This is a genomic window from Actinomadura sp. CNU-125 (genome assembly GCF_001942465.1).
In the GTDB taxonomy this organism is placed as follows: domain Bacteria; phylum Actinomycetota; class Actinomycetes; order Streptosporangiales; family Streptosporangiaceae; genus Spirillospora.
The window spans coordinates 49,576-95,313 of the sequence record NZ_MKJY01000570.1 but is presented as its reverse complement, the minus strand read 5'-3'; the positions used below and the strand labels follow the sequence as shown (position 1 = coordinate 95,313).

At 69.1% G+C, this 45,738-nt stretch carries 76 protein-coding genes (1 of these 76 only partly in view); 73 read left to right on the top strand and 3 right to left on the bottom strand.

All coding sequences use genetic code 11. The annotated features are described in order from the left end of the window. From BJF79_RS64410 to BJF79_RS56670, 10 genes are all read left to right on the top strand, one after another. Positions 1-216 (top strand): hypothetical protein (locus BJF79_RS64410; RefSeq protein WP_262403460.1); only part of this gene is annotated, 216 nt, incomplete at its 5' end. A gap of 32 nt (positions 217-248) precedes the next feature. Further along, positions 249-551 (top strand): hypothetical protein, encoded by a 303-nt coding sequence (locus tag BJF79_RS43775; RefSeq protein WP_075906401.1) that lies wholly within the window; start codon positions 249-251, stop codon positions 549-551. Further along, positions 551-1,132: a hypothetical protein gene (locus tag BJF79_RS43770; RefSeq protein ID WP_075906399.1), complete on the top strand. Its 582-nt coding sequence runs from the start codon at positions 551-553 to the stop codon at positions 1,130-1,132. The genes BJF79_RS43775 and BJF79_RS43770 overlap by 1 nt, the downstream gene beginning before the upstream one ends. After that, the gene (locus BJF79_RS43765; RefSeq protein ID WP_075906397.1) at positions 1,125-1,313 is read left to right on the top strand and encodes a hypothetical protein; all 189 of its coding nucleotides are present in this window, start codon (positions 1,125-1,127) and stop codon (positions 1,311-1,313) included. Before BJF79_RS43770 ends, BJF79_RS43765 begins: the two co-directional genes overlap by 8 nt. Continuing rightward, positions 1,310-1,591: a hypothetical protein gene (locus tag BJF79_RS43760; RefSeq protein WP_143220905.1), complete on the top strand. Its 282-nt coding sequence runs from the start codon at positions 1,310-1,312 to the stop codon at positions 1,589-1,591. The genes BJF79_RS43765 and BJF79_RS43760 overlap by 4 nt, the downstream gene beginning before the upstream one ends. Then, positions 1,588-2,001, top strand: a complete 414-nt coding sequence (locus BJF79_RS43755; RefSeq protein ID WP_262403459.1) for a hypothetical protein — start codon at positions 1,588-1,590, stop codon at positions 1,999-2,001. Before BJF79_RS43760 ends, BJF79_RS43755 begins: the two co-directional genes overlap by 4 nt. Further along, positions 1,998-2,516, top strand: coding sequence for a hypothetical protein (locus BJF79_RS43750; protein ID WP_075906393.1), 519 nt, complete (start codon positions 1,998-2,000; stop codon positions 2,514-2,516). The genes BJF79_RS43755 and BJF79_RS43750 overlap by 4 nt, the downstream gene beginning before the upstream one ends. Then, the gene (locus BJF79_RS43745; RefSeq protein ID WP_075906391.1) at positions 2,513-2,740 is read left to right on the top strand and encodes a hypothetical protein; all 228 of its coding nucleotides are present in this window, start codon (positions 2,513-2,515) and stop codon (positions 2,738-2,740) included. The genes BJF79_RS43750 and BJF79_RS43745 overlap by 4 nt, the downstream gene beginning before the upstream one ends. A gap of 25 nt (positions 2,741-2,765) precedes the next feature. Further along, positions 2,766-3,398 (top strand): WhiB family transcriptional regulator, encoded by a 633-nt coding sequence (locus BJF79_RS52305; protein WP_262403458.1) that lies wholly within the window; start codon positions 2,766-2,768, stop codon positions 3,396-3,398. Positions 3,399-3,663: 265 nt separating this feature from the next. Next, on the top strand, positions 3,664-3,828 hold the full coding sequence (locus tag BJF79_RS56670; RefSeq protein ID WP_158079475.1) for a hypothetical protein: 165 nt from the start codon (positions 3,664-3,666) through the stop codon (positions 3,826-3,828). 2 nt (positions 3,829-3,830) lie between these two features. Here BJF79_RS56670 and BJF79_RS43735 read toward each other — a convergent pair whose 3' ends face one another. Then, positions 3,831-4,049 (bottom strand): hypothetical protein, encoded by a 219-nt coding sequence (locus BJF79_RS43735; RefSeq protein WP_075906389.1) that lies wholly within the window; start codon positions 4,047-4,049, stop codon positions 3,831-3,833. Positions 4,050-4,201: 152 nt separating this feature from the next. Between BJF79_RS43735 and BJF79_RS43730 the strand changes: the two genes are divergently transcribed. The 11 genes from BJF79_RS43730 (at position 4,202) to BJF79_RS43680 (ending at position 10,663) form a co-directional block, all read left to right on the top strand. Continuing rightward, complete coding sequence (locus BJF79_RS43730) at positions 4,202-4,792, top strand: hypothetical protein (protein WP_075906387.1); 591 nt, start codon at positions 4,202-4,204, stop codon at positions 4,790-4,792. 121 nt (positions 4,793-4,913) lie between these two features. Further along, positions 4,914-5,273 (top strand): hypothetical protein, encoded by a 360-nt coding sequence (locus BJF79_RS43725; protein ID WP_143220904.1) that lies wholly within the window; start codon positions 4,914-4,916, stop codon positions 5,271-5,273. Beyond that, the gene (locus BJF79_RS43720; protein ID WP_075906383.1) at positions 5,270-5,824 is read left to right on the top strand and encodes an ATP-binding protein; all 555 of its coding nucleotides are present in this window, start codon (positions 5,270-5,272) and stop codon (positions 5,822-5,824) included. The genes BJF79_RS43725 and BJF79_RS43720 overlap by 4 nt, the downstream gene beginning before the upstream one ends. Continuing rightward, a complete protein-coding gene (locus BJF79_RS43715) occupies positions 5,821-6,201 on the top strand; it encodes a DnaB-like helicase N-terminal domain-containing protein (RefSeq protein ID WP_075906381.1) in 381 nt (126 codons plus the stop codon). Before BJF79_RS43720 ends, BJF79_RS43715 begins: the two co-directional genes overlap by 4 nt. Further along, positions 6,167-6,727 (top strand): DnaB-like helicase C-terminal domain-containing protein, encoded by a 561-nt coding sequence (locus BJF79_RS43710; RefSeq protein WP_075906379.1) that lies wholly within the window; start codon positions 6,167-6,169, stop codon positions 6,725-6,727. Before BJF79_RS43715 ends, BJF79_RS43710 begins: the two co-directional genes overlap by 35 nt. After that, on the top strand, positions 6,628-7,182 hold the full coding sequence (locus BJF79_RS43705) for a replicative DNA helicase (protein WP_075906377.1): 555 nt from the start codon (positions 6,628-6,630) through the stop codon (positions 7,180-7,182). The genes BJF79_RS43710 and BJF79_RS43705 overlap by 100 nt, the downstream gene beginning before the upstream one ends. Before the next feature lie 26 nt (positions 7,183-7,208). Continuing rightward, on the top strand, positions 7,209-7,406 hold the full coding sequence (locus BJF79_RS54740; RefSeq protein WP_143220903.1) for a hypothetical protein: 198 nt from the start codon (positions 7,209-7,211) through the stop codon (positions 7,404-7,406). Then, the gene (locus BJF79_RS43700) at positions 7,403-8,506 is read left to right on the top strand and encodes a hypothetical protein (protein WP_075906375.1); all 1,104 of its coding nucleotides are present in this window, start codon (positions 7,403-7,405) and stop codon (positions 8,504-8,506) included. Before BJF79_RS54740 ends, BJF79_RS43700 begins: the two co-directional genes overlap by 4 nt. After that, positions 8,503-9,762 carry a hypothetical protein gene (locus tag BJF79_RS64405; RefSeq protein WP_262403457.1) on the top strand — a complete coding sequence of 420 codons (1,260 nt, stop codon included), beginning with the start codon at positions 8,503-8,505 and terminating at the stop codon, positions 9,760-9,762. The genes BJF79_RS43700 and BJF79_RS64405 overlap by 4 nt, the downstream gene beginning before the upstream one ends. Continuing rightward, the gene (locus BJF79_RS43685; RefSeq protein WP_075906371.1) at positions 9,759-9,998 is read left to right on the top strand and encodes a hypothetical protein; all 240 of its coding nucleotides are present in this window, start codon (positions 9,759-9,761) and stop codon (positions 9,996-9,998) included. The genes BJF79_RS64405 and BJF79_RS43685 overlap by 4 nt, the downstream gene beginning before the upstream one ends. Beyond that, entirely contained in the window at positions 9,998-10,663 is a 666-nt protein-coding gene (locus BJF79_RS43680; RefSeq protein WP_075906369.1) for a hypothetical protein, read from the top strand. The genes BJF79_RS43685 and BJF79_RS43680 overlap by 1 nt, the downstream gene beginning before the upstream one ends. A 1-nt stretch (position 10,664) precedes the next feature. Here BJF79_RS43680 and BJF79_RS43675 read toward each other — a convergent pair whose 3' ends face one another. Continuing rightward, a complete protein-coding gene (locus BJF79_RS43675; RefSeq protein WP_143220902.1) occupies positions 10,665-10,928 on the bottom strand; it encodes a hypothetical protein in 264 nt (87 codons plus the stop codon). A gap of 207 nt (positions 10,929-11,135) precedes the next feature. Between BJF79_RS43675 and BJF79_RS43670 the strand changes: the two genes are divergently transcribed. From BJF79_RS43670 to BJF79_RS43570, 23 genes are all read left to right on the top strand, one after another. Then, positions 11,136-12,500, top strand: coding sequence for a DNA cytosine methyltransferase (locus BJF79_RS43670; RefSeq protein ID WP_262403456.1), 1,365 nt, complete (start codon positions 11,136-11,138; stop codon positions 12,498-12,500). After that, complete coding sequence (locus BJF79_RS64400) at positions 12,497-12,817, top strand: hypothetical protein (RefSeq protein ID WP_262403455.1); 321 nt, start codon at positions 12,497-12,499, stop codon at positions 12,815-12,817. The genes BJF79_RS43670 and BJF79_RS64400 overlap by 4 nt, the downstream gene beginning before the upstream one ends. Before the next feature lie 315 nt (positions 12,818-13,132). Next, a complete protein-coding gene (locus tag BJF79_RS43665; RefSeq protein ID WP_075906365.1) occupies positions 13,133-13,450 on the top strand; it encodes a hypothetical protein in 318 nt (105 codons plus the stop codon). A 245-nt stretch (positions 13,451-13,695) separates the two neighbouring features. Further along, complete coding sequence (locus BJF79_RS43660) at positions 13,696-14,013, top strand: hypothetical protein (RefSeq protein WP_075906363.1); 318 nt, start codon at positions 13,696-13,698, stop codon at positions 14,011-14,013. After that, positions 14,010-14,432 carry a DUF4326 domain-containing protein gene (locus BJF79_RS43655; RefSeq protein WP_075906361.1) on the top strand — a complete coding sequence of 141 codons (423 nt, stop codon included), beginning with the start codon at positions 14,010-14,012 and terminating at the stop codon, positions 14,430-14,432. Before BJF79_RS43660 ends, BJF79_RS43655 begins: the two co-directional genes overlap by 4 nt. Then, positions 14,429-14,824, top strand: coding sequence for a hypothetical protein (locus BJF79_RS43650; RefSeq protein WP_075906359.1), 396 nt, complete (start codon positions 14,429-14,431; stop codon positions 14,822-14,824). Before BJF79_RS43655 ends, BJF79_RS43650 begins: the two co-directional genes overlap by 4 nt. Beyond that, positions 14,821-15,429: an N-6 DNA methylase gene (locus tag BJF79_RS43645; RefSeq protein WP_075906357.1), complete on the top strand. Its 609-nt coding sequence runs from the start codon at positions 14,821-14,823 to the stop codon at positions 15,427-15,429. Before BJF79_RS43650 ends, BJF79_RS43645 begins: the two co-directional genes overlap by 4 nt. Continuing rightward, positions 15,430-16,647, top strand: a complete 1,218-nt coding sequence (locus tag BJF79_RS43640; RefSeq protein ID WP_075906355.1) for an RNA polymerase sigma factor — start codon at positions 15,430-15,432, stop codon at positions 16,645-16,647. A gap of 167 nt (positions 16,648-16,814) precedes the next feature. Next, positions 16,815-17,288, top strand: a complete 474-nt coding sequence (locus BJF79_RS43635; RefSeq protein WP_075906353.1) for a helix-turn-helix domain-containing protein — start codon at positions 16,815-16,817, stop codon at positions 17,286-17,288. A gap of 125 nt (positions 17,289-17,413) precedes the next feature. Beyond that, complete coding sequence (locus BJF79_RS43630; protein ID WP_075906351.1) at positions 17,414-17,824, top strand: hypothetical protein; 411 nt, start codon at positions 17,414-17,416, stop codon at positions 17,822-17,824. Continuing rightward, positions 17,821-18,192, top strand: coding sequence for a hypothetical protein (locus BJF79_RS43625; RefSeq protein WP_075906349.1), 372 nt, complete (start codon positions 17,821-17,823; stop codon positions 18,190-18,192). The genes BJF79_RS43630 and BJF79_RS43625 overlap by 4 nt, the downstream gene beginning before the upstream one ends. Then, entirely contained in the window at positions 18,189-18,488 is a 300-nt protein-coding gene (locus BJF79_RS43620) for a hypothetical protein (protein ID WP_075906347.1), read from the top strand. Before BJF79_RS43625 ends, BJF79_RS43620 begins: the two co-directional genes overlap by 4 nt. After that, a complete protein-coding gene (locus tag BJF79_RS43615; RefSeq protein WP_075906345.1) occupies positions 18,485-18,790 on the top strand; it encodes a hypothetical protein in 306 nt (101 codons plus the stop codon). Before BJF79_RS43620 ends, BJF79_RS43615 begins: the two co-directional genes overlap by 4 nt. Then, on the top strand, positions 18,787-19,611 hold the full coding sequence (locus tag BJF79_RS43610) for a hypothetical protein (protein WP_075906343.1): 825 nt from the start codon (positions 18,787-18,789) through the stop codon (positions 19,609-19,611). The genes BJF79_RS43615 and BJF79_RS43610 overlap by 4 nt, the downstream gene beginning before the upstream one ends. Further along, a complete protein-coding gene (locus tag BJF79_RS56665; RefSeq protein ID WP_158079471.1) occupies positions 19,608-19,784 on the top strand; it encodes a hypothetical protein in 177 nt (58 codons plus the stop codon). Before BJF79_RS43610 ends, BJF79_RS56665 begins: the two co-directional genes overlap by 4 nt. A 39-nt stretch (positions 19,785-19,823) precedes the next feature. Beyond that, complete coding sequence (locus BJF79_RS43605) at positions 19,824-20,684, top strand: hypothetical protein (RefSeq protein WP_075906341.1); 861 nt, start codon at positions 19,824-19,826, stop codon at positions 20,682-20,684. Next, positions 20,681-21,370 carry a hypothetical protein gene (locus BJF79_RS54735; protein ID WP_075906339.1) on the top strand — a complete coding sequence of 230 codons (690 nt, stop codon included), beginning with the start codon at positions 20,681-20,683 and terminating at the stop codon, positions 21,368-21,370. Before BJF79_RS43605 ends, BJF79_RS54735 begins: the two co-directional genes overlap by 4 nt. A gap of 76 nt (positions 21,371-21,446) precedes the next feature. Beyond that, positions 21,447-21,824, top strand: coding sequence for a helix-turn-helix domain-containing protein (locus BJF79_RS54730; protein ID WP_075906337.1), 378 nt, complete (start codon positions 21,447-21,449; stop codon positions 21,822-21,824). Positions 21,825-22,329: 505 nt separating this feature from the next. Then, positions 22,330-22,614 (top strand): helix-turn-helix domain-containing protein, encoded by a 285-nt coding sequence (locus BJF79_RS43590; RefSeq protein ID WP_075906335.1) that lies wholly within the window; start codon positions 22,330-22,332, stop codon positions 22,612-22,614. 205 nt (positions 22,615-22,819) lie between these two features. Continuing rightward, positions 22,820-23,044, top strand: a complete 225-nt coding sequence (locus BJF79_RS43585) for a hypothetical protein (protein WP_075906333.1) — start codon at positions 22,820-22,822, stop codon at positions 23,042-23,044. Further along, complete coding sequence (locus BJF79_RS43580; protein WP_075906331.1) at positions 23,041-23,301, top strand: hypothetical protein; 261 nt, start codon at positions 23,041-23,043, stop codon at positions 23,299-23,301. The genes BJF79_RS43585 and BJF79_RS43580 overlap by 4 nt, the downstream gene beginning before the upstream one ends. A gap of 1 nt (position 23,302) precedes the next feature. Next, positions 23,303-23,752 carry a hypothetical protein gene (locus BJF79_RS43575; protein WP_083734677.1) on the top strand — a complete coding sequence of 150 codons (450 nt, stop codon included), beginning with the start codon at positions 23,303-23,305 and terminating at the stop codon, positions 23,750-23,752. 13 nt (positions 23,753-23,765) lie between these two features. Continuing rightward, complete coding sequence (locus BJF79_RS43570) at positions 23,766-24,152, top strand: hypothetical protein (RefSeq protein ID WP_075906329.1); 387 nt, start codon at positions 23,766-23,768, stop codon at positions 24,150-24,152. Positions 24,153-24,364: 212 nt separating this feature from the next. Here the strand turns inward: BJF79_RS43570 and BJF79_RS43565 are convergent, their stop codons facing one another. Further along, complete coding sequence (locus BJF79_RS43565) at positions 24,365-25,414, bottom strand: hypothetical protein (RefSeq protein WP_143220900.1); 1,050 nt, start codon at positions 25,412-25,414, stop codon at positions 24,365-24,367. 338 nt (positions 25,415-25,752) lie between these two features. Here BJF79_RS43565 and BJF79_RS43560 point away from each other — a divergent pair, with 338 nt between their 5' ends. The 29 genes from BJF79_RS43560 to BJF79_RS43415 all read left to right on the top strand — a co-directional run. Beyond that, positions 25,753-26,034 (top strand): hypothetical protein, encoded by a 282-nt coding sequence (locus BJF79_RS43560; protein ID WP_262403454.1) that lies wholly within the window; start codon positions 25,753-25,755, stop codon positions 26,032-26,034. After that, positions 26,034-26,726 carry a hypothetical protein gene (locus tag BJF79_RS43555; RefSeq protein ID WP_075906323.1) on the top strand — a complete coding sequence of 231 codons (693 nt, stop codon included), beginning with the start codon at positions 26,034-26,036 and terminating at the stop codon, positions 26,724-26,726. The genes BJF79_RS43560 and BJF79_RS43555 overlap by 1 nt, the downstream gene beginning before the upstream one ends. Further along, entirely contained in the window at positions 26,723-27,289 is a 567-nt protein-coding gene (locus tag BJF79_RS43550; RefSeq protein WP_075906321.1) for a hypothetical protein, read from the top strand. Before BJF79_RS43555 ends, BJF79_RS43550 begins: the two co-directional genes overlap by 4 nt. Next, positions 27,286-28,176, top strand: a complete 891-nt coding sequence (locus tag BJF79_RS43545; RefSeq protein ID WP_075906319.1) for an NAD-dependent epimerase/dehydratase family protein — start codon at positions 27,286-27,288, stop codon at positions 28,174-28,176. The genes BJF79_RS43550 and BJF79_RS43545 overlap by 4 nt, the downstream gene beginning before the upstream one ends. After that, positions 28,173-28,871, top strand: a complete 699-nt coding sequence (locus tag BJF79_RS43540) for a glycosyltransferase (RefSeq protein ID WP_143220899.1) — start codon at positions 28,173-28,175, stop codon at positions 28,869-28,871. Before BJF79_RS43545 ends, BJF79_RS43540 begins: the two co-directional genes overlap by 4 nt. A gap of 767 nt (positions 28,872-29,638) precedes the next feature. Continuing rightward, entirely contained in the window at positions 29,639-29,953 is a 315-nt protein-coding gene (locus tag BJF79_RS43530) for a hypothetical protein (RefSeq protein WP_075906315.1), read from the top strand. Continuing rightward, the gene (locus tag BJF79_RS43525) at positions 29,950-30,216 is read left to right on the top strand and encodes a hypothetical protein (RefSeq protein WP_075906313.1); all 267 of its coding nucleotides are present in this window, start codon (positions 29,950-29,952) and stop codon (positions 30,214-30,216) included. The genes BJF79_RS43530 and BJF79_RS43525 overlap by 4 nt, the downstream gene beginning before the upstream one ends. After that, complete coding sequence (locus tag BJF79_RS43520) at positions 30,213-31,274, top strand: hypothetical protein (protein ID WP_075906311.1); 1,062 nt, start codon at positions 30,213-30,215, stop codon at positions 31,272-31,274. The genes BJF79_RS43525 and BJF79_RS43520 overlap by 4 nt, the downstream gene beginning before the upstream one ends. After that, entirely contained in the window at positions 31,274-31,435 is a 162-nt protein-coding gene (locus BJF79_RS56660; RefSeq protein ID WP_158079470.1) for a hypothetical protein, read from the top strand. Before BJF79_RS43520 ends, BJF79_RS56660 begins: the two co-directional genes overlap by 1 nt. Then, positions 31,432-32,121: a hypothetical protein gene (locus BJF79_RS43515; protein ID WP_075906309.1), complete on the top strand. Its 690-nt coding sequence runs from the start codon at positions 31,432-31,434 to the stop codon at positions 32,119-32,121. The genes BJF79_RS56660 and BJF79_RS43515 overlap by 4 nt, the downstream gene beginning before the upstream one ends. 54 nt (positions 32,122-32,175) lie before the next feature. Beyond that, positions 32,176-32,487 (top strand): hypothetical protein, encoded by a 312-nt coding sequence (locus tag BJF79_RS43510; RefSeq protein WP_075906307.1) that lies wholly within the window; start codon positions 32,176-32,178, stop codon positions 32,485-32,487. Positions 32,488-32,807: 320 nt separating this feature from the next. Continuing rightward, the gene (locus tag BJF79_RS43500) at positions 32,808-33,059 is read left to right on the top strand and encodes a hypothetical protein (protein WP_075906303.1); all 252 of its coding nucleotides are present in this window, start codon (positions 32,808-32,810) and stop codon (positions 33,057-33,059) included. A gap of 397 nt (positions 33,060-33,456) precedes the next feature. Then, positions 33,457-33,909 carry a hypothetical protein gene (locus BJF79_RS43495; RefSeq protein WP_262403453.1) on the top strand — a complete coding sequence of 151 codons (453 nt, stop codon included), beginning with the start codon at positions 33,457-33,459 and terminating at the stop codon, positions 33,907-33,909. After that, positions 33,881-35,542, top strand: a complete 1,662-nt coding sequence (locus tag BJF79_RS43490) for a terminase (RefSeq protein WP_075906301.1) — start codon at positions 33,881-33,883, stop codon at positions 35,540-35,542. Before BJF79_RS43495 ends, BJF79_RS43490 begins: the two co-directional genes overlap by 29 nt. Then, on the top strand, positions 35,539-36,960 hold the full coding sequence (locus tag BJF79_RS43485) for a phage portal protein (protein ID WP_075906299.1): 1,422 nt from the start codon (positions 35,539-35,541) through the stop codon (positions 36,958-36,960). The genes BJF79_RS43490 and BJF79_RS43485 overlap by 4 nt, the downstream gene beginning before the upstream one ends. Continuing rightward, positions 36,935-37,840: a hypothetical protein gene (locus BJF79_RS56655; protein WP_075906297.1), complete on the top strand. Its 906-nt coding sequence runs from the start codon at positions 36,935-36,937 to the stop codon at positions 37,838-37,840. The genes BJF79_RS43485 and BJF79_RS56655 overlap by 26 nt, the downstream gene beginning before the upstream one ends. Beyond that, positions 37,732-38,295: an AAA family ATPase gene (locus BJF79_RS67945; RefSeq protein ID WP_410050219.1), complete on the top strand. Its 564-nt coding sequence runs from the start codon at positions 37,732-37,734 to the stop codon at positions 38,293-38,295. The genes BJF79_RS56655 and BJF79_RS67945 overlap by 109 nt, the downstream gene beginning before the upstream one ends. Positions 38,296-38,300: 5 nt before the next feature. Further along, complete coding sequence (locus tag BJF79_RS43470) at positions 38,301-38,960, top strand: hypothetical protein (RefSeq protein WP_143220898.1); 660 nt, start codon at positions 38,301-38,303, stop codon at positions 38,958-38,960. 14 nt (positions 38,961-38,974) lie between these two features. Beyond that, the gene (locus tag BJF79_RS43465; protein WP_075906293.1) at positions 38,975-39,931 is read left to right on the top strand and encodes a phage major capsid protein; all 957 of its coding nucleotides are present in this window, start codon (positions 38,975-38,977) and stop codon (positions 39,929-39,931) included. Between the two features lie 152 nt (positions 39,932-40,083). Then, on the top strand, positions 40,084-41,082 hold the full coding sequence (locus tag BJF79_RS43460) for a glycosyltransferase family 4 protein (RefSeq protein ID WP_075906407.1): 999 nt from the start codon (positions 40,084-40,086) through the stop codon (positions 41,080-41,082). Positions 41,083-41,086: 4 nt separating this feature from the next. Next, positions 41,087-41,503 (top strand): hypothetical protein, encoded by a 417-nt coding sequence (locus BJF79_RS43455; protein ID WP_262403452.1) that lies wholly within the window; start codon positions 41,087-41,089, stop codon positions 41,501-41,503. Between the two features lie 3 nt (positions 41,504-41,506). Beyond that, positions 41,507-41,848 (top strand): head-tail adaptor protein, encoded by a 342-nt coding sequence (locus tag BJF79_RS43450; protein WP_075906289.1) that lies wholly within the window; start codon positions 41,507-41,509, stop codon positions 41,846-41,848. A gap of 19 nt (positions 41,849-41,867) precedes the next feature. Beyond that, positions 41,868-42,080 (top strand): hypothetical protein, encoded by a 213-nt coding sequence (locus tag BJF79_RS43445; protein WP_075906287.1) that lies wholly within the window; start codon positions 41,868-41,870, stop codon positions 42,078-42,080. Continuing rightward, complete coding sequence (locus tag BJF79_RS43440) at positions 42,073-42,393, top strand: HK97 gp10 family phage protein (protein ID WP_075906285.1); 321 nt, start codon at positions 42,073-42,075, stop codon at positions 42,391-42,393. The genes BJF79_RS43445 and BJF79_RS43440 overlap by 8 nt, the downstream gene beginning before the upstream one ends. A 2-nt stretch (positions 42,394-42,395) precedes the next feature. Continuing rightward, positions 42,396-42,674 carry a hypothetical protein gene (locus tag BJF79_RS43435; protein WP_075906283.1) on the top strand — a complete coding sequence of 93 codons (279 nt, stop codon included), beginning with the start codon at positions 42,396-42,398 and terminating at the stop codon, positions 42,672-42,674. Positions 42,675-42,864: 190 nt separating this feature from the next. Then, positions 42,865-43,479, top strand: coding sequence for a hypothetical protein (locus BJF79_RS43430; RefSeq protein ID WP_262403451.1), 615 nt, complete (start codon positions 42,865-42,867; stop codon positions 43,477-43,479). Between the two features lie 143 nt (positions 43,480-43,622). Next, on the top strand, positions 43,623-43,868 hold the full coding sequence (locus BJF79_RS43425) for a hypothetical protein (protein WP_075906279.1): 246 nt from the start codon (positions 43,623-43,625) through the stop codon (positions 43,866-43,868). A gap of 224 nt (positions 43,869-44,092) precedes the next feature. After that, positions 44,093-44,302: a hypothetical protein gene (locus BJF79_RS43420; protein ID WP_143220897.1), complete on the top strand. Its 210-nt coding sequence runs from the start codon at positions 44,093-44,095 to the stop codon at positions 44,300-44,302. A 91-nt stretch (positions 44,303-44,393) separates the two neighbouring features. Further along, positions 44,394-45,738, top strand: the 5' end (the start) of a protein-coding gene (locus BJF79_RS43415) for a hypothetical protein (RefSeq protein WP_075906275.1). The gene runs 3,020 nt beyond the window's last position; the window shows 1,345 of its 4,365 coding nt (coding positions 1-1,345); it begins with the start codon at positions 44,394-44,396; the stop codon falls past the right edge of the window.

The following is a 45,738-nucleotide window of genomic DNA, read 5'->3' as shown; positions in this document are numbered from 1 at the left end:
GGAGACGCCCCGACGTGCGCGGTCCCTGATTGCGGTCGTCCTGCGGACGACGTCCACGAGCCCCTCACGCGCGCCCGTGGCGGCTCCATCATTGACCCGGCGAACATGGCGCCGCTGTGCCGCCCGCACCACACGGAGATCACCGACGAGCAGCCGGCGTGGGCGTACGACCTTGGGCTGCTGGTCCACTCGTGGGACGGCGGTGACGCGGCATGAACATCCGTATCCCACGCCCGGTGAACAGGTCCTTGGACGCTGCGGCACGGCACCCGCAGGCGACCCTCGGAGTCACCGGCGCCGCGTTCTTCGCCATCACCGCCACCACGGTCCTCACGTCCCCGCTCGCCGCCTGGATCACCGGCGCCGCATTCGTCGTGTACATGGCCGCGGTAGGGCACATCCTCCGCGTCGCCCAGCTGCGGTCCCGACTCCGCCAGACCGAGTACGACCTGGCCGCCGAACGCGCCGAGGTTGCCCGTCTCCGCACCGGTGACGCGTCCGCGCCCACGGTGCAGCTCCGCTCTATCGGAGAGGCAGGCGAGTCACTGTGATGTACGACGACTTCCTCGACGGAGCAGCGGAGACCACCGACGTTTTCCCCGCGGTCCGGGCGGAGATCAGCGACACCGCCGTCGACGGGCATCCGCCGATCCCCGTCACGCTCGCACGCCGGCCCGCGCACCGCCGCGAGAGCCCGCACCGCCGTTCGTGGGCGGGCCCCACCGCGGGAATGACCGCGGTCCTCTGCGCCGCGCTCGTCGCGTTCGCCGTGGCGTACGAGCTCGCGAGGCCGCCGCACACCCCGCTCGCGTCCGTACCCACCCCCACCGAGTCGAGCGAACCCGCCGAGCCCGCCCCGACGGTCACCCGGCCGCGGTCGTCGGCACCGGCCGCCCGACCGGTCGACACGGACCCGTCCCCGGAGCCCACGCCGCGGCGTACGCCTTCGCCCTCGCCGACGCCCACCCCGTCGCCGTCGAAGACGGCCCCGGCCCCGTCTCCGACGCCCAGCACCTCGACGCCGGTGGCGCCGTCCCCGACGCCCGCGAGCACCACTTCGACGGCCCCGTCGGAGACGCCGTCGACCACGGAACCCGAGCCCGAACCGGAGCCGGAGCCGACGAATGAGTGACACCGAGCAGCTCGAGCGCGAGGTCCGCCGCCTCCAAGCCATCATCGTCACCTGCTACGGCGTGATGCACACGGCCGCGGTGATGCTCGAGGAGGGCCACTCCCGCGGCGATGTCGCCGAACACCTCGAGCGGGGCGCGAACGGTGCCGCCGCCACGCAGCCGGCGGGTGACCGCCGATGACCCGCCACCGTAAGCAGCCTCGCCTCCCGGGTGTCATGCCCCCGGCGGGCGAGGCCACCAACGCCGGGCAGGAGGGGGCACGGGCCCCCGAGCGTGTCCCGCCTGCCCGGCCCGGCCCCGGCGTGGTGTGCACCTGCGAGCACCTCGACGTGCTCCACAACCTCACCGCCACGGGGCGCCGCACCGCCTGCTCCGTCTCGACCGGCCCGAACGCCACCAGATGCGGATGCCGCGAGTTCACGTCCGCCGTACTCCAGACCGAGGAGAACCCCTCATGAGCTACCCCCACTTCACCACCGACTGCAGCGAGCACCACGACCTCGTCCGGGACTTCCCGGGGCGCCGCCCCACCATCACGGTCCTGTGCGGATCCACCCGCTTCTACGACGAGTTCCAGAAGGCCAACTACGACCTGACCATGCAAGGCCAGATCGTCCTGTCGGTCGGCTTCTACCCGCACGCGAAGGCGGAGCACGGCCACGGCGAGGGCGTCGCCCACGACTCGACCGAGAAGGTCGCGCTCGACGAACTCCACAAGCGGAAGATTGACCTCGCCGATGAGGTCCTGGTGGTCTCGGACGCCTCCGGCTACTACGGCGAGTCGACCCGCAGCGAGATCGCATACGCGCGGGCGCACGGCAAGCCGGTGCGGTTCCTCATCGAGACGATCGAGGAGCGCGCCTCGTGAAGATCGTCTACCGAAGCACGCATCCGGACGTCCTCGAACACTGGCGAAACACCGGCGCGGCCGAAGCACAGGTCGCCTGGCGCGACCGCGTCGACGCCACCCTCACCGACCTCGGCTTCCCCGACAGCAACCCCGTCGTACAGGGCGAAACCCGGGTCATCGGTGTCACCCACAACGGGGAACCCCCGGCAGGCTGGCGCCGCAACCGCGACCTCAAGGGCACCATCACCCCGGCCCGCCGCACCACCACGGGCAAGGAGATCGGCAAGCGTCTGGACGCCCTCCGCCGTCCGGACCCCCGCAAGAACATGCCCGGCGGCATGCCCGAGGTCGCGTTCACCGGCCACACGTTCATGCAGTGCGGCATCGCCCCCCACGGTGACGCCATCTACGTGACTTGGGGCGCTGAACTCGACTCCGGCGACGCCACGCACATCGCCCCCGAGGTGTGGGAGCGGATCAAGACGTCGGAGTTCTACGCCGTCCTCGAGGCCGAGGAGGCGAAGGCGTCATGACGTACCTGTACACCGACATGGCCGGCGACACCCTCGAGGTCGTCCCCGCCCGGGGCGGTCTCCGTCTCGTCGCGGCCGACGAGGCGGACGGACACCGCACCTGCATCGAGATCGACGACACCTGCCTCGACGAACTGGTGGCCGCAATGTACAAGGCTCTGCGGGCCGCCCCGCGCCGCTCACGCTCGAGCAGACCGGCACCGATGACTGGGCACGCGTCGTGAGCCGGACCAGGAAGGTCGGTGCTTGATGGCGCTCTCACACCAGGTTGAGCAGGCCGCCCGCGTCCAGGCGAAGCCGATCGGCGGGCAGATCATCGACGACGCCTACCTCTCAATGCCCGCGATGGACCCCGAGGTCGAGGCCGCCATCAACCGCGAAGCAGCCATCGGCGTCGCCGACGTGGCCGTAGCGCAGCACCCCTGCGAACTCGACCGGGACGCGGGCATCACGACGTGCACCCATCCCGACCACGCACGGGACGCCGCGTGGACCCAAGCCGCCCTCGACGTCCTCGGTCTCCACTCCGACGACCTACCCGAGGAGGAGACCGGGCCGGAAAAACGCGGCCCGCGCCGCGCCGGGTTCATCCGGCCGGACTTCACCTGGCAGGAAAAGGGCGCCTGCCAGGGCGACGACCTAATCCTGTGGTTCGGGCCGCCCGGCGAACGACGGGTCGACATGCTCCGCCGCGAGAGCGTCGCGAAGGAAATCTGCAGCTGGTGCCCCGTCCGCGAAGCATGCCTCGAATGGGCCTTCACCCAGAACGAACGCCACGGCGTGTGGGGCGCGCTCGGCGAAGAGGAACGCGCCGACGCGCGCCGCCGTTGGCTACGCCGCCGCGCATCCAACCGAGTCGACCAGACGGCGGACGCGGCATGAGCGACCCCGCCTCGGACCTGGTCGAGGAGATGCTCCCCACCGCCCTCGAGATGGTGGTGAACGTCCACGACCGCGACGTCCCCGGCACCCACGCCGCCCTCGCGCCCGTCCTGTTCAGCGGCGACACCGACCAGATCGCCAGCCTGGTGATCGCTCTGGCCGCGCTCGTCCCCGATGACGTCCCGGTCGCGGAGCTCGTGTCGTGGACGCACGGGCAGGACCAACTGCCGTTCGGGCAACTTATCCTCGCCGCGGGGGAGAAGTGGTGCGGGACCTGCCAGCAGGTCCGGGCCGCCGTGACTTCCACAAGGACCGGTCACGTCGGGACGGGCTGTACGCGCGCTGCAAGGTGTGCGTGTCGGAGGAGTACCAGCAGCGCAAGGACCGCGAGCAGCGGGCGGGCGCCTCCCAGGCGGAGGCGGCGGCATGAGGTCAAGCCTTGCCGTGGATCATGCGCGACACATGCGAGTCGGTGTAGCGCCGGTCGATCGCTTCCACGATTTTTGTGGGCTTCATCCCCTGCTCGGAGGCTTCGAGGATGAGCCGGCGGAGCTCCAGACGGGTCCGCTCGGCGGTGGCCTCGGCGCGCTTGTTCGAGCGTGCGGCCTTCCTCAGGTCGGCCTGCATCGTTGCCTCTTCCTCGGGGGTCACGCCCCCATCGTCGCACAGGTACTTAGTCGGGTCACCTCATGGGCCTGCATCAAGACCCGTGGACATGATCCTAAAACATGATGTTAGATCATGAGGTGACATCATGAGGTGCAGCAAGTAGTCTCTAGTCGCATCCGAGAACGAACAGGGGAGTGCATCACCTGATGGCTGGCCGTAAAGAGGCACGGATCTTCGCCTCGATCTGGAGGGACAAGACGTTCCTCGAGAGGTCCGCACGTGAGCAGCGCATGTACTTGTTCCTGCTCAGTCAGCCGGACCTCAGCTTCTGCGGTGTGATCTCGCTGCGGATGCGCCGCTGGGCCCGCTCAGCCGTCGACCTCACGGCCGCCCAGGTTCAGGAAGACCTGGAAGGGCTCGCGAAGACCGGCCCCACGGGAGAGGCCGAAGAGGAGGGCAAGCGCCCGCTGATCGTGGTCGACGAGGACACCGAAGAGGTACTCCTCCGCTCCTTCATCCGCCGCGACCGCGTCTGGAAGAGCCCCAACCTGCTGAAGTCCGCTCGGGAAGCCGCAACTCTGGTCGAGTCGCCGAAGATCCTCGCGGAGCTCCTCGCCGAACTCCACCGGCTTCCCGTCGCGGAGAGCAACTCCTCTGAGGCCAGGCAGGTCCTGCGCGCTTTCATCACGGACATCGAGGCTCGGCTCGGCGTGGAGCGGGGAACCCCACCGAAGGGTTCCTCGGCCCCCAAGCCGAACCCTTCCGAGGCGGAATGCCTTGGGTAAGGGTTCCGCGAAGGGTTCCCGAATCCCTTCCAACAACGGTTCAGCACCCCAAGAGCAGCCAGCGAAGGGCGACGAAGACCCCGCAGCGGGACCTGCCGACACGACCGGCCTGCTCCCCGGCATGCCGGACCCAGCACCCCCCAAAGCGCCGGACCCCGGCAGCGACGACGACCCCGACTGGGTGAAGTTCTGGTCCGGGTGGCCGAAGAAGACCGGGAAGGCCGCCGCGCGTAAGGCGTGGGCGAAGGCCGTGAAGAAGGCCGCCCCGTTCGTGATCATCGCGGGCTCCGAGCGTTACCGCGAGGTCGTGAAGTCCGAGGGCCGCGAGCAGCGGTTCATCAAGGACCCGGCCACCTGGCTGAACGGCGAGCACTGGACAGACGAACTCGAACTCAGCCGGAGACAGCAGACCGGCACTGACGGCCCCTTCGGGTTCGGGCCCCTCGACAACGTCAACGACCTCTGGAAGGACCGCCGATGACCGGCGACGAATACGAAGAGTTCCTCCGAGAGGACCAGCAGGCCCGCCTCGCCCGGTTCTACGACCGGCGCCCGGCCGCGTTCGCCAAACGCGGATGGCTCGACAACCGCGTCCACGCATGGCTCGAAGGCATGGTCCGCGGCGAGAACCGCGCCCTCGCTCTGGAGGGCCCCACCGGGACGGGCAAGTCCTGGAGCCTGTGGAAGTGCGTCGAAACGCTCCTGCACAACGGGTGGCGCGGCCGGTGGGAGATCGTCACCGCCACCGGCTTCGCGGAGGTGATCCGCCCGCCCGTCGACGATGAGCGCCTCCGCAGGATGCGGGAGTGCGAGTTCCTCGCCCTCGACGACCTCGGGGCATGGCGCCTCAAGGAATGGGGAGCCGAACACCTGTACTCGGTCGTCGACCACCGGTGGGCGAACGAACTCCCGGTCGTGGTCACGTCGAACTACCCGGACCTGGTGAAGATCCTGGGCGACCGGATCGGATCCCGCCTCGGCGACGGGTACACGCGCGTCGAGTTCGGCGGCCCGGACCGGAGGGCGTCATGACCACCAGCGACGCGAAGTACGCGTCCGAGCGGGCCCTGATCGGCGCCGCGATGTCCACGACCGACCTCGCCGTCACGGTCGTGGAACAGATCCACGCCACGGACCTGCGCGACCCGAACCACCAGACGATCTACGGCACCGTCCTGGACCTGGTCGGCAAGGGCAGCCAGGTGTCCCCGCCGATCGTCCTGTCCGAACTCCAGAAAGGCGGCCACCTGGTCGGCCGCCTCGACGGCCCGCTCCTGTACGCCCTCGTCGAGGAAGCCGCCCTCCCCTCACAGGTCGGCTACTACATCGCGGACGTGAAAGCGCGAGCGTGGAAGGCGCGGCTGTGGCAGTTCGGTGTCCGCGTCCAGCAGGCCGGCAGAACGGGGTGAACGCCCGCCGGAGGACGACGCGGAACTCCTGCAGTCGTGGCTGGACGAACTGTCCGACACCGACTCCGGCTCGGGCACTGTCCAAGCTTCGGAGCTGGTGCATTCGGTCATCGACGAGATCGAGCAGGGCACCGACGCTGACCGTGTCCCCACCGGGTTCATCGACCTCGACTCCCTCATGTCGATCCGCCCCGGGCACCTCATCGTGGTCGGTGCCCGCCCCGGCATCGGCAAGTCCACGTTCGGGATGGACGTCGCCCGGCACGTCGGCATCAAACGGCAAGAGCCCGTCTACTACGCGACGCTGGAGATGTCCGGCAGCGAACTCATGAAGCGGATGATCTCCGCCGAGGGCCGCGTCCCACTCCACGCGATCCTGCACCACACCAGAACCGGGCACTCCTCAAAGAGGACGACTGGGCACGCATGGCCACCGCCATGGAGAAGATCCAGCAGTCCGCCATCACGATCGACGACACACCCGGCGCCGGGCTCGCACGCATCCGCGCGCGGCTCCGCCACATGAAACGCACCACCGGCGTCCGCATCGCGATCGTCGACTACCTCGGCATCCTCACCACATCGGGCCGCACGGAGAACCGGCAGCAGGCCGTCGCCGAACTGACCCGCGGCCTGAAGCAGATCGCCCGCGAGGTCGGCGTCCCCATCATCGTGCTGGCCCAACTCAACCGCGAGGTCATGGGCCGCCAGGACCGCCGGCCGATGTCGAGCGACTTGAAGGACTCCGGCGCGATCGAAGCCGACGCGGACGCAGTGATCCTTCTGCACCGCGACGACGCCTACGAGAAGGAGTCGCCGCGCTCGGGCGAGGCCGACTTCATCGTCGACAAGCACCGTCACGGCCCCACGGCGACCGTGACGGTCGCGTTCCAGGGCCACTACTCGCGCTTTGTCGACATGGCCGTGGAGCCGACTCCGTCGAGCCCCGCAGCCAAGGGCCACCTGCGGCCTGTGTCCTAACGGGCTTCCCCCCCCGGAGACCAGCAATGAGCTACTGCGAACCCGTCTACACGGATAACTGCCCCGCGTGCCTGGAAGGCCCCCACGCCCCGACCGGCACCCGCATCGAAGGCGCGGACCTCGTCGGCGACTACGCGTGCACCGAGTGCGGCCACATGTGGCGCTGCTGGTGGAACATCTCCACTCTCCCGTCGGATGGCGCGTCGGCAGGTGACGCCGCATGAACGGCGAACTCGTCTACCGCAAGGACGGCGAAGAGACCAAGTTCAGCCTCTTTGAGCCCGACAAGCGCGGCCAGGAAATCATCGCCGAACTCCACGGCAGTGGGATGAGCGCAACCGACCCCGTGCTGTTCTGTGAGGCGACCGGCCGACCTCAGGCGGTCTACCTCCGTGAGGTCCGCGGCGCAATGTTCGCCAGCCACTTCGACGGGACCGCCTGCTCCAACCACAGCCCCTCGTTGATGAGTGATGAGCACAAGCGGCAGGTCGAGTACGTCGTCCGCGCCGGCGAGGCTGCTGGGTTTTCCGTCGAGACCGAAGTCTCGCTGGGAACTGGTGTCCGCCCCGACATCGTGTTGCGCGGCACGCACGGCGTGGCGGTCGAGGTCCAGCGGTCGGCGCTCAGCAAGTACCACGCCATCACCCGGACAGCCAAGGCTGTTGAGGCGGGGCTGCTCACCTCCACATGGATCAGCGACCGCGACTACCCGGAGGACAAGCCCAACTGGTTCTGGCGAGTGCCGTCCGTCGGCATGAACAAGCAACTGTGGGAGGCCCTGCCGCCCGCACGCGGTGTCACGGCGCTTGGACTTCGAGAGATCCGCATGGCCCGCTGCGCCTTGCCCGACTTCCCGACCTGCCCGATCACCAAGGGCCGTCCGTGTGGTCGCTCGCACGTCAAGCACGAGCCTTGGGGTGGCATGACGCTGGACGACGTCGCTGAGATGGCGCCCGAGCGCGGCATCGTGCCGGTCAACTGGTTCGACCAGTACACGCTGCTCGTCTCACCCAAGTCGCGTGCATTGTTCGAGGGAGCCACCGGCCGCTCGTCGGATTGGCAGCCGGAGGTGCGTCCGACTACCCACCGCAAGAGCCACCTCATCGAATGCGCCGAGCCCGAGGAGGCGACTGCCCCTGAATCTCCGCACTCGGCGGCCGTAGCCCGCCCAGCGCCCATTTTGGACTGGAGCGACCGCTCCCACTGGAACGGTGGCCGTCGGCTGCCATGCCGACACTGCGGCGGACTCGCGTCCCTGCTTGACGACACGGGCAGACCCTCGCACAAGGCGTGCGCCGAGGCCGCGATTGCGGGGTCGTCATGACCGCCACTCCACCGCGGACGCTGATCTGCGACGACCAGGCCATGAACTTCTACCTCGGCACGCACCGACCGCGATGGCTGGTCGACGCGCCGCACGAGGTGTCGCTGTTCATCTCCCACCGTGTCCTGGCCCCGATGAAGAAGCTGCCCCGCCCGGAGTGGCGGCACTACGCCGTCGACTCGGGCGGCTTCACCGAACTGTCGATGAACGGCCGGTGGGTCACCACCCCCGGCGAATACGTGGAAGCGCTGCTCCGCTACGACGACGAGATCGGCGACATCGCGTGGGCTGCACCGCAGGACTGGATGGTCGAGCCCGTCATGCTCGACCGGACGGGCCTGACGGTCCGGGAACACCAGGAACGCACCGTCTCCAACTTCCTTGAGCTGGAAGCCCTCTGGCCGGAGCGCGGCGCGGGCGACTGCCCGATCATGCCCGTGATCCAGGGCTGGACCCTCGACGACTACCTGCGGTGCGTCGACCTGTACGAGTCCGCCGGCGTCCGCCTCGCGGAGAACTACCCGGTCGTCGGTGTCGGCTCCGTCTGCCGCCGCCAGAACACGAGCGAGATCGCGCTCATCTTCCGCGAGCTCGCCCAGCTCGACCTCCCGCTGCACGGCTTCGGTGTGAAGACCGGCGGCCTCGCCCGGTACGGGCGGTGGCTCACCACCGCAGACTCCATGGCCTGGTCGTACCAGGCCGCCGCAACCCGCCCCTGCCCGGCTGTGTGGGCCACAAGAACTGCGCGAACTGCATGCGGTACGCCCTCGCCTGGCGCACCCGCGTCCTCTCAACCCTCGACGCGCCCGTACAGCTCGACCTCACCCTCGACGACTTGGAGACAGCAGCATGACCGCCCCGAACCCGAAGAACGGCACCTGCGGCAGGTGCAAGCAGCCCCGCCCCGTGTTCCCCGCGAAGAAGGAGTGGGGGCGAGTCCCCGCGGAGATGTGCTTGCGCTGCTGGCAACTGTTCGCAGAAGCCCGCGCGAACAGCACCTTCGTGGATTGGGGCGACGCCTTCGACAACGCCACCGACGAGCAACTCGACGAGCACATCTACGAGGCGGGGACGTCGTGACTCGCACGAAGAACCGCATGTGCGTCGGGAAGGTCCGCCACGCCGACAAGAAGTCGGCAGAGGCCGCGCTGCGAAGGATGGTGCAGGAAGGTGCCCGCCGCTCCCGCCTGAACGTGTATCGCTGCAGCCACTGCGATGGCGGCTACCACGTCGGCCACGTGGGGAGGCGCCGGTGACCTTCGCCGAGGAATCCCTCCCGAACCTGCTGCGCGCGACCGCGACGCTCATTCGGATCACGCACGGCCCCGGCTGCCCCGATCTCGCGACGCACCGTCGTGCGGCGGAACTGCTCGAGCGGGCCGCGGACGCCGAAGAGACCAGCACCGAACTGCGGGCGGGGGAGCGGAGGGCCGCGATCCAGACAGCCCACACCTACCTGGCCACGAACGAACCGGTGAAGGCAGGCACCTGATGACCGCCCATGGAACGAACGCCCGCTACAACGACGGCTGCCGCTGCACGCCCTGCACAACGGCGCACCGAGACGAGCAGCGCCACCGCAACCGCATGATCGCCTACGGTCGCTGGGACCCCTGGATTCCTGCCGACACGGTGCGCGCCCACGTCCGCGTGCTGATGGCGCAGGGCGTCCCATTTCGCCGCGCGGCCAAAGAAGCCGACGTTTCCTACTACACGATGGAACGGCTGTTGTACGGCGACTCGGGAGGGCCCCCGCCGAAGAAGATCCGCAAGGACACCGCCCTGCGGATCCTCGCCGTTCATGCGTCTCCCGAGCTCGTCAGCGACGTTGCCAGCATCGACTCGGCAGGCACCGTCCGCCGTCTCCAAGCCCTCGGATGCCTCGGCCACCCGCAAGCCGACCTCGCGGCGCGGCTCGGTGTACGCCCGGACCACCTCGGCCGGATCCGTCGCACTGGCCGGGTCTCGGCTGGCGTCGCCCGTAAAGTGCGCGCTCTCTACGACGAACTCTGGAAGGTGCGGCCCGAGGGGAAAGCCGCAGACCGCGCCCGGCTCGCCGCACGCCGGTTCGGGTGGGCACCGCCGATGGCGTGGGACGACGACCGCATCGACGACCCCAAGGCGAAGCCCGCTGGCGTCCGCACGGAGGCGGCGTGAACTACTTCCGCTCTTCCTGCTCCCTGGCAGCCACGCGTTCTTCGATGGACTCGCGAGCAGGGCGTTCGGGCAGCTTCGCGCCCGGCCGCCGCAGGTACCAGCGGATGAACTGCCGGACCAGACCGTGCGCGTTCCGGCCGGCGACCGCACGGAGGTCGTCCCAGTCGTCCTGCGGGATGCGGATGTACTGCACGGGCGTCTGGCCGGTGCGTGGGCGCCCCACGTTGTCTCCTCTGCCTGCAGGTTTCTGTACGGACAGGATCATAGGGCCCTCCTTCGCCACGACCTCGTTTCTGTCCTCACAAAAATACCTTGGTTCTGCTGGCTCGATGTCGTACCCGACGGGTATTCTTGTACTAACAAAAATGCTCGTGACCGGGAGGGCCTTCGTGGACGCCTGGACCATCCGCTTCACCGAGACTGACCGCAGGCCCACCCAGCTCGACCCGATGCCCGAGGAAGAGAACGCCTGATGGCCACCACGCGCCAGAAGAAGAACCGCACCGCCACGCACCGGCCGGCCATCAGGCGCCGCCGCTTCCGCCACGACGACCTCATCGCCGTGGACCTCTTCAGTGGGTTCGGTGGCTTGACTCGCGGTATCGAGATCGCCGGGTTCACCACGATCATGGCCGCGAACCACAACACCTACAAGGTGGAAGTCCACGAGGCGAACCACCCCAACGCCGAACACTGGATCGCCGACCTGGTCGACCCGGAGGCGGCGGACTATCACTCCGCCCGAGATCTCCCCGCGGCCGACCTCCTCGTCGCCGGAATCTCATGCGTCAATCACTCGCAGGCCAACACGATCAAGGCATACGAGCAGGGCCTGACGCTGTTCGAACTCGATGACCCCGACTTCGAGGAGCGAGTGACCCGGTCCGAGCGGGATCGGGCGACCGCATCCTGTGTCCTGCACTACGCCGCTCAGCACCACCCCCGCCTGATCCTGATCGAGTGCACGACCGAACTCACCTCGTGGGGGCCGTCGATCCCCGGCCGCCCCAAGGTCGGTGACGGTTCCACCTACCGGTGGTGGCTCAAACAGTTCGATCTGCTCAACTACCAGCACCAGGTCCTGTACCTCAACTCGATGTTCTTCGGCGTCCCCCAGTCGAGAGACCGGCTGTACATCGCGTTCTGGGACAAGTCCCTCCCCACCCCCGACCTTGACCACAGGCCGACGTCGCGGTGCACCCGCTGCGACAAGGAGGTCGAGGCGGTGTGGACCTGGCGCACCGGGATCCCGCCGACCGGATCGGTGCGGTACGGCAAGCAGTACGAATACCGATGCCCGTCCTGCCGTCGCCCCGTCGTTCCGCCGATGACGCCGTCGCTGGCCGCGCTCGACCTCACCGACCTCGGGACGCGCATCGGCGACCGGGAGAAGCCGCTCAAGCCAGGGACGATGGCGCGGGCGGAGCGGTGCCGTCGGCGGTTCGCCGAGTTCCCCGCAGTGCTGATGCCGGCGAAGGCCGTGCACGGATCGGAACGGCACCTGTGGCAGCCGCTCGCGACACAGACCAGCCAGCAGGAAACCACGCTCCTGTCGACAGCGCGGTGTTCGCTGCGCACCGCCACAACGGGGACGGGAAGAACATCGCCCTGCCGATGGACACGGCGACGAGCACCCACGAGAAGGCGCTCTTGCTGGCGGTGGACAACTATCAGGGAGGCCCGCGCGGTGTCGGGACTCCGCTGCCCACTCAGGTGGGGTCGGAGACGCTCGCCGTGGTGTCCGCCGGGGTCATCCCGTATCGCAAACACACCCTCCCTGCGGTGCACAACGAAGCGATGCCGACGTTCACCTCGGATCAGGTCCCGGGGCTCTTGACCGCAGCCGGGACGGTCGACCACAGCACCTATGAAGCGCAGCTCATGGCCCAGTGGAGTGCCCGACTCGAGGACCTTCCGCTGGAGGACTGCTACTTCCGCATGATGGCCAAGCACGAGATCGGCCGCGGTTGCGGCTTCGACGTCGACTTCCCCGGCTACAGCGGCACGTTCGTCGTTTGGGGCTCTGCCCGCAACCAGGTCGACGGTTTCGGCAACGCCGTGTCCCCGCAGGTCGGCGCGTGGATCGGGGCCCGACTGCGAGCCGTCATCCACACCCGCCAGGACCGCGGCCCCGACTACGCCACCGCCGCCTGAGGCATCGAAGGAGACAACGCATGCCCTCCGAGAACCTGCCCGACGAACTGCTGCTTGCAGCGCTGTCTGCATCGACCGGGAAGACGCTCAAGGACCTGTACGACCTGATCGAGGTCGACGGTGGCGACCACGCCGCGATGGAGCGGGCGCTGCGTGCGGTGCTGCCGCTCCACGAGCGGATGGTGCGCGAGCAGGTCGCGCCGAGTTGGAGGCGGACGCTGACGCGGTCGAGGAGAACAGCGCCCCTCACCCCGCCACCGCTGCGCACGTGTCCACGCTCCGCGCCGCCGCCCGCGTCGCCCGAGGAGAGACCCGATGACCGAGCCGACCACGCCCAACAGCCCGCACATCATCCGCGTCGGGCAGGTCTACGAGCCGTGCCAGCCGACGTTCGTCGTGGACGGCATGGAGACCTACACCTGGATCCGCGTCCTCAGCAAGCCGATCGGCACTCCGGGCCTGTACGGCTTCGGCAAGGTCCAGGTGGCCACGATCACGCCCGAGGGACGCGAGGTCCGCCCGCGTCGTCTCGCGGTCAGCGAACTGCACGCGTCCGGGACCACGAAGCACGGCGAGCGGCGTCGGACCGGCTACCGGCTCATCTCCGATCCCCTTGAGGGAGAGGGCCGGTGAGCGCACCTCACGTCCGTTCGTGGTTCCCGCCGACATGGTCCGGTTGGCACTTCCCCGACGAACACCATCCCTCGACGAGGGCCTTTCAGTGGTGGGCTGACATGCGTAGATCGCCGTGCGAACTCTGCGGGGCACCTGCTGGTGCCATGTGCGTGACACGGCGAGGTCACACGACTTCTAACCACAGAGCACGCGCGACGGGCGCACCAGCCGCCCATAAGCTCCGACGCCCTCAAGGAGACACATTGAGCGAGCCGACCGTCCGCGTCACCCGCTACGAGGTTTCATGCCTCCCGCCTGACAACATCAACGCCCCGCACTTCACCATCACGGTGGAGTGGCGCGGCGGCGGCCTGTGGGCCGTCTGCAGGTTCCAGCAGTGCCTCAGCCGGAGCGGCCAGTGGAGCTACGAGCCGTCGCCGTCGAACCGCTCCGACGAGTGGAAGGCGATGCACCGCTTCGACCTTGAAACGGCCCTGCGGTTCGCCAAGGTGCACGCGCCGCGCATGCGGGTGAACGGCTACACCGTTGCTGACGTCCTCGAAAAGGATGTCGAGCAGTGAGCCCCCGCCGACTCCAGAGGAAGCGCACCAAGGGTTGGCGTAAGCCGCCCGGTGCGGTGATCGTGACGCGCCCGTCCCGCTGGGGCAACCCGTGGCGGATCGGTGAAGGCCCCGACGCCCTCAGCCGCGAGGAAGTCGTCCGCCGGTTCGCGCAGTACCTCCGGGACCGTCAAGGCCCCCGCGCGTCCTGGTACCTCATCGACTACCCGTCCGACGCCGAGATCCGCGCGAACCTCGCCGGCCGGGACCTCCTGTGCTGGTGCCCGCTCCCGGCCGAGGGGGAGCCGGACGTGTGCCACGGCGCGGTCCTCCTCGCGCACGCGAACGGGCTGCCGGGCCGTGTCGGCTACGCCCCCGCGGACAACCCGCAGCCGTGGCGTAAGTCCGTCACCGTCCCCACCGTCGGAGAACTCCTGTGACCGCCGGACTCATGACAGTCCTCGGTGACCGGCAAGCGTGGCAGGACCTGTACTCGTCGGAAGACGCCCCGAGCCGCGCCCGCGTTGAGCAACTCGCCGAACGACTCCAGAACGAGGTCGACGGTGAGGTCGAGCAGATGCTGCACCTCCCGTTCCCCGAACGCAAAACCCTCCTCGACGAAGCCGTGTGGGAGCTCGCGCAAGGCGCCGACGTCCTCCTCTACGCCGGTGAAGAGAACGGGAAACAGGCGTTCGCGGCGCTCCTCCGGATCGTCGCGATCCTGGCGCTGCAGCCCGGCGGGATCACATTCCTCGGGCACCACTGGTGCGTCCTGCACCGCCTGTGCCGGTCCGCGATCCAGATCACCGTGACCAGCGGGAGGCAGGTGTGAGCGGCAAGGAGCAGCGGAAAACGTCCGGGTCGTACTACACGCCCCTGTCGCTCGTCGACTGCCTCCTCGACAGCACCCTCGACCCGCTCATCGACACAGCGGAGCAGGCCCCCGACCCGGAGGAGGCGCTCCGGGAACTGACGATCTGCGACCCTTCGTGCGGCGCCGGAGTGTTCCTGATCCGCGCCGCCCGCCGCGTCGCCGACCACCTCGCCGCCAACCGTGCCGACGGGGGAGACCCGGCCCGGTCCGTGGTGGAGCAGGCCCGCCGCGACGTCGCCGCCGACCAGATGTACGGCGTGGACTTGAACCCGGCCGCCGTCGACATCACCCGCCTCGCCCTGGCAGCCGAGGCCGCGATGGACGGGAAGCCGAACCCGTTCCTCGGCCACCGCATCAAGCACGGCAACGCCCTCATCGGCGCCACACCCGCGCTCATGGCGGCAGGGATTCCCGACGGGGCGTTCCAGCCGATCGAGGGCGACGACGCCAAGTACACCGCAGAACTTCGGAAACGAAACCGGGTCGAACGCGAAGCCCTCCAGCACCACCCCGACGACGCGCGGGACGACGGGCAGCTCGACCTGTTCGGGGAGGTGGTCTGAATGGCGCCGCCCACCGGCGAGGTAAGGCACGGCTACACGCTGACCGACCTGGAGAAAATGACCCGCGCCGCGGTGGTCGCCGACCGTCTCCTCGTCGGCGACATCGAATACCGGCACGGCATCGCCTATTCCGCCATCGTCGAATGCCTTTACGCCAGCGAGGAACCACCCGACCGCGGCCACCTGATCCGCGTCGGCTGGCAGGCGATCGCCCTCGACGTCCGCTGGAGTCTCCGGCACGCCGGCTACCCCGATGACGGACTCCCGGGCGACGACACGCTACGACCGCGATTTCTGCAGTTCTGGGAAGACCACAAGATCGTCCCTTCGCCCGAGGCGAAGGTCGTGGAGACCCTGGCCGCACGCCAAGTCGTCGACACGCTCTCACCCATCTACCGTGACGCGCTCGTGGCGCTGGCCGTCCACGACACCTACCAGGCTGCGGCCGAAGCACTTGGAATTTCCTACGTCGCGTTCAAGGCACGCATCACCGTCGCCCGGAAACAGGTCTTGGCGAACTGGTTCCAAGGGGAGACCCCCCGACGCACCAATCGGGCCGACCGTCGTGTCGCGCGTACGGGCGCGACCGCGCTACGCACTGCTCGAGCGGACACGAGTGGACCCCGGAAAACACCCGCACGCAGCAGCGCATCGTGCGCGGCAAGCTCGCCAGAAGCCGAGTCTGCCGCGCCTGCGAACGAGACCGGTACTCCAGACGGCGGAACGAGCCCAAGCCTGCAAAGGAGGCAGCCTGACATGTCGATCTACGCAACATGGCTGGCCATCGACGACGACGGCCACAGTGAACGCTGCGCCGTCTATGAGGAGATGCCGCCCGGCCAAGGCTGGGCAGAGGGCGCCGCCATGGCCGTCGGTTTCGGCGAGCCCGTCTACTTCCGGCGCACGGACGAGCCCTGCGACTGCGGGAACCAGCCGCCGCTGATTTACCAGGGCTCCCACGTCAACCCTTCCGAGAAGGACCGCCGCGGCGGGTCTCTCGGCATCGCGGCGATCCCGAACCACTGTCACCCCTCGGTCCGCGGCACCCCCACCCTCGACGGCCCGCCCGTGGAGTACCTCCGCCTCACCGCCGAAGAGGACCCCGCCACCTACGGGGACACCACCCCGGGCCTCGCCCAACTCGTCCTCGACCGCGCCCAGGTCGAGCGGCTCCGCGACACCCTCACCACCTGGCTGACAACGAAGGAGCGCTGGTGATCTGCCCGAAGTGCCGTGAGAGGGACCACCTCGCCTGCACCACCCCCGACTGCACCTGCGGCCACGCCGATAGCCCCGTGCGTCCCCTGACGGACCTCGAGCGGCAGGCGTCCGCGCCGGCCGCCTCGACGCGCACGTGATGCCCCGCGAGGCCGAGGAGGAGCCCCGTGCCTGAGCCCACGCCCGGCAGTCGGTCCGAGGACCTGCTACGTAGTGCGCTGCGCGCCGCGATCCCCGCCGCAGGGCGACACCAGGTCACCATCGCCGACGACCTCGGGATCACCACCAAGCACCTGTGCGCCATGCTCACTGGCCGGGCCCGCCTCACCCTCGATTGGGCTGAGCGGATCGCGGAGGCATGCGGGCATGAAGTGGTGGTCGCCGTCGAGCGGCGCAGCGAACCCGACGGCATCACCGTCTACCCCGCCAGCGAACCCCTGTACGGCCGCTGCGATACCTGCGGTGAGATCCGCTGGCAGACGGAGTACCACCGGGCCGGACAGCGACCGGAGCGCTCGGACCACTGCGCATGCTGCACCCACCCGCATGACCTTGGGCGCGGCCACCATGAGAACTGGCAGCCCGGCGTGGCGCACACCTGCGTCCTCTGTGCCGACACCTCGCGCGGGGAGGCTCAGTGACCGCGCCCGCGCCCGCGCCGGCCCGCGCAACGCCGCGCCTGGCCGACGGCACCGAATGCTCGTCGTGGGTCTGGCACGCCTGCGCGTGCCCACGACAGTGCGATCCCGACCCAACGGAGGCACCCATGCCCGAGCCGCCCGCGCCCCGGCCGCAGGACGTGCCGGACGAACTGCTCGACGTGGCGTGGCGTGCCGAACTCGCCCGGTGGTCACCCGGAGCCAGCGCCGAGCAGATCGAGGAGTACTGCGACTTCGCGGCGCACCCGTCGATGGCATCCCACCGCGAGGAGCTGCGGCCCGTCGTTGTCGCCGTGCTGGCCGCCCACGAGCGCATGGTGCGTGAGCAGGCCGCCCGCGAGATCCACGACCGTGCCGCCGCCTACGCCGACGTCCCGACCGGGCCGCGTGCGTCGTTCCGGCGCGGGATGGAAGCCGCCGCCCGGCACATCGCCCCCACCCCCACACCTGGCGAGATCGCGGACGCCATCCGCCGTGGCGACGCGATGTTCTGCAGCCCACCAGAGGAGAGCGAATGACCGAGCCCACGCCCCATCCGGCCTCGGCCGATGTGCCCGCACGGCATGACCGGCTCGCCGCCGCGATGCTCACCCCGCTGATCGACCACGGTCTCCGGGAGGCAGTGAAGTGGGTCATGGAACCCGAGATTCTCGCGATCGAGGCCGTGGTCGAGAAGCGGGTCCGCGCTCGCCTCGCCACCGAGTTCCGGGACGCGGCGCAGGCCATCACCGACAGCGGCGGTGAGAACGACGACCCGCTCGCCGCTGCCATCTGGGACACCTGCCACCAGGCGAGCAGCGCCCCCGCCGTCATCGACGACCCCCGCACCATCGCGATTGCCGCGTACCGGCACCTCGCCGACCGCCTCGAAGGAGACACCCCGTGACCGAGCGCATCTACCGGTACGTCGTCCCGGTCGACGACGCGCCCCATACCATCCACCTCACCCTCGCCCACGCCGGGTACGGGCCGCTGCACGTCGCCGCCACGAACGACGAGGTGGAGTTCTGGGCCGTGCACTCCGACGAGTACCCCGACCAGCCGTACACGTTCCAGGTGGTCGGCACCGGCCACCCGTTGCCGCCCGGCGCGCAGTGGAGAGGCACCGCGCCCCGCACTCCGGACGGCTTGGTGTGGCACCTGGTCGAATTGCCCGTGCTCGGCAACGAGGAGACCCCGTGACCGAGCCCCGCCACATCACCGTGAGCCTCACGGTCCGCACCACCGACCTGACCCCGGATGAGGTCCGCCTCCGGATCCTCGCCGCCGTCGGCGACCAGTTCGAGATCAACCACGCCTCCGCCTACGACCTCAACAGCATCCCCGACGAACCCGAAATCCAACTCGTCGTCTGCCCGGTCCGGGGCTTGCTCGGCGCGTACGTGGGCGACGAGGGCCGCGCCGACGAGCACGCCAAGCGCGAGGGCGCGGCGTGGGCCGGGTTCACGGTCGGCGGCGACTACCGGGGCGAGGTGACGGCGTGACCGACGAACGCGACGCCATGCGGGAGGCATTGCAAACCGGCAGGCCCGTTCGTGAGGCACTCATCGAATACCACGCACAGCCCGAGCCCGAGGCAGCTGAGCCCGGCACCTGGTGCGGTGCTTCCAAGCGCGTGTGGCCCGGCCAACCCTTGCCGTGCATCGGGCCGTGCGTCCTGCGCGCTGGTCATGACGGGCCCGTCCATCAGGACGCGAACGGCGGGCAGTGGACCGACCCGCGCCCGGCCACGGCCGAGGACGCGGAGGCGCTGTGCCAGCCACCCCGCCGGAGCCTGCTGCGGGACCTGACCCGCGAGGCGGTCGACGCCGGGACCTACGGCGAGCCTGCACCTGAGATGGCGCCCACGCTCCGCGAGCAGGTTGCTGACCTCATTCGGCGGTGGCACGCCGACCGGGCGACCGTGTGCGACGACACCTGCACCTGCGGCCTCCAGGGCAACGTCCGCGACCAGCTCGCCGACGCCATGCGCGACATGATGATCCAGACCTCGACCGGCGCGGCCGCAGCAGGGGCGGTTGCCCACATCTCGTGGTCGCAGCTTGCCGACGCGGCGCTGCCCGTCGTCGAGGCCGCGCTCGCCCGTGCCCGCGCGTCGTGCTGTGAGGACGGGGAGCGGACGTACGGCGAGATGGAGCGGCACCTTACTGAGCGCGCCGAGAAGGCCGAGGCCACCGTGCAGCGGTCTCGTGAAGCGCTCGCCGCGTTCGACGGGCGCGGCGTCAACAACTTCGATATCCCAACGCCTGCCGAGGTCCTCGACGCGTGGCGCGCATCCCTCGACCAGCCGGAGGCGACGCCGTGACCACCGAGAAAACCGTGAAGGCCGAAGCCGCCGACACCAAGCACGGCATGACCCTCGACGAGCTCGCCGCGCTCGTCCAGGAAGCGATGCGTGCCGAGATTCCCGGCCACACGGTCGTGAAGGTCGTGGCGACGTGGCGCTCGAGCATCAAGCGCGCCGAGGTGAAGGGCTGAAACCTGGGCCCCGAGCCCAGCAATCAAGGGGGGAACCATATGTCCGACGAGATGCACGACTGCGCCCGCGGCATCCACTGCGCCGCCCGCACCACCACCATCGAGGACGGCGAACGCATCACCATCCCCGCCCAGACGTACCGCACGTTCTGCGACGTCGACCGGGACCGCATCGCTGACGTCCTCACCGACCTCCCGGCCCGCTACGCCGAACTCGCGGCCCGGATCGGTGAGCGCCGCCGCAGCGACGGACCCCGCGTGTCCGGCGGAGGACGCACCGCCCCCATCCCCATCAACACCGCCGTCGACGCGCTGCTTCGCACCGTCGAGGAGATCGTCCTGTCCTGGGACGAACGTGTCCGCGACGTCGCTCGCCTCACCGACCTGACCGCTGCCAACCGGGCCGCCGCTATCCCCGTCGCCTGCGGCATGCTCGCGGCGCACGTCGACGTCCTCCTCACCCTCGACCCGGAGACCATGGCCCGCACCATGGACCTCGCCCACATTGAGCACCTCCCGGAAGACGTGAGCGGCTGGGTCCGGTCCGGGGGATGGGTCTTGTACAACGTGGACCTTGGCGCAGAGCACGCCGGCGTCGAACTCCTCAACCTCCACCACCGCACCCTGAAGATGCTCGGCTACACGCCCCAGCATCACCCCCTCATCACCCCCTGCTGGGAATGCGGCGAACGCGGCCTCCGCCGCCACGACGGCACCGCGGGCCTCGCCGACCACGTTGAGTGCCTCAACTGCCGGGAGCAGTACCTCGGAGGCCGCTTGAACCGCCTCATGGTCGAAGAGGACGAGGCGCAGCAGCGCAAAGCCGACCGGGAACGCCGCCACGACCCCAAACGCCACAGCCTCGCTGGCGCGCGAGAAGGAACCGGAGGCCGACGGTGAACCCCGACGACACCCTCAACGCCATCGACGCAGCCCTCGAAGGGTGGAGCGACTACGACGACGTCGTATCCCCCGACGCGATGCGGTGGGCACCCGAGAACCCCGAACCGGCTGGCAGAGTCCAGATCGCGCCGGTCGGTACACCACCGGGTGCGCAGCACGCCTGGACCGACATCGGATGGACTGACACCGACCAGCGGCTGGTCGGCATCTCTCCAGGCATGGCCATCATCGGCGACAACGCGTTCCGGGCGTTCCGTGAGGCCATCCACTCGATAGCGCCGATGACGCAGGTGCTTGTGGTGCCCCTTGAAGGCGCGGCCCGCAGTATCCATGCCAGCACCGCACCGCTGGTCTACGGTGGCGACTACCGGCATCACCGCCGCGGCTGCCCCTTCTGCAACCCGGCAGGCAACCCCAAGCCCCTCAAAGCGAACGCGTCGACTACACCCGACGCCGCAAGAACAGGAGACGCCGTGGCTGAAGAACGAACCGAGACGGAGAACCTCGTTCGAGCGTCCCTGGAACTCCACCGCCGCGCCATGGTCGCACGCGAGGCCGCGCTCGCTTCCGGACTGCAGGGAAGCGCTGCGCTGGGTGAGGTGCTCAACCGCGTTGACTCCCTGGCTCGCGAGTACGCCGCCGAGATCGAGAAGGCTACAGGCGAACTCCGCAACGTGGTGTAGCCAGAGGCCGGTCCGTGAGCATCGGATTCCTCGAACCAACCCCAGGGGATATCAGGGCATCGCTAATATTGCTGATATGGAAGAAGACTCTCAGTCCTTCGGGCGCACCCTCCGCAGTCTGCGGCTCGACGCTGGACTCAAGCAGACCGAGCTCGCACAAACCTTAGGTGTATCCCAAGCCATGGTCTCGAGTTGGGAGACAGGGAAAGCCTTCCCTGGCTCCTACTTCAAGGAACTCAGCGCAGCGCTTAACGTCCCCTACCGGAACCTCGCCGACCAGTACTTCAACTTCTCCAGCCCGATCGAGCGAGCCGTAGTCGCCGACAAGAGCCTGACACGCAAGGAGCAGGACGCGCTCCTCGCCCACTACGGCGCCGTCTCCGGCCGCGACTCACTCAAGATGGCTGAGCGGCTTCGGAACGGGTGGGGAAGGCCCCCGGAAGAGAAGTCCTGAGGGAGCGGCGGACCGCGCCTCACTGGTCAGCCGGACTCCCAAGCGGGGAGACTGAGGGAGAAGCATCCCCAGAAGCCAGGGTGATCTCTCGAACCGCCTCCGCCCCGTAGACCGGCTGAATGAGCCTTGCCCGCTTCAGATACGGGCGTCCAGGGCGGTAACCAGCGTGGGAGATCAGAGACCGGACGAAGTCAGCGTCCGCTGGATGAAGCCGGAACCTGATCTCCCATCCCTTCTTGTAGGTCTCCCACCCTTCGTCCCGTAGCCGATCCTGCTTCGGCTTACGGACATGCCCGCACAGCGAGAAGTACAAGCCGAGGGTGAGTACGGCGACTCGCGGGAGTCCATGAGGGGACGTTACGCCAGTTCACACACCTTGCCTACGCTTTCGGACCGGCCCAATTTGCGTTGACTGCGCCTGCGGTCCAAACTGATCCACAGGAAGCACACGTCTGCCCTCGGAGCGAACACGCCCCGGGGGTTTTCGCATGTCCGGGGGTGTTTCATGGTCGGGCCGGACGGCAAAGAGTACTGGACCACCAAGCAAGCCGCCGAAGCGTTGGACGTCGCCCCCTCCACGATCAGCACCTGGCGTCGCAACGGATACCTCACCCCCGTCCCCAAGAGCCCGCCCCGCAAGCCTCTGTACCGACAATGCGACGTCATCCACGCCGAGAAGATCGCTTACGACAACGCGATCCGTACCTCCGGCTCGGCGAAGCGCACCTCTCGCCGCCACTTCATGCCGCTCACGCAACACCGCGAGCCCGACACCTCCGCAGCGGCCTGACCCGCTGCTCCTGAACGCGCACCCGGCTGTACTCGTTGCTCATCGGACACGGCCCCGGTGCGCCGCGCACCCACCCCTGTGGTGCGCCCCCTTGCGCGGTTGCCAGGCCCCCGCCGCACCGCGCACGGTGCCTGTCCCGTGGCCTCTGAGGGGTGGCCGCGGGACAGGCACCCACCTCGCCCAACACGTTGTTCCGGAGGTTGCTGTGGCCGCTGACCCCGCATGGCTCGAGAAGATGCGGTCCATCGGCTCGATCACGCGCCGCTCCGGCGACCGCGTCCACGAAGGCCGCGACGACAACGGCGACCGCTACAAGGCGACCACGGACGAGCTCGGCAACACCGTCACCGAACGCGCCGGCGACCGCCAGGACGTCACGATCAACGCGCCGCACCTGCGGCAGGTGTCAACCACGTTGGAGGAGCGGTGAACGCGTCAGAACGGGCCGCGCAACTGCGGACCCTCGCCGACCAACACGAGGCCATGGGCGCCCTGGAAGTCGCCCTCGACGAAGCCCTCGCCGCCTACCGCGCCGCCCCCAGCGAAGAGACCAAGAACGCGTACACCAAGGCGTCCGAGAACCTCAGAGCCGCCCGCGTGGAGGCCCGCGGCTCCGGCGTGATGGTCGCCTCCGGCGAGCCCGGTTCGGTCACCATCGGTGCCCCCAAGGTCGGGAAGGCAGGCTGACATGGCGGTCTCCGGATCCGGCCTGTTCGTCGCGACGTTCATCGACGTGTTCGACGCGACCCAGCTCGCCGTCGACCTCAGCTCCACGGGAAACAAGTGGGCGCTGTTCACCAACTTGATCACCCCGAACTTCACCACCGACACCGCCTACGGCGTGGCCCCGTACGACACCAACGAAGTGTCCGGCGCGGGCTACACCGCGGGCGGCGCCGCAGTGGCGTCCCCGACGTTGACGGGCGCGTCTGGCGTCATCACCTACGACCAGGCCGACACCTCCTGGCCCACGTCGACGATCACCGGCGCCCGGTGCGCACTGCTGTACGCCGACGGCCTCGCCAGCAACAGCGTGATCTGCCTGGTGGACTTCGGTGCCGACTACAGCACCTCCAACGGCACTCTGGCCGTCCAGTGGAACGCCGCGGGCGTGTTCACGCTCGACCTGGTCCCGTGAGGGGAGACGACCCATGGCGCTGACGTTCACGTACTACTCCCACAACTCCGACATCATCGCGAGTGAGCTGAACGCGACGTACGACCCGTCCAACGGCAACGCGGTGTCGACCGTCCACGTCGACAACAACTGGCCCACCGACGGCGGCTTCATCCTCATCCGCCAGTTCAGCGTGACGGACCCGGAACGCCCGGCCGACTGGGAAGACCCCACCGGGCTCGGCAACGTCGTCTACGGCCCGCTGACCGCCGCCGCGGACGCGCTGACCGACTTCGACGTGTCGGCGCTCGGCCTGGTGTTCGCTTTCGACTCGCCGTACTACGGCGACGAGTACCTGACCGCGTCCGGTGAGGGTTCGCTGCTCGCGGGCGGCGAGATCCAACTGCAGCTGCGGGAGTAGGCTCCGGTGGCCGCGCCCGCCTACCGGTCGTCGGGTATCGGCCCGACCAACTCGACCACGTTCACCACAGTCGGCCGCCCATCTGGGCTCGTGAACGGCGACGTCCTGTACGCACTCGTCGTCAACGGATCCGCCACCACCCCGCCAAGCACCGTCCCTACCGGGTGGGCGCTGACGATCGGCGCGGTCATCGGCACCGGCTGGGCCGGCGTCTACGAACACGTCGTCGCCAACGCCGGAACCGAACCCGCTTCGTACACGTGGGACGGCTTCACCGACTCCTGCGCCGGGTCCATGATCGCGATCAGCGGCGCGGACACGACCACCCCGACGCACAAGGCGCACGCGACGGCAACGCCGGACAGCAGCGCCCCGACCGACAGCGGCGTCACCACCGAGGTCACCGAATGCCTGATCATCGGTGGCGTCGGGATCGGAGACAACACCGGAGCGAGCACGTTCACGGCCTCGAACCCGGCGACGCTGACGAAACGCGTCGAGGTCCAGTCGAACGGCGGCACCGACAGCACATCCGCGCTCGCGACCGGCGCACAGACGACCACGGGGGCGACAGGCACCCTCACGGTGACGCTGGCCGGCTCCCGCAACGCGGTCGTGTTCACCATCGCTGTCCAGCCGCCGCAAGCCACAGGCGGAGACGCCACGGCCACACCGTCGCCCCTCGCCGCGGTCGGCACGGTCCCCGCACCCGTCGTGGGGGCGGGCTCGAACACGTCGCCCGGCACCGTGCACGCGGCGTCGTCCATGCCCTCCCCGGTCCTGTCCGCAGGCAGCACGGCTTTGCCCGTTCCTGTCGCTGGCGCCGCGACGGTTCCCGCCCCGGCAGTCTCGGTGACGGGCTCAGCGGACGTGGCCCCGGCAGTGGTGACGACGTCGGCAGCGGTTCCGGAACCGATCGCGTCCGCTTCGTCGACCGCTTCCCCCGCGACGGTGACTGTCGCCTCGTCCATGCCGACTCCGTCGGTGGCAGCTGACGGCAATACGACCGCGGAGCCGACGGTCCTCACCGCCTCGGCTCTGATCCCGACCGCCGCGCCGGCCGCTTCGAGCAGCGCTTCGCCGGGCAGCGTGGCAGCCCAAGCCGTCGTGCCAGCACCCACCTTGACCGCGGGCGCATCGGCGACGCCCGCCGCCGTCCAGGCCGAAGCAGCCTTCCCCGCGGCAGGGAACTCGGCTGGCAGCGGAGTGTCCCCGACGGTCGTTGCTGCTGCTGTCGCGGTTCCGGCCCCGGCACTGTCCACCAGCGCGGCGGCAGTACCAGCCCTCCTCTCCGCTGCATCAACCGTCCCGGCCCCGTCGGCGGCGGAACACACGACCGTGCAACCCGCTGCGGTCACCGCAACTGCGGTGCTCCCCGCCCCGGCACTCGCCACGGCCCTGACGGCTCGCCCTGCCTCGATCGGGGCGGCAGCGTCGTTCCCGGCCCCTCTGGTGACGACCGGCACCGGGCAGGACATCACCGTCACCGTCGGCGTTCCCACCCGCGGGTGGTCCGCCACCGTGGCGCCATCCACGTGGGGTACTGGGGCACCCACGCAAGGTTGGGCCACGGGGACGCTCTGGAAGTGAAGGGGGAGTGGTGCTGACGATCCCCTCGGTCTCGAAGGAGTACCTCCACATCCCCGTAACGGGCGGGTCGGTGTCCACACCTGTGGAGATCGCTGTGATCAACGCCAGCACCGAAGAACCAGCCGAAGCCGACTGGCGACCCGCAGATGAGTGGGACGGCACCACCGCGAAACTCCTCATCGGCCCTGGCGGAACGCTTGAGCTGGAGGACGGCACCTACCGAGTCTGGGTACGCGTCACCGCCAACCCCGAGATCCCGGTGATCCGGTCCGGGCTGCTGGAGGTCACCTGATGCGCGACCTCCTCATCATCGTCCCGTCCCGCGGCCGACCCCAGAACATCGCCGCGCTCCACGACGCGTGGGAAGAGACGAGCACCGGCGCTGCTGCTCTGCTCGTCGCCGCGGACGACGACGACCCGACCCTTCCGGAATACCGGACCGTGTGCCGCGACCGGGGCATCGAACTAACGGTCGGGCCGCGACTCCGCATGGTCCCCACCCTCAACGCCGTGGCAATCGAGCGGGCACCGCACCACTTCGCCCTAGGCTTCATGGGCGACGACCACCGCCCGCGGACCCTCGGGTGGAGCGCCCACTACCTCGCCGCGCTCCGCACCCTCGGCACCGGGTTCGTGTACGGCAACGACCTCCTCGCCGGGGAACGGCTCCCGACACAGATCGCGATGACGTCCGACATCGTCCAGGCACTCGGCGCCATGGTGCCCGCCCTGGTGAAGCACCTCTGGGCGGACAACCAGTGGTGGGACCTCGGGCACGCCATCGACCGCATCCGCTACCTGCCCGACGTGGTCGTGGAACACATGCACCCCCTCGCCGGGAAAGTCAACTACGACGCCGGGTACCGCGAGGTCAACAGCGACACCGCTGCGCAAAAGGACCGCGAGGTGTACGCCCACTGGTATGAGAGCCAGCGCGCCACCGACGTCGCGAAACTCCGCGCGCTGATCGAGCAGGCCGCGTGACCCGCCGACGCCTCCGCCCCGCCTACACGCCGGACGAGCTCGCCCGCATCTACGCGGCACCGCACGACCACACCCGCTGGGACGACCACCGCCTCCGCGTCGGCGCCACCATCGAAGCTTGCCGCTGGTTCACCAGCGTCGAGGACGTCCACACCGTCGCGGACCTCTCGTGCGGTGACGCCGCGATCGCTCGCTCTCTCGGCACCGGCGCCGACGGTCTCGTCCTGGGCGACTACGCACCCGGCTACGCCTACACCGGCCCCATCGAGGCCACGGTCGAGCAGATCCCGGACGTGGACCTGTTCATCTGCTCCGAGACGCTCGAGCACCTAGACGACCCCGACACCGTCCTGAAGCAGATCCGAGCGAAGACCGGCCGGCTGGTGCTGTCCACCCCCATCGACGCGGGCCACGACGCCAACCCTGAGCACTACTGGTCCTGGGCCCGCACCGACGTCGAGCACATGCTCACCGCCGCCGGGTTCACCGTGGAGGTGTTCATGGCCGTCGACCCCCGCCCCGCAGGCCGCTACTACCAGTTCGGTATCTGGGCCGCCCGATGATGGACGTCGTCGTCACCGGAGCGGGCGGGTTCCTCGGCCGCCACTTCACCGCCGCGCTCGTCGAGCAGGGCCACCGCGTCCTCGGCATCGAGGTCGGCAAGTGGAACGCGTTCGACTTCTTCCGCACCGACCGCAACGCATGGGACCTCGTCATCCACTGCGCCGCGGTCGACCCGCACCGCACTGCGATCGACAACCATGCCCTGACAGTCGGCGCCGGGAACCTCCGCCTTGACGCGACCATGTTCGAGTGGGCCGCGCACGTCCGCCCGAAGCGGGTCGTGTACTTCTCCAGCTCCGCCGCGTACCCCGTCGACCTTCAGAACGACCACGCCTTCCCGCGGAATCTGCGAGAGGACGACATCCGCTTCGACCGGCTGAACGTCGGCACCCCGGACGCCATCTACGGTTGGCTGAAGCTGACGGGGGAGCGCCTCGCGAACGCCTACCGCGCACAGGGCGGCGCCATAACGGTGGTGCGCCCGTTCTCCGGCTACGGCGAAGACCAGACCGCGGACTTCCCGTTCGGGGCGTTCCGCGACCGCGCGATGCGCCGCGAGGACCCGTTCGTCGTGTGGGGCGACGGCACCCAGGTCCGCGATTGGGTACACGTGGACGACGTGGTGGGCGCAACCCTGGCCGCAGTCGATGCGGACGTGGACGGTCCACTGAACCTCTGCACTGGCGTTGGCGTGTCCATGGCCGAACTCGCGGCGATGTTCTGCGCCGAGGCCGGCTACGACCCGCGGTTCGAGTTCCTCACCGGCAAGCCCGCCGGGGTGGCGTACCGGGTCGGTGACCCGGCCCGCTGCCGCGAGGTCTACAAGCCGCGCGTCACCCTCGCCGAGGGCGTGCGCCGAGCCCTGTCCGCAGCACGGGACGCATGATGCCGGTTCCGATCATCTGCCTCACCAACGGCCGCCCCGACTGCATCTCCAAAACGATCCCGTCCGCAATCGAGCACCTGACGGGCGTCGGCGACATGGTCATCGTTGACGACTCCGGCGACCCCACGTACGGGCAGTGGCTCGAGGACGAGTTCATCGGCGGCCCCCTCAACGGCAAAATCCTCCACCTCGGCAAGGCCCGCGGCTACTGGGCCGCAATGCAGGCCGTGTGGTCCCTCGCCCGCCACTGGACAGCCTTCTACGGCACCACCACGTTCTTCTTCCTCGAGGACGACTTCGTCTTCAACCAGCCCGTCGACCTTGAGGAGCTCGCCGGCGTCCTCAACGACCGCCCGTACCTCACGCAGGTCGCGCTCGTCCGCCAGCCCTGGTTCGGCAACGAGGTCGAGCACGGCGGCCTCATCGAAGCCCTCGAAGCGCAAGGCCAAGACTTCACCGAGGTCACCGACAACGGCCGCACGTGGATCGAGCACCGCGCCTGCTTCACCGGCAACCCCTCGGTGATCCCGGCCCGCACCTACGATCACGACTGGCCGTCCGGCGACTGGTCCGAGTCCCGTTTCGGCCAGGAACTGTTCCGCGACCCGCGCACCCGCGGCGCCTACTGGGGCGCCCGCAGCGACCCGCCCCGAGTCGAACACATCGGCCACACCCGAGTAGGCGCAGGCTACTGATCAAGCGACCTGACCACGTGAATGGACGTCTCCGAAGACATCGTCAAAGTGGTGTCCCAGCCTGTCGGGGACGAGGTAGTAGGCGCCTCCGTGGGAACGTGGCCCGACTGTCCCGTACGTTTGCACCTCTGTTGGAGTCAGCACGCTGAGATTCCCGAAGACGTAGAACACAGGAAGCTCAAAGGCAGCGAGGAACTGCAGCCCGAAACTGACGCAGTCGCGCTTGACCGCGTACCGGTTCGAGTGGGTGGACCTCATACGATCTTTGGCGTCGATCGTGACCACGTCGCCATCTCGGGCTGCGACCAGGTCGGGGAAATAGCGCCAACGGGAATTGCTGTGGCTGAGCGCATCCTGGATACGTGGCGGCAAGATGCCCTGGCCCCAGGGAGCGACGTTCCACCCCGAAGCCCTGAGAGCCTCAGTGACCCGAAGTTCGTGAGCTTCGCCGACTCGAATGCGATCGTTCCATGCGTCCATAATTCGGACTATGGCATGCACCGCTGATAAGCGCGCGTGTGTGTTCGTGGATGAGCCCCGTAGATCCCGTTTACTCCCCGTCCTTCCACGGTCTCCCACGTACTCCTACGTACTCCCACGTACTCCTTTGTACTTATTTGGACAGCGCGACAAGCAACGAATGGTTATGAAAATGTAACCATTTTGGAAGATCGTCCCCTGATCCCCCGGTCTGCGTTCCTCCTCCTTGGAGTGGGGGCGGCGTGGACGCAGACCGGGCCCAACCCACTCCAACAGAAGGACCCCTCATGCCCGACAGCGACTACCCGCTCAACAGCCTGGACAACGGCATCGCCCCGGACGAGGAGAAGCCGAAGCAGCCCACGGCTGCACTCATCGAGATCGTCGAGAAGAGCAACACCACCGACGACACCCCCGGCGGCAGCGTCATCATCCCGAACGAAGTCCGTATCAACGGCATCCCGCTGCTGATCCCCGACGGTCATCAGATCAAGGTCCACGACATGACCTTCAACGACGGACGTGGCGAGGACACCGTCTACGTGACCCTCACCCTGTTCGCCCGCCGCGTCACCATCGCCGCGGAAGGGGACCTGGCGTGAAGTACCTTACGACCGCGCAGCGCCTCGCCGCCTACCGCGACGAACTCCAAGAGGCGGGCTTCGACGAGCCGACGACTGGGGACCTCATCAACTTCGCCGCTCCACGCAACCTGGACGACGTCGAGGTACAGGCCGACCTGGACGACACCGCCGAGTCGCTGGGCGAGGTCCGCGTCCGCATGGTGCCCCGTTTGGATGAGGACGACCTGAAGCGTGTCGCCGAGCGCGTGCACAACACCGTGGACGAGGCGGGCCGCCGATGAGGGGCCACACCGTCGACTACCGCGCCCAGGAAGACACGCCTCCCCGCGGGCGCCTCTTCGACCGCGGCTTCTGGATCAACGACATCCCGCGCCCGCTTCTCACCTGCCGCACGTTCGGGCACAAGCCGGTCGTGGACGGCTTCGGCGACGGCAGCACTCCCGGCCACACCGCCCGCTGGGTGGTGTGCGACCGCTGCGGCGAACGCCCCAACCCGCAAGGCGCCCTCGACCCTGCCGAGTGGAGCGTCGGCGACGCCTACACCGGCCCGTGGACCAAGAGCCAGCCTGTTCACGCCGAAGTGCTGAAGGCGCAACAGGCCCGTGGTGAAGCCACCGTCGGCCCGCATGCCCCGCACCCCGGGCCGTGGCCGGCGAACCCGACCTGGACGTTCAGCGGGCAGGCCATCCTCGGCAAGAACATCCCCGGCGCCTCCATCGAGGCCAAGGTCGGGAACAGCGGCAGCGAAGAGCCCATCGCCGCTCACATCCGCATCCACCCGATCGGCGCCCTCTACCTCGGCGCCAACACCCTCGGCCGCGGACTCCAACGCCGCCTCAACCCCACCGGTTACGAATCCCGCGTCATCGGCGTCGACATCGACCACAACCGGCTCACCTGGCAGCTGTGGGCGAGACGGGACCACTGGTCCAGGAGCGACCCGCGCTGGCAGCAGGGCTCCATCAACCTCGACGTCGCCACGAAGCTGTTCGGGCAGAAGCGCTACTGGTTCACCGACGAAGGCGACCCTGTGGAAGCGACCGTGCGGCTCCCGCACGGCGACGACCACACCGTCACTCTCCAACTGCAGCGCTGCGAGTTCGGCCGCGAGAAGCTTCGCCGCCGTGAGCTCACCTGGACCGTGGACTGGGACAAGCAGGGCGGCGGCATCCCGACCGAGCCGGGTGGCCGCGGCCGGGTCTCCGGATTCCACATTGATGTCTCCGCCGCCTCCGTCCGCAACGGCACGTGGCCTCTCGAAGCCGCTGCCGCGATCGCGAAGACGGTCACCGCGATGCGGACTCGTGAGGGCATGAACATTCCCGCGGAGGTGGCGTGATGGCCGACAGGATGCCAGCCGACCCGGTCACCGACCTCGCCGCGATGGCCGTCCAACTCCACGAGGTGTACGAGTTGTACGTTGCCGCCGGCTTCACCGGCGCGCAAGCAATGCAGATGGTGTGCACCATCATCGCGGCCAGCATGGGCGCCTCTCCGTGACCCGCGTCCTCGTCGCGATCCCGTGGCGTCCCCAGCCGGACCGCGTCTACGCCCACGACATCACCACGGCCCGCTACCGGTACCTGCTGCCCGACGCCGACTTCCTGAACGTCGACACCGCGCACGAACCGTTCTGCCTCGCCGCGTGCCGCAACGAGGGCGTCCGCCGCGGCGAAGCCAGCAGGTACGACGTTGTGGTCCTCGCTGACGCCGACACCCTCCCCGAACACGGCCCGCTCACCGCCGCGATCGAAGCCGCAGTGACGGACGACCGGGTGCATCTGCCCTACACCGAGTACCGGTCCCTCCGCGCGGACGGCACCCGCCAATACCAGGCGGGCCGCCCGCTGGAAGCATGCAACGCCTTCGTGGTGGCCGGCGCCTGCTCCGGCGTCTACGTCACAACCCCGAAGACGTGGTGGGCGCACCACGGGCAGGACGAACGGTTCCTCGGCTGGGGCGGCGAAGACGCAGCCTGGTACTCGGCCCACACCACGCTCCTCGGCGCCCCACCAGCCCGGCATGAGGGCCGCGTGTACGCCCTGCACCACGAGTCCGCGGTCAAGGAAGGCGACCAGTACCGCGACAACTTCGCGCTCGTCTACCGGTACCACCAAGCCGACGGCGACCCCGAAACGATGAGGGCGCTGCTCACGGAAGGAACCGTGAACCGCCAGGTGGCGTGAATGTCACCTGCGGAAACACGGCACCCATACTCCTCAGTAACCAAGGGGGAGACCATGCCGAACGGGCAATGGGCGAACTCCGACCGCGCCTCGCGCCTCCCACGCGACTGGGCAGCCCGCCGCGCCGAGGTGTTCCGCATCCACGGCGACACCTGCCACGTGTGCGGACTACCGGGCGCCGACGAGATCGACCACATCGTCGCGGGGGACGACCACCGCATCGAGTCCCTCGCCCCGATCCATGGCAGGCGTACTGGCCCGCGGTGCCACGTCTACAAGTCGAGCAGCGAGGGCGGCAAGGCGGCGCAGGTGAAGAAGCCCAAGCGGCAACGCCCACCCGAACCACACCCCGGACTCCGCACGTGATCCCCGCCCTGCGGCGGGAACAACCAACGGACGGAGGTGCGAACATCATGGCGACGCGACGCGGCAGAGAACCCGGCAGCGCAGAGACGCTCCGCCGCTACTGGTCCAAGGGCGGCAAGGGCAACGCGACAATCCGGTGGGGCACGCCCGGAGACTGGACCCGCTGCAACCGCGCCCTGTCGAAGTACATGGGTGCCCGAGCCAAGGGCTACTGCCAGCGCCTCCACCGCAGGAACACGGGCGCGTACACAGGCAGTCGAGCCAACGTCGGCAAGCGACGCTGACGCACAACACGTTCACGTATCGACTTTCACCGACACATGACCGGGAACCGCATGCCCGCACAACCTGCCGACCAGATCCTCCGCAACCTCGGAGTCACCCTCGACCTCGCCGACGGAGACCTGGTCGCCAACGCGGTCGTGGTCAGCAAGGTGATAGCGAGCAACGGTGAGGTCGGAGTCGTGGTCTCCAACAGCGAGGGAACCAGTTGGCTCGACCAGCTTGCCCTCATCACTGCTGCTTCGGAGATCCTTCGTCAGTCCCAGTTCGTCGGACCAGACGAACCCTAGACAGCACCACACCCGACCAGCCGGCACGGGGCGGGCCGACGGGGCAGCACGGCAGCACGGCAGCACACCAGGTCACAGGCAGCAGCACACCAGCCAACGCCGATGACCATCTGCTACGACACGACAGCGATCACGAGCATCACAGCGAACACAAGATCAACAACGCATTGACAGCCGTCCAAGATCACCGCCGACCCGGCCTCCCGGCCGCCCAACCGGGCCCCTCCAGCACCCCCCAAGATCGTCACTCTGTGTTACTGCGGGTGGGGGATCGCCCCCTCGCCCCCCTCACCCCGCACCGGCCTCGTATAGCGCCGGAGATCCATCCCAGGTTTTGGGGCCGATGAGCCCCGATGTTCGTAACCCTACGTAGTTGCCCTGCGTGCCCTGGTGGCGCGTGACCCAGGAGGTCGATATGGGAGCTCGAGGCCCGATTGGTAAGCGCTCTGACCAACGGCATGGCCACCGCACGAAGGCGGAACAGGAGAACGTCACCAAGGTCGAGGTGGATGCCGGGACCGTGCCGGCGATGGAGCCGGACGAGCACTGGCACGAGATCGCCCGGGAGTGGTTCCGCTCGCTGGGGGAGTCAGGTCAGGCAGTGTTCTACGAGCCGTCCGATTGGCAGACGGCACGGTTCGTCGCGGAGGCGATGTCGCGGAACCTGGAGGCCGGGCGGTTCTCGGCGCAGCTGTTCGCGGCCGTACTGTCGGGGATGTCGAGTCTCCTCACCACCGAGGGCGACCGTCGTCGGCTCCGCATCGAGTTGGAACGGGCTCCGAAGGCGGACCCGGATGAGCAGGCGGGCGTGACGGCGATCGATGAGTGGCAGCGTCGTCTCTCCGGCTAACCGGCTCGTCACGGTTCCTCAGGGCGTCCCGGAGCTGACGCTCGGGTGGGAAGTGGTCGGGTGGGCGTCCACCTATCTGCGGCACCCGAACGGTCCGCGGGCCGGGCAGCGCTGGGCGTTCGTGGAGTCGCAGATCCGTTTCCTGCTGTGGTGGTACGCCGTCGATGGGGACGGCAACTGGCTGTTCCGCCACGCCGTGCGGCGGCTGGCGAAGGGGTCAGGGAAGTCGCCGTTCGCCGCGGTGCTGGCGCTCGCGGAGTTCACGGCGCCGGTGCGGCTGAAGGACTTCGCCCCGGACAGGCCCGGCGGCTGCGTCGGTAAGCCGGTGGACATGCCGCTCGTGCAGATCGCCGCGACGGCCGAGTCGCAGACGGCGAACACGATGCGGATGGTGCGGGCCCTGGCCGCCAAGGGCTCGAAGCTCGTACGCGACTTCTCGCTGGATCCAGGGAAGGTCAAGTACTACAAGCCGCCCGAGGGGACGCTGGAGGTCATCACGTCCTCGTCGACCGCGGCGGAGGGCGCCGAGGCGAGCTTCATCGTGGCCGACGAGACCGAGCACTGGCGGCCGGCGAACGGTGGCCCAGAACTCGTGGCGACGCTCGAGGACAACCTGACCAAGTCGGGTTCCCGGATGCTGCAGACCTGCAACGCGTGGAAGCCCGGGATCGGTTCGGTCGCCGAGTCGTCGTGGGATGCGTGGGTGGCGCAGGAGGAGGGCCGGACCCGCGGCGAGTCGCGGATCTTGTACGACGCTCGGATCGCGCCCCCGGACACCGACATGAAGGATCCAGAGTCGCTGGAACGGGCCCTGAAGTTCGTGTATGACGACTGCTTCTGGCAGCAGATCCGCCCGATCATGGAACGGATCTGGGATCCGCAGTCTCGGCCGGACGATTCCAAGCGCAAGTACCTGAACTGGCCGACCGCCCCCGAGGACGCATGGCTGGTGCCTCAGGATTGGACCGTGCTGGCCGACCCGAAGCGGCAGGTGGCCGACGGCGAAGAGATCGTCATGTTCTTCGACGGCAGCAAGAGCCGCGACGCCACGGCGCTGGTCGGGTGCCGGGTCGAGGACGGTCACGTCTTCACCATCGGGATCTGGGAGCCGAACCCATCCCACGACAGCAACGACGTCGTGCCCGTCGCGCAGGTCGACGCGGCCGTGGAGCAGGCGTTTGACCGCTGGCAGGTGCTGGCGTTCTTCGCCGATGTGAAGGAGTGGGAGGGGTTCGCGAAGGTCACGTGGCCTACGCGGTACGCCGACAAGCTTCTGATCATGGCGGTGCCGACGGGTAAGGATCCGCAGCCCATCGCGTGGGACATGCGATCTCACGTCTACGACTTCACGATGGCTGCCGAGCTCGTGGAGGCGGAGATCAGAGAGAAGGCGTTCACCCATGACGACGACGCTCGGCTGACCCGGCATGTGGTGAATCTGCGGCGGCACCCGAACCGGTGGGGCGTGTCGGTGTCGAAGGAGACCCCGGACTCGCCACTGAAGATCGACGCCGGTGTCTGCATGATCGGCGCCCGGATGGTGCGGCGGACCCTGCTGAACAGCCCACAGTGGCAGAAACGCCTGCGCAGACGACGCTCGGCAGGCAAGGGAAGGGTGGTCGTACTGTCATGACGGTCACCGTCCCGGAACTACGTCTGCTGGACCTGTCCGACGACGAGACCCGCCTGATCAACGCACTGCGCGCGGAGCTGATGTCGGCTCGGTTCCCGCTGGAGTTGCGGGACTGCTACTACAACGGTGAGCAGGTCATCCGGGACCTGAAGATCAGCATCCCGCCGCAGCTTCAGGGCCTCCACACGGTCATCGGGTGGCCGCAGATCGGCGTGGACGCGCTCGAGCAGCGCCTCGACATCGAGGCGTGGCGGTACGCGGGCGACCCGGCGTCGTCGGGTGAGCTGGAGGAGATCGCGACCGCGAACCAGTTGCTGGCCGAGTCGGAGCTCGGGCACTTGGACTCGTTCATCTACGGTCGCGCGTACGCCGCGGTCGGGTCGGGGGAGGACGCGGAGGCGCCTCCGCTGATCACGGTCGAGTCGCCGATGGACATGACGGTGGACTACGACGCGCGGCTGCGTGCGGTGCGGGCGTCGCTGCGCCTCTACAAGGTGGGGGAGGAGCAGGCGGCGACGCTGTATCTCCCTGACCAGACGGTGTACGTGGTGCAGTCGGATTCGGGCGGCTGGGAGGTCGTCGACCGGGACATGCACGGACTCGGCATGGTGCCGGTGGTGCGTTTCGCGAATCGGCAGCGGACGTCGGAGCGGGTTGGCCGCAGCGAGATCACGTCGTCGGTCATGGGCATCACGGACGCGGCGTGCCGGACGCTACTCGGGATGGAAGTCGCCCGGGAGTTCTACGGGGCGCCGCAGCGGTACATCCTCGGGGCGTCCGAGAGCGCGTTTCAGGATGCCGAGGGCAACGCGAAGAGCGCGTGGGAGACCTACATCGGTCGGGTGCTGGCGCTCGAGCGGGACGAGGAGGGCGAGGTCCCGCAGGTCGGTACGTTCGCCGCGTACGACCCGTCCGCGTACACGAAGATCGTGGACCTGTATGCGCGGATCATGGCGACGCAGTTGGGCCTGCCGCCGCACTATCTCGGCTACACCACCGACAACCCCGCCAGCGCGGACGCGATCCGCTCCACGGAGGCGCAGTTGGTGAAGCGCGCCGAGCGGAAGCAGACGATGTTGAACACTCCGTGGGCGCAGGTCCTGCAGTTGGCGCTGCTGATCTGGCGGGGCGAGGTGCCGGAGCGGGCGCGGCGCATTGAGACGGTGTGGCGGAATCCGGCGACGCCGACGGTCGCGGCGCAGACCGACGCGGCGGTGAAGTTGGTGCAGGCCGGCATCATCCCCGCGGATTCGGAGGTCGCGCTGGAGATGGTCGGGCTGACGGAGGCTCAGCGGCAGCGGGTCCGCGCCGACCGACAGCGGTCTGCGGGCCGTGCTCAGCTCGCCCGGATCGGGGAGCGCCTCGGTCGGCGTGCGGCGGTAGAGGTCGAGGATGGCGACGCCGACCGCGTCGCGTGAGCAGCAGGCCGCGCAGACCGGCCTGAGCGTGCTGATGTTGCGTGAGCTCGCGGGGACGTGGCGGCTTCTGAACCCGGCGCGGCTTGCAGGGACGATGCCGCAGTGGATCGCCGCGGTCAACGATGTCATCGACCGGTACGGGCAGGCCGCGGGCGCGATGGCGCTCGACTACTACGACGCCGAACGTGCCGCTGCCGGCGTTTCGGGGCGGTCACCGACGACGCTGCTGCGAGAACCAGACCCGGACCAGATCGAGAACTCGCTGCGGTGGGCGACCAAGAATCTCTGGGACCAGGAACTGCTCGACAACGCCGTGGCGCTCGAGCGGGAACTGGAGGAGATCGCCCACGAAGAAGAAGCCGCGATAGCCGACCTCGCCGACTTGGATGAGGACGACCTCGCCGAGATCGGCGAAGACCACCTCGACGAAGAGATCGCCGACCCAGAACCGCAACCGGCGGCCGATGATCCCGCGGGGCAGGCGAGAGCGTCCCGGACAAAGGTCGACGGGATCGCATCGCGGCTCGTCGGGGATGTGGGCCGCGGCGCGATCGTGGACGCCGTTGCCGAGGACCGGGCCGCAGTCGCTGTTGCGCGGAGGGCGGCACCGGACGCGTGCGCGTTCTGCCGGGTGATGGCCATCAGAGGCGCGGTCTACAAGAACGAGCAGACCGCCGGCCGGGCAGCGAACAGCGAGTTCGCCGGCGCAGGCGAGTTCAAGTACCACAACCATTGCCGCTGCTGGGCCACTCCGCTTTTCGAGGGGGAGGAGTGGCAGCCGCAGCCACAGATCGAACTGTGGGAGCAGCAGTACCAGCAGGCCCGTGCGATGCCCGGCGACACGATCTCGAACTTCTACCGGCTGCTGCGGGTGTCGTGACGCGCCGGGTCGTGCTGGTGTGCGGCCCACCGGCGGCAGGCAAAACCACATGGGTCGCGGAGCACGCGGCACCGGGCGACCGGGTCGTGGACCTAGATGGGATCTGCCAGCGGCTCGGTTCCTCCGACAGCCACAATCATCCCGAGCATGTGCGTGCGCAGGCGCGGCGGGTCCGGGTGGCTGAGGAGACTCTCGTCGCCCGGATGAAGTCCGGCACGGCGTGGGTGATCCGCACGATGCCGGAGCCGGAGCGTCGCAACCGTCATGCATCGGCGTTGGGCGCCACGGAGGTGGTGGTGCTGGCGACCGCCGCAGATGAGGCCAGGTCCCGGGCCGCTGCCGCCAGGCGGCCTGCGTGGACAGGCCCTGTGATCGACCGGTGGTGGGACCGCTACCGGCCTTCGACTTCCCGCCTGGAGCGGGAGATTGCCACATCCCAACCCCTGGAGGGTTAACCCCTATGCCCGAAGAGGCTGCCGAGCAGCACACCGAGACCACCGACGTCACCGACGAGGTGGTGGAGCGGCAGGAAACCGAGCCCGCCGGAGACGGTGACGAGACCGGCGAGCAGCAGCCCCAGGAGGGCAGCAAGGCGACCGGTGAACCGTTCGACGAGGCACGTGCGCAGGCGAAGATCCGCAAGGCCAATCAGGAGGCGGCGAATCTTCGGAAGCGGCTGAAGGAACTCGAGCCGCTCGCCGAGGAGGCTCGCCAGGCCAAGGCCGCGCAGCAGACGGAGGCCGAGCGTCTCCAGTCTCAGTTGGGCGAGAAGGAACAGCAGATCGGGGCGCTGCGAGCGCGGGCGGTCAAGAGCGAGGTGCGAGCCCTGGCGGCTGCCACGTTCGCGGACCCGACCGACCCCGAGGCGCTCCTGGACCTGACGTCCTACGCGACCGACGACGGCGACATCGACACCGACGCGATCAAGGTCGACCTCGCCGACCTGTTGGAGCGGAAGCCGCACCTCGGCAAGCCCAAGCCCACCGAACCGGAGCAGCGGCGCCGACCGGCGCCGGACCGGACGCAGGCGTCGGGCGCCAACCAACCCAGAGTCAAGGACCCCGCGGACGAGTTCGCGGGTTTCGTCAATTCGCGGCTGCTGAAGAGCAAGGGCCGCTGAGAAAGGGGTGACCGGTGGCCACCACCGACCCGATCCTGCTGTCGGACATCGACAGCAACCTTCTCCCGCGGAACCTCGCGGGCCCGATCTTCGAGAAGTCGGTGGAGCAGTCGGCGGTCATGTCGCTGGCGATGGAAGCTCCGCTCTCGATCGACGCGAACACCTCCATCCCGATCCCGCTGGACGTGCCGACCGCGGACTGGGTGGGGCAGGGCGCCCGCAAGCCGCTGTCGTCCGGCGGCATCGACGTCAAGCAGATGACGCCGAAGAAGATCGCCGTGCTGATCCCGGTGGCGGAAGAGGTCGTGCGGACCAACGCCGCGGGCCTGTGGACGCAGCTGCAGCGTGACCTGCCGACGGCGTTCGCGCGGGCGTTCGACCACGCCGCGATCCACGGCAAGACGATGAAGGGCGCGGCGGGTCCGTTCACCGAGTACCTCGCCGCGACCACGAACACGGTCGAGCTCGGCACCGCCACGCAGGCGCAGGGCGGCCTGTGGGCCGACCTGGTGAACGGGATGGACCTGGTCGTCGACGGCGACTGGGACTTCACCGGCACCGTCGCCGACCCCCGTCTGAAGCCGAAGCTGCTGCTGGCGACGGACACGACCGGCCGCCCGATCCTGGTCGACACGACCACGCCCGGCACGAACATGGCCGCGGCGGGCACCCTCATCGGTGAGCCGCTGGCGTACTCGCGGGGAGTGTCGGGCAAGCAGCGCCGCCAGTCCACCAGCACCGACACGGGGCTGCGCGCGGTCGGCGGCGACTGGTCGCAGGCCGCGTACGGCGTCGGGATGGACATCACCGTCCGCATCTCGGCGGAGGCGACGTACGTCGACGAGGAGGGCGGCGTCCACTCGGCGTTCCAGGAGAACCTGGTGCTGCTGCTGGCGGAGGCGTTCTACGGCTTCGTCATGGGCGACGCGGAGGCGTTCGTGACCTACACCGCCGCGGGCATCGGTTCGTGACCGAGCCTGCGAAGGCACCGTCGAGGACCCGCAAGGCGCCGCAGCGCAAGTCCCGCCCGAGAACCCCTGCGAAGAAGCCGGCCGTCGAGCAGGCCGCCGCGCCTGCGCCGGCGGTTTCTGTGTTCGAGGGCCTCGGGCGGGCTGCGGTACCGATGCGGATCATCGCGAGGTTCGGGTACTACCCGCCGCGACACAACGCCGGGTCGGAGTGGATGGCGCACTCGCTGCTGCGTGCCCTGGTGGCGCGCGGCCACGACGTCGAGGTGTGGCTGTCGCGGTACTCCCCGGACCGGGAGCCGTACGACATCGACGGTGTGCGGGTGGTCCCGTACGCGGCGCGGCTCGACTTCGGGTCGGCGGCGTGGCGCGCGGACGTGCTGGTGTCGCATCACGAGAACGTGCCGTCGGCGGGTGCGCTCGCCCGGGGGATGGGCCGCCCGTTCGTGGTGATCTGCCACAACACGGCCCCGGCGATCTTCAAGAACGTCGGGCGCGGGTCGACTGCGCTGGCGGTGTACAACAGCTTGCACATGCAGGCCGACGCGGAGGCGTTCTTCTGCGAGTACACCACCAGTCTCCGCCCCACGACGTCGATCGTGGTTCGGCCGCCGGTGTTCGCGGAGGACTACGCCGCCACCCCGGGTGACCGCGTCACGCTGGTGAACCTGAACGCCGACAAGGGCGGGGACCTGTTCTGGCGGCTCGCTGAGCGTCTCCCCGATCTGAAGTTCCTCGGGGTGAAGGGCGCCTACGGGCAGCAGGTCGACGCCCCGCGGAGACTGCCGAACGTGGACGTGGTCGAGCACATGCCCGGCGACCAGATGCGGGAGCAGGTGTACGCCCGCACGCGGGTGCTGCTGATGCCGTCGGCGCACGAGTCGTGGGGCCGTGTCGCGGTCGAGGCGATGGCGTCGGGGATCCCGGTGGTGGCGGCACCGACCCCGGGCCTGTCGGAGTGTCTGGGCGAGGCGGGTGTCTTCGCCGAGCGGGACGACGAGCAGGCGTGGGTGGAGGCGCTGACCGCGCTGACCGACCCGGCGCAGTGGGCGGAGGCGTCGGAGCGGGCGCTGGCGCGGTCCAAGGCGCTGGACCCGGCTGCGGATCTCGCCGCGTGGTGCTCTGCGATCGAGGAGCTCACACCGAAGGGGTGACATCGTGGCGGTCGCCGTCGACGCCGACGAACTACGCGTCTACCTCGGTCTGCCGGACATCGATCAGGACCGCGCCGAGCTGATGCTGGCGCAGGCGACACTGCTGGCCGAGTCGATCGTCACGCCGCTGCCAGACGCCGCGTCCGCAGTGGTGCTGGCGGTGGCGGGCCGCGCGTACGCGAACCCGCAGGGGGTCGCGTACGAGACGGTCGGGCCGGTGAGTGTGCAGCGCCCGCAGGCGGGCCTGTACATGACACGGGACGAGCGCCGCACTCTGCAGCGTCTCGCGGGGCGGGGCGGGGCGTTCACCGTGGATCCGACCCCGGCGGACGCGGACCCGTCCGCGTCGTGGCCGCGGGACTGGGATCTGGACGGTGACGACCCGCGCGGTGTGTGGGTCGACCTCGACAAGGGGTGGTGACGGATGCCGCCGCCGTACCCGATGGGGGAGACGATCACGATCGTCCGTCCGGGGCCGCCGACGCAGGACGAGTACGGCAATGACGTGCCCGGACCGCCGGTCGAGACCGAGGTGGCGGGGTGCGCGGTGTGGCCCCGCACGTCGTCGGAGGACGTCCAGGCCCGCTTGCAGGTGTTGGAGGGACTCAACGTTCTCGCGCCGTACGGGACTGATGTCCGCCCCCATGACCGGGTGCGGGTTCGGGGGCTGCTGTACGACGTCGACGGGGATCCGGGGGAGTGGCGTTCGCCGCTGACCGGGTTCCGCGGCGGCGTGCAGATCGAACTGGCCCGCGTCACCGGCTGACCGTGGAGGGAGACGCCCGATGCCCATGCCCGAACTGGCGGGCGGCGGCGTGCCACCGATGGTGGTGCTGCGGCCCGGTGACCGTGTCCTGGTCGCGCTCACCGAGGACATTCCGACCGAGGACGTTCAGGCGTTCACGGCGCAGTTGCGCCGCTCGTTCCCGACGGTGTCGTTCGTGGTGATCGGCGGGATCGCCGGGGTCGCGGTGCAGGCGGGAGGCGACGATGGCTAGGTCCCGCGGGACCAGGTTCCGGGCCTCCTATAAGGGCATCGGGCAGATGATCCGTTCCCCGGAGATGCAGGCGGAGATGCGGCGCCGCGCCGAGAAGGTCGCGGCGACCGCGGAAGCCACAGCGCCGGTGGACTCAGGGGACTACAAGGGGTCGTTCCAGGTGACGTCGGGGCCCCGCGGTGGCGTCCGGAAGAACCGCGCCTACGGGCGGGTCACCAACACCTCGAATCACGCGGTGTACGTCGAGTACGGCACCTCCCGGACGCCGGCGCGGAGCACCTTGCGGGACGCGCTGCGGGCCGCTGGGGACTGACGGTGTATCCCGACATTGAGCAGCTGCTCGTGGCCTTCTACCAGGCCGAGACGGGGCATCGGGCGTCCACGGATTTGCCCGCGAACGTTGAGGAGATCGTCCCGGTGATCCAGGTGGGCCGGGTGCCCAGTGGTGCCGGGTACCGGCTGGACCGTCCCGTGGTGGACGTGTCGGTGTGGACCCTCAAGGGGCAGCGTGCCCTGTGTTCGCAGGTCGCCCGGGACGTCGCACGCCTCACCACGACCACGCTGGTCGGGCCGCGCCGCCCGCAGGCGTCGTGACGTTCGTGAGCGTTGATGTCGCCCCGTACGAGCTGCCCGACCCCAACCCGAATCTGTGCCGCTACCTGGCCACCTACCGGCTGGCCGCGCACATCTGACCTAATTCGTAAACCCTGGGCCCCGCCGCGTGCGGGGCCTTTCGCATGGGAGGGGCCCGATGCCCACGATTGAGCGGTCCGACGACTTGGCGATGATCGGTATCAACGGCGGTGCGTGGACCGTCGATCTGGGTACCGCGACGCCGACGGCGCCGACCGGGTTCGACAGCCTCACGTCGCCGTGGCTGGCGGTGGGGATGATCTCCGAGGACGGCCTGACGTACGCGATCGACGAGGACTCCGAGGAGTTCAAGGCGTGGGGGCAGACGTCCCCGTTCCGCAAGGTCGTGACCGGCAGCGTGCGGACGTTCCAGATGACGCTGTGGGAGTCGCAGCGTCCGCTGGTGAAGTCGCTGATGTACCGTCTCGCGGTCGCCGACGTCACCCCCGACGCCGAGGGACTCGCCAGCTTCGCGGAGTCGGCAACGCCGGCGCCGGACCGGCGTGCGTGGGTGTGGGACGTGTACGACGGGGTGAGCATGCTGCGGATGTTCGCGCCGGAGGCGGAGATCTCCGAGCGCGGCGACGTGGTCTACAAGGGCGACGAGGTCACCGGCTACGAGGTGACGGTGTCGGTGTACCCGGACGCGGCGGGGAACCTGCTGTACCACACCTCCAAGATCGACCCGGCGTCGCTGCCGGGCGCGGGTCCTGACCCGCGCTGCACCTCGCGGTGCGCCGGCTCCGGTCGGCGCACCGCACAGTGACCCACCCACTTCCTTCGAGGGGAACTCATGACTGCTGCACCCCGGATCATCACCGAGGACGGTGAACCGGTCGTCCACCTGGACCTGGACGCGATGGAGGACGAGCGACCGGCGCCACGTTCACGTTCCGCATCAACGGTGAGGTGTTCACCTGCATCAGCCCGGACGACGCGGACTGGCAGGCCACCGCCGACACCGACACTCCGGGTGGCCTGCGGGCGTTCATCCGTGAGCTCCTCGGCCCGGAGGACTACGAGCGGTTCTGCGAGCAGACGGTCTCCAACCGGAAGCTCAACCAGATCGTGCAGGGCGCGCAGAAGCACTACGGGGTGAGCACGGGGGAATCCTCGGCCTCACCGCGCTCCTCGAAGAAGCAGCGGCGCCGGTAGAGGCCGACCTCCAGCGCTACTACCAGACTGACCTTCGGGACCTGTGGCGGCCGGGCGGGGGTCGGTCGCAGCTGACGTGGCGGCGGCTCCGCAACTTCATCCAGTTCCTGCCGCCCGAGTCCGCCACGAAGACGACGCTGCGCGTCAACCACCCCGACCGGGTCGGGGACGGCGACGCCGACCCTGCAGAAGGGCAGTGGTCCCAGCTCGAGATGCTGGTGGCGATGCTGCTAGACGAGACCCGCTTCGCCCGCTGGGAAGCGTCGGTGTCCCGTCTCGGGAAGGGCGACAAGAAGCCCAAGGAGCCCGAGCCGACCCCGCGGCCGGGGATCAACCGCAAGCGGACCCGCCCGGTCATGCCGCCGCACGTCGCCGAATGGTTCATCGCGCACATGAACGGCGGCGCTCCACCGCAGCTTCCGCCCGCCCACTGACCCAGCGGAATGGGGGTGCGCGGTGGCCTCCATCTCCGTCGGATCCGTCTCCGTCGAAGTCGTTCCTTCCGTCAAGGACTTTGCGTCGCGGATGCGGCGGGAGATGCTCCCGGAGGCCACCAAAATCGGCCGCGAGGTCGGCAAGCGGATCCAGACCGGCATCGAGAAGGAGGTCAAGCCGGTCACCGTCCGCGTGAACATGGGCCAGTCCGTGGCCCGCCTGGAGCGGCTCAAGAAGCTCCTGGAGGAACTCGACGGCCGCAACGCCAACGTCAACGTCCACGTTGAAATGGGTGGCGCGGTCGCCGAACTTCGGCTGCTGCAGCAGCTCGTGTCGCGGCTGGACGGCCGCCGCGTCGACATCAACTTCAACGTCCAGGTCGCGCAGGCGATGGCGCAGATCGCCGCCGCGAACGCCGCCGTCCGGTCGGTCGACAACCGCAAGTTGATCGACATCGACGTCAACACCGGCGGCGCTATGGCAGGCATCGCTGCGCTGCGGGCCTCGCTGATCGGGCTCGGGGTCGTGTCGCTCCCGGCGATCGCGGGGATCGGCGCCGGGCTGGTCGGGCTCGTCGGTCCCCTCACAGCGGCGGGCGCCGGGTTTGCCGGTCTCGCGGGTGTGGCGATCCCCTCGGTGCTGCGGATCCGGGAGGCGCTGCAGGCACAGCAGGCCGCGGAGAAGCAGGGCGCACAGATTTCGCAGCAGGCGCAGTCTCAGGCGATGGCTGCGGCAGGTGCACGGCAGCAGCTTGCTGCGGCGACCCGTAACGCTGCCTATGCGCACCAGCAGGCGCTCGACCAGGTTCGGCAGGCCGAAACGCAGCTTGCGCAGGCACAGCGGTCTGCGCGGCAGGCGCAGGAGGAGCTGAATCAGGCGCGGGTCGACGCCCGCCGCGGCTTGCAGGACATGGCCAACCAGGTCACCGGAGCTCGGCTCGACGAGCGCCAAGCGGTGTTCGATCTGCAGGACGCTGAATCCGAACTTGCGCGACTGCGCGCGGACCCGTCCGCGACCGACGAGCAGATCGCGCGGCAGCGGCTCGTCGCCGACCAGGCCCGGCATCGCCTCAACGAGCAGCGGACCCTTCTGCAGCGGCTCGTGCAGGACGAGAAGGCCGCCCGGCAGGCCGGTGTGGAGGGATCGGACCAGGTCCGGTCCGCACGTGACCGTCTCGCCGCCGCGAACCAGCGCATCGCCGAGTCCGAGCGGGCACTGGCGTCTGCACGCGCGAACGTCGCCCGGGTCGACCAACAGTCCGCCGACCAGATCGCATCAGCGCGCCGCTCGCTGACTCAGGCGACGACCGGGTCGGTCGCCGCGGTGAACAACCTCGCGTTCGCGGTATCGCAACTGACGCCGCTCGAGCGGGACCTCATGGCGGCGTGGCAGGGCCTGACTGCCGCAGGCCGCGAATGGGCCAACAGTCTGCAGC

Excerpts from the sequence above, each read along its gene's own strand:
- BJF79_RS43490 (WP_075906301.1), top strand. The coding sequence starts at position 33,881 with ATGAGTGGCAGCGTCGTCTCTCCGGCTAACCGGCTCGTCACGGTTCCT.
- BJF79_RS56655 (WP_075906297.1), top strand. The coding sequence starts at position 36,935 with ATGGCGACGCCGACCGCGTCGCGTGAGCAGCAGGCCGCGCAGACCGGC.
- BJF79_RS43445 (WP_075906287.1), top strand. The coding sequence starts at position 41,868 with ATGCCCATGCCCGAACTGGCGGGCGGCGGCGTGCCACCGATGGTGGTG.
- BJF79_RS43590 (WP_075906335.1), top strand. The coding sequence starts at position 22,330 with ATGGTCGGGCCGGACGGCAAAGAGTACTGGACCACCAAGCAAGCCGCC.
- BJF79_RS43705 (WP_075906377.1), top strand. The coding sequence starts at position 6,628 with ATGGCCACCGCCATGGAGAAGATCCAGCAGTCCGCCATCACGATCGAC.
- BJF79_RS43745 (WP_075906391.1), top strand. The coding sequence starts at position 2,513 with ATGACGTACCTGTACACCGACATGGCCGGCGACACCCTCGAGGTCGTC.
- BJF79_RS56660 (WP_158079470.1), top strand. The coding sequence starts at position 31,274 with ATGGCCGACAGGATGCCAGCCGACCCGGTCACCGACCTCGCCGCGATG.
- BJF79_RS43680 (WP_075906369.1), top strand. The coding sequence starts at position 9,998 with ATGACCGCCCATGGAACGAACGCCCGCTACAACGACGGCTGCCGCTGC.
- BJF79_RS52305 (WP_262403458.1), top strand. The coding sequence starts at position 2,766 with ATGGCGCTCTCACACCAGGTTGAGCAGGCCGCCCGCGTCCAGGCGAAG.
- BJF79_RS64405 (WP_262403457.1), top strand. The coding sequence starts at position 8,503 with ATGACCGCCACTCCACCGCGGACGCTGATCTGCGACGACCAGGCCATG.
- BJF79_RS43625 (WP_075906349.1), top strand. The coding sequence starts at position 17,821 with ATGACCGAGCCCACGCCCCATCCGGCCTCGGCCGATGTGCCCGCACGG.
- BJF79_RS43545 (WP_075906319.1), top strand. The coding sequence starts at position 27,286 with ATGATGGACGTCGTCGTCACCGGAGCGGGCGGGTTCCTCGGCCGCCAC.
- BJF79_RS43725 (WP_143220904.1), top strand. The coding sequence starts at position 4,914 with ATGCCGGACCCAGCACCCCCCAAAGCGCCGGACCCCGGCAGCGACGAC.
- BJF79_RS43510 (WP_075906307.1), top strand. The coding sequence starts at position 32,176 with ATGCCGAACGGGCAATGGGCGAACTCCGACCGCGCCTCGCGCCTCCCA.
- BJF79_RS43530 (WP_075906315.1), top strand. The coding sequence starts at position 29,639 with ATGCCCGACAGCGACTACCCGCTCAACAGCCTGGACAACGGCATCGCC.
- BJF79_RS43770 (WP_075906399.1), top strand. The coding sequence starts at position 551 with ATGTACGACGACTTCCTCGACGGAGCAGCGGAGACCACCGACGTTTTC.
- BJF79_RS43500 (WP_075906303.1), top strand. The coding sequence starts at position 32,808 with ATGACCGGGAACCGCATGCCCGCACAACCTGCCGACCAGATCCTCCGC.
- BJF79_RS43470 (WP_143220898.1), top strand. The coding sequence starts at position 38,301 with ATGCCCGAAGAGGCTGCCGAGCAGCACACCGAGACCACCGACGTCACC.
- BJF79_RS43665 (WP_075906365.1), top strand. The coding sequence starts at position 13,133 with ATGACCGAGCCGACCACGCCCAACAGCCCGCACATCATCCGCGTCGGG.
- BJF79_RS43755 (WP_262403459.1), top strand. The coding sequence starts at position 1,588 with ATGAGCTACCCCCACTTCACCACCGACTGCAGCGAGCACCACGACCTC.
- BJF79_RS43460 (WP_075906407.1), top strand. The coding sequence starts at position 40,084 with ATGCGGATCATCGCGAGGTTCGGGTACTACCCGCCGCGACACAACGCC.
- BJF79_RS43715 (WP_075906381.1), top strand. The coding sequence starts at position 5,821 with ATGACCACCAGCGACGCGAAGTACGCGTCCGAGCGGGCCCTGATCGGC.
- BJF79_RS43700 (WP_075906375.1), top strand. The coding sequence starts at position 7,403 with ATGAACGGCGAACTCGTCTACCGCAAGGACGGCGAAGAGACCAAGTTC.
- BJF79_RS43440 (WP_075906285.1), top strand. The coding sequence starts at position 42,073 with ATGGCTAGGTCCCGCGGGACCAGGTTCCGGGCCTCCTATAAGGGCATC.
- BJF79_RS43760 (WP_143220905.1), top strand. The coding sequence starts at position 1,310 with ATGACCCGCCACCGTAAGCAGCCTCGCCTCCCGGGTGTCATGCCCCCG.
- BJF79_RS43555 (WP_075906323.1), top strand. The coding sequence starts at position 26,034 with ATGCGCGACCTCCTCATCATCGTCCCGTCCCGCGGCCGACCCCAGAAC.
- BJF79_RS43765 (WP_075906397.1), top strand. The coding sequence starts at position 1,125 with ATGAGTGACACCGAGCAGCTCGAGCGCGAGGTCCGCCGCCTCCAAGCC.
- BJF79_RS43420 (WP_143220897.1), top strand. The coding sequence starts at position 44,093 with ATGCTGCTAGACGAGACCCGCTTCGCCCGCTGGGAAGCGTCGGTGTCC.
- BJF79_RS43520 (WP_075906311.1), top strand. The coding sequence starts at position 30,213 with ATGAGGGGCCACACCGTCGACTACCGCGCCCAGGAAGACACGCCTCCC.
- BJF79_RS43575 (WP_083734677.1), top strand. The coding sequence starts at position 23,303 with ATGGCGGTCTCCGGATCCGGCCTGTTCGTCGCGACGTTCATCGACGTG.
- BJF79_RS43540 (WP_143220899.1), top strand. The coding sequence starts at position 28,173 with ATGATGCCGGTTCCGATCATCTGCCTCACCAACGGCCGCCCCGACTGC.
- BJF79_RS43450 (WP_075906289.1), top strand. The coding sequence starts at position 41,507 with ATGCCGCCGCCGTACCCGATGGGGGAGACGATCACGATCGTCCGTCCG.
- BJF79_RS43605 (WP_075906341.1), top strand. The coding sequence starts at position 19,824 with ATGTCCGACGAGATGCACGACTGCGCCCGCGGCATCCACTGCGCCGCC.
- BJF79_RS43720 (WP_075906383.1), top strand. The coding sequence starts at position 5,270 with ATGACCGGCGACGAATACGAAGAGTTCCTCCGAGAGGACCAGCAGGCC.
- BJF79_RS43670 (WP_262403456.1), top strand. The coding sequence starts at position 11,136 with ATGGCCACCACGCGCCAGAAGAAGAACCGCACCGCCACGCACCGGCCG.
- BJF79_RS54740 (WP_143220903.1), top strand. The coding sequence starts at position 7,209 with ATGAGCTACTGCGAACCCGTCTACACGGATAACTGCCCCGCGTGCCTG.
- BJF79_RS54730 (WP_075906337.1), top strand. The coding sequence starts at position 21,447 with ATGGAAGAAGACTCTCAGTCCTTCGGGCGCACCCTCCGCAGTCTGCGG.
- BJF79_RS43485 (WP_075906299.1), top strand. The coding sequence starts at position 35,539 with ATGACGGTCACCGTCCCGGAACTACGTCTGCTGGACCTGTCCGACGAC.
- BJF79_RS43570 (WP_075906329.1), top strand. The coding sequence starts at position 23,766 with ATGGCGCTGACGTTCACGTACTACTCCCACAACTCCGACATCATCGCG.
- BJF79_RS43675 (WP_143220902.1), bottom strand. The coding sequence starts at position 10,928 with ATGATCCTGTCCGTACAGAAACCTGCAGGCAGAGGAGACAACGTGGGG.
- BJF79_RS43640 (WP_075906355.1), top strand. The coding sequence starts at position 15,430 with ATGGCGCCGCCCACCGGCGAGGTAAGGCACGGCTACACGCTGACCGAC.
- BJF79_RS43430 (WP_262403451.1), top strand. The coding sequence starts at position 42,865 with ATGATCGGTATCAACGGCGGTGCGTGGACCGTCGATCTGGGTACCGCG.
- BJF79_RS43630 (WP_075906351.1), top strand. The coding sequence starts at position 17,414 with ATGCCCGAGCCGCCCGCGCCCCGGCCGCAGGACGTGCCGGACGAACTG.